The following is a 57,671-nucleotide window of genomic DNA, read 5'->3' as shown; positions in this document are numbered from 1 at the left end:
TGTGAATATTCATACAAACCTATCATTTCCGATTATTTTTTTCGATAAAGTCTCGTAAAAAGAAATCAGAAATTGCATGATCTAGAATATCAGGTACTAAAATGGTTGTGTTTATATGAAATTACTAATAACTATTTATTACCTAGGAAATAAATAGAAGTAGAGGGGTAATCATCGGTCTTTTGCTTTTAGTCGCTAAACCTTCATCAATTATGCCTTGGCATTATTGTGCCCGGAATCGGAAAAAAATTAAAAAAGCTTAAAGCTGGACTATTGCTCAGCTCTAAGCTTTTTTCAATGCAAACACACAGAGGCGCTCGTTAATATTTGTTTCATTTTCAAGATGGACCTCATGGATTAATTCAAAAGGTGTACCATGATGTAAAAACTGCAAATAATCATATGGTGGGTAGTATAAAATAATATGAATTTCGCGCATATGCAATTCATAAGACTTCCAAATATTATGAATAACTGTACGGAAAATATTGATTGAAAACGGATTAAAGAAAAAGAAAACTGTGTCGCATGGTTGTATAGCATAGTCTTCCGCTATTGAATGAATAAAGGAAATCGGAGCTTGAGCACTCTTCTTTTGAAGATAGTTCTTTTTATTATTCTCTGCCTCTGTATAAAAACCTGCATCCATTTCTACCCCAATTGTAGGAATATGAAATTTGTGATGTACATAAATAGGGACTCTCCCTTTTCCACATCCCATATCAATAAATACTGGATGATCAGGCATTTCATACTCCGAAAATAATTGTTCTAAGCCAGCATATGGCGTTGGCTCATAGCGATGGTAGTGAGCTAGCTTCGGGAAGCCGTATTGTTCACCTACTGTGTTAATATGTAAACATTTATCAAATTGATGTTCATTCATAATAAAACTCCTAAAAAAAAGAATGATTAATTGTAGCACGATAAAAAGCAAAAACCATACCCAAAAGTTTCGGATATGGTTATTTTTTAACGACCTCTTCGCTTAAATTTTAAAACAAAGAAAAGCGCTGCTATTAATAAGGCAAAACAAACAATCATTGTAAGAATTGTATTTTTATCAATAACAGTTTCTTGCTTTAATTGCTCATCGCCTTGGTTAGGCCACATGGGTCCTCCATTTTGGTCAGGTCGTTGCACAGGTTCTCCCTGATTATCGCCATTTTGATTAAATGGAGGGGCTTGTAAAGGATCAAAATCTTCTGGCATTTGATCCAGATCGAAGTTCTCTGGTCTTTGTGTCGGGATGTCCATGTCACCATTTTCGTTTAAATTAGGCATTCCCATATTTTCTTGTGATGCTGTAGTTGCTTCCACAACAAGTTCCCCTGACAGCTGTTTTAAAATAGAGTCAGAGCGTTGTTTTGCAAATTCAGAGAGACTATTTTCTCCTTCTACTGCTTCTATAAACTGTTCTGTTGTAGAGAATTTTGTAGTATCTGCTTCCACATAAGTTGTTAATAGCAATGCTAATTGTTTCGTAATGTTCTTTACGTTATCTTCTGTTAAGTAATTAGTCGCTAGCTCTTCTAAATAAGCTTCGTATTTAGCACGATACTCTTCATTTGAGAGTAAGGCGTTTAATAGCGGCCGCTCCTCTAATGTTGTGCCAGATATAGGTGTAGTCACACTAAAGTTAATAGCACTATCTGCCATCAAATTGCTAGACATTTCAAACCCCATATTGAGTCCACCCTGATTCTGGTCACCATTTGGCTGTCTTCCTTGCTGTTGTTGCTTAACATTATTTGATCTATCTGATTTCTCATTCGTCTGTGTATTATCTAGCGTTTTTATATCAGCATTGGGCCGGATTTTATTATTGTCACCCATTCGACCGCCTCCAACACCAAAGCCACCAAAGGACATATTATAATCCCAAGGGATAATCGAAAACACACCACCGTTCTCATACAAATAGTAGTTGTGTTTCATATTTCCTTGGTAACTATCCAGATTTACAAGTGCTGTATTCACAGCAAAATAACGTAGCATTTCATCGACATCAATATATTTTTCTATATTATCGCCATTATTAATCGCTTCAATCATCTCAATAAATTTGGATTGATCAATATTGCCTTCGTTCGTTTTTAAGCCTATTCCCGTATAATCAGCTATATTATCACTAATATATTTTAAATCACTACCTGTTCCATCTGGCTTAAATAAAAATCCATCATTAGAACCGTAATTATTAGCTAGGAAAGTTTCATCTACAGCTTCTACCCCTAAAAATAGCCCACGCTCTTCCCCATTTACAGTTACGTTCATATATGAATGGGCTGGTGTTGGTAGCCCCATCTGTTCCATGAGCTCATAAGAAATATATTCTCGCATTAATGTTGAGTCACTGTAATTATTGTTTAAATTAATCTTTTTTAAGCCATATAAGCTTTGTGTATCATCGTAATAATCGAAATCAATTTTTAAACTATAGCGATCTGAGTCGCTCGCAACTACTGAACGCAATGATAAGTTTCCTTTTGTGCGAATTGCTACATTTTCTATTTTCTTACCATTTACCGTAATATTCGCCTTCTTTAGCTCCTCTGCTGCCGCATTTTCTAGCATGTCCGCCCAATCTTCTTCGGCTATTTCAATATCTACCGTCGTTACCTTATTCTTATTAAACACAATGGTCTCATAGGAAAACTCGGTATTTTTCGTTTCAATGCCTACGTTTGGAAGCACAGCATACATCATGACAAAGAGAAGTAGAAGAATCGCCATACAAAAATAGACAACCCTTGTTTTAATCATTTATTGCACCTCTCTTCACTCTAGAGTGGTTACTAAGCAGTGAAATTACCATCATAACTAAGCATTACTGCAGATTTTACTCCAGGTACTTTTGTAAGATTGTCCATCAATTTTGCATCATTTTGTTTAACACGAATTTCATAGGTTGTTTCAATCTCCTCATCCGACATAATGGATTTTGATTTTAAAGCAAATTTTTTAGATTGTGCCGCAATAATGCGCTCCACTTCTTCACAAGCAAAGTCTTCTTCAAATTTCACAATTAATAAATACGGATTTTCCACAGTAATTTTGTTTACAAACACTAGTAGTACAAGACCGATTAAAACTGCGCCAATAATAACAAGCGGAATAAATCCTGCTCCACAAAGAATCCCAGAAACTATTGCCCAGAAAATATAGACTAAATCCATCGGGTCTTTAATAGGTGTACGGAAACGCACGATCGATAGCGCACCAACCATACCTAGTGATAACAGGACGTTTGAACTTATCCCCATAATTACTAGAGCTGTTGCCATTGTCATAATGAGCAACGAAATATTGAAGGAATGAGAGTAAATTACTCCATTAAAGGTTTTCTTGTAAACTGCATAAATAAAAAGCCCGACAAAAAAAGCTACAACTAATCCAATCATTGAATCTATTAATGAAAATGATGTTGTTTTCTCTAAAAAGTTAGATTTAAAAATATCATTAAATTTTATTGTATCCATTGTTCAATTCTCCTTTATTAGCCGTACATGCGACTAAGCTGATATTTTGAATATGCCTCAGCACGTGTATCTACTGATTGAAGTAAGTATTTAATAAGATCCGGCAAGTACTCATCATATTTCACTTCTAAAATAACTAAGTTTGGCTCAAGTACATCCACCATCGGCAGTTTTGGATGAAACATATCTGTATTGCGGAGACTTGACTGTACCTTACTATCGAAAGTGACACGCACATTTCCAAAGGGATAGATGTAAGCCTCACGCTCGTAATCGACAACTGTCATCGGTTTCAATTGGTGATACTTCATTTCCTGATATAAATCTTGAATTAACGCTCGTTTGTCTTCCTCCATCCAAGCGATATCCCCAACGCGCATTTTTTCAAATTCCTTTTGAGATATGGCACATTTCGTTTTATACGTTACATTATTACGTTTACTTTTCCGCTCCAAATTTATAATCGCTGTGGACTTACCATACATTCGTACTCGATATTTATCTCGATTGATAAAACCCTCTTTTTTCTCATTTAGAACCTTGTTTGCAAAATTATCAAAGTATGTGCTGCGAATTAAATACTTACCATTCAACCCAGCATGCTTGTCTAACTGCATCACATGCCGAAGTTTAGTTTTTAATAATGCATAGTCCAGATAGGAGATTGCCTGTTTAATCTCCTTTCGACCGTTAGGATTAAACGAAGTAAGAGTAGGCATATAGTTCACTCCTTACATTTTTTCAATTTTGTATTGCTCTTGCTTTTCAGCTAACCAAGACGCATACTCTTCATTTATGCGCTCCTCAAGTACCGTTGCATAAACTTCATCTTTTATATCCTCGAATACTGCCTCTTCTGCCGGTACTTTATCGGTTACTTTAATAATGTGATAGCCTTCTGATGTTTGTACGATGTCGCTGATGCTACCCTTTTCAAGGCCAAATGCTACTTCCTCAAACTGCTCCTCCATTTGTCCTCGGCTAATATAGCCTATTTCCCCGCCAGCCTCATTCGTTGTTGTATCAATTGAATATGTTTTTGCTAAATCTGCAAAATCCTCACCTGCTTTTATTTTTGCTAGCACGTCTTTTGCTGTTGTTTCATCCTCCAATAAAATTTGACTGGCTACGACCTCTTCTTTTTGTCCATAGCTATCTTTATTGTCTTCAAAATATTGAGCTACTTCCTCATCTGATATGTCAACGGTTGTAGCAATAACATTTTTCGTAAGTTGATACATGTGAATATTATCCTTCACACTTTGCTCTGTCAGCCCATTTTCCTCTAGTGCTGCTTGTAAAGATTCCTCTCCGCCATACGACTCCGCTAACTCCTCATACTCTCCTTGAATAATGTCCTCAGATACAGAAACGCCCTCTTTTTTCGCCTCTAACTCAACTATTTTATTGATAATGAGTGTATCTAGTACTTCTGTACTGTATTGTTCACGCAATGCGTCATCTAATTCAGTTTGTAAAATCTTTTCACCGTCAACCTTCGCCACATAATCGTTACTCTCACCACATCCAGCTAGTAGCATTAATAACGTAGCAGGTAAGGCGATTATTCGGAAAAACCCTTTGTTTGCGGCCATCCTTGATCCCGTCCTTTCTTTTGGTTTTCTCGTTTACAATGCCTACTATAAAGGTCTAATGTGTCAGTCAGATGTCGGCTTTAACATGCCCTTCAAAGTTTCTTACAAAGAAAAAGCTACCACGCCTTTTAGAGCGTAGTAGCCTTTTTCAATGTTATTTCAAAGCATGTTCCAGATGAATTACTGCCAATTAAGCGTAAATCACCACCTATAGATTGCGCCATCATTTTACTAAGCGATAATCCTAAACCTAATCCACGGACCGCATATTTTTTATTTTCGCCTCTATAAAAACGCTCAAAGATAAATGCTTGATCTTCTTGAGGAATACCGTATCCAGTGTCCCTTACAGTAATTAATACAGCATCCTCTTTTTCCATAAGCACTACGGTAACGATCCCTTCCTGCATAGCCTGCTTTGCATTCGTCAATAAATTCGTAATTATTTGCTGTATTCTTACTACATCAGCCTGTACATCAACGGATTCTGCAAGGTAATCCAGTTGTATTTTTACATTTTCGTCATCTTGCATTACTTCCCACTGTGCTACGGCATCACGTAATAATTGATTAACACTTACTGTTTCAAGCTTCACGGGAATTGCATCTACCGCAAAATGATTAAAAGCTAGTAAATCGCCAACCATTGTTTTCATTTTCATCGTTTCTACTAGTGCCATTTGAATAAATTCACTAGCGTCTTGGCCTGTAACGACACCATCTTTCACTGCCTGCAATAACCCACTAATTGATGTGACTGGTGTTTTTAGCTCATGGGTGACCCCTGCTAATAACTCTGTTCGAGTCTTTTCTAATTGCTCTAGCTTATTCGCCATTTCCTTAAAAGACGTAACGAGCTCATAAATTTCTTCTTCCTTATTATTTTGAGGCAAATCAAATGTATAGTTTCCTTCTTGAACTTGCTTTGCAGCTTCGGCAACTTGTTTTATTGGATGCGCTAAACGTTTTGATAAAAAATAAATAGCCCCCCAACCTAATACGGCAAGTGCTCCAATTAGTAGTGCCAGTTGTCCATATGCTTGATTAACCTTCGTTAAATTGTCTTTCTTCTCTAAAACAAGCACCCAGCCAACTACTTTATTGTCCTTTTCAAGTTTTCGTTTTACGACATATTGGACCAACTCTTGTCCATCATTCGCTGCAGTTATTTTCTTTGTCCCCTCTTCACTATCTAGCAAGCTGGCAACGTTTTTGGCATTCCCCGGTGGCACCGGTCGATTGCTATTTACTATATTCCCTTCCTTATCTACGACATACAAAATGGGGTCAATTTCTCTCATAGTAAACCGTTCACGATTGCCAATAAAACCTGGAATACCGCCCATATGTCCATTGTTTTGACTTGAAAGATCAGTTAGGCGATATACAGTCTCGTCTGCTAAAAATTCCATCAACTCTAGTCGATTTTGAAACGCTGTATGACGAATCCACGCCGCAGAAATCAAAGAGATAATTGCTAAACCTACAAATAGCGTTAATAAATAGCGACTTGTCCAGTAGTTGAGTAAAGATATTCGCTTATTTTTTTTGAACACTTAGCTGATACCCCAATCCACGTAGTGTCTTTATTTCGCCCTCTTCCTCATCCCACTCCTTAAGTACTTTTCTGAGTCGCTTCACAGCTAAATCAACCGCTCTATCGCTACCTTCATATTCCCAGCCCCAAACTTGATCGATCAGTTGATCCCGTGTAAATGTTTGATTTGGGTGTTCTGCTAAAAATAAAAGCACAGATAAATCTCTAGGCGTTAAGACGATTTCTTCTCCCTTAAGTAGCACTCGGTGGGCTTTCATATCAATCTCTAGCTCACCAAAGCGTTTTATTTCTGCAGATTTATGACGTCCTTCAGCTCGTCTTAAAACTGCCTTTACTCTTGCCACTACCTCATCAGCTATAAATGGCTTTGCAATATAATCATCTGCCCCTTGATCAAAACCCTCTAATCGATAATTTACATCACCTAATGCCGTTAGCATGATAACTGGACTAGAGCTACATTCTCTAATTTCCTTTAGAATAAACCAACCGTTTTTTTCTGGTAACATAATATCGAGTAATACTAAATCAGGCTGAACCTTTTGAAACATATCCAATGCCTGTCCACCATTAAAACATTGCATAACATCAAAGCCTACTTTTTTCAAATATGCCTTCAAAACTTGGCTTATTGCATATTCGTCTTCTACTACTAATATTTTTGCCATGTCCTTCACCTCGTTACCAGCTCATTCGTATTTTCATTATATCATCGGTTTATGTCAGTTAAATGTCAGGAACTAGTGCGTCTGTTCATTCTTATAGCGAAGTATATTTCCATGTATGGATCCAACACTTCAAATATCGAGCTATTTACAATTTAAATCTATTGACAATGTCTTCCTAAGACAATTATCATTGATTGCGAATGATAATCATTGATAATTCATTCATATAGTAGATTTTATTAACTAAAAATGATTAGGGGGGAAAAGCATGATTATTGTTACAAATCGTATTCAAGTCAAACCGGGATTTGCTGCAAAAATGGCACCGAACTTTACAAAACCAGGTCCTCTACAACAGTTTGAAGGCTTCCATAAAGTAGAGGTACTAATTTCAACTGATGATCCGACTTATGACGAAATGAGCGTCAATATGTACTGGGAGACGAAGGAGCATTTCCAAGCTTGGCGTAATAGCGATGCATTCGCTGCGGCACATCACCGTCCTGGACAAAGCTCTGAGGGTGGAAAACCTGAAAACAGTCCAATGATCGGTAGCAAAATAGTTATAGCTGAATTAGCTTCTTCAATTGAAGCATTACGCTAACTTTTAATTTGTATCTCCTATCCTCACTATTACCGAGGAAGCGGGATAATAACTAACATATCTTCTGATTCTATCTAAAAAAAACCTGCATTTTTAAAAATGCAGGTTTTTTAATACTTTATCGCATGAAAATAACTAAAACATATCCAAGTATTGATAAACAAACCGAACCGATTAGTCCGGCAATAAACGCCTTTACACCTAATTGTTTAAATGTTTTTATGTCTACATTTAAACCTAGTCCGGCCATCGCCATCCCTATTAAAATATAAGCGGTATTTACAAATGTTTGCGCTACATTAGCTGGTACAATCCCTAACGAATTAATAGCACTCATCGCTAAAAATCCGAGAATAAACCATGGAATGATCGACAATGAAAATCCTTCCTTTTCCTGCCTCTTGTCAATTCTCCGATATAAAATACCGATGACAATGGCTACTGGTACAAGCAATGCGACACGTGTTAGCTTCACAATAACCGCCATATCAATTGCTTCATTCCCACCAGCAGAGGCTGCCGCAATAACATGAGCAATTTCATGTAAAGTGCCTCCCGCAAAAATACCATATTCAGTAGGAGTTAAGTTAAATACTGAGTATAACACCGTATAGACTAATGTGAATACAGTCCCTAATAATGCAACAATCGCTGCGCCCACTGCTGTCTCTTTTTCATTTGCTTTAATTTGAGGAGCAATAGCAACGACGGCAGCAGCTCCACAAATAGCTGTGCCACAAGCTGTTAATATGCCGAGCTTCTTATCGACATGAAATACCTTCGTTAAGCCATATACAACCAGCAAAGCAAATACTAGATTAATAAACGCAATAAGGAAGACACTCGTTCCAGCATTGTAAATATCCATTAAATTCAAACGCATACCTAATAAAATAATGCCGAGGCGTAATAATTTTTTACTTGAAAATGTGATGCCTGTTTGCCATGAATCCTGCACCTTAAAGGTTGCTCTCCAAGCCATACCTAATATAATGGCAATGACAAGCTGCCCTAATATTGAGAAGAACGGAAATGTCGAAATATACTTCGCCACTAAGGCAATAATGAGTGTCAACAATATCCCCTTCATAAACGCTGGGGCCAGGAAACTTTTTAACCTACGTTGGCCATTATCCATGTTGTTCACTTCTTTCATCCTTGATGATTATTACTTTATTAGAAAGTTAATCATCAGTAAAATACATATATATAATGGCAATTATTAATATTTCTAATGATAGGAGTGATGATATGCAGTACGATGCTTTAAAAACGTTTATCACACTGGTGGAGATCAATAATTTTACGAAAGCCTCCGAAATACTTCATATTTCACAGCCGAGTGTCAGTTTACACATTAAAAACTTAGAACGAGAATTTCAAACGACCTTGTTTATCCGTTCACCAAAATCTGTACAAATTACCCCAACTGGAGAAATTTTATATAAACGAGCTAAACAGATGCTGGCCATTGCGGAAGCAGCAAAGGAAGATATTTTAACCTATCATCATGAAATTCAAGGGACGCTTGTGATTGGGGCTAGTTTTACAATTGGCGAATATATTTTGCCTCCTATTATAGCTAGCTTACAACAGCAATTCCCTCAGTTAGAGCTTCAAGTTATTATTGGCAATACGAAAGAAATCATTCAATATACAAAATTGTTACAAGTCGATATCGGTCTTATTGAAGGACAGGCACATGACCATGAACTTATTATTCATCCGTTTATGCAAGATGAATTATTTATTGTCAGTGCGAGTAATCACCCTCTTGCAAAGGTACCAACTATTACGGTTGCGGACTTACAGCAGCAAAATTGGGTTGCACGTGAAGATGGCTCTGGCACACGTTATTACTTAGATCATTTATTTAGAGCAAACGGGCTCCAAGTACGTTCACTTCTTACTATTAGTAGTAATCAAGGTGTGAAAGAAAGCGTGATTCAAGGGCTTGGACTTTCATTACTGTCCGCTAGTGTCATTGAGCGTGAATTAAAAAATAATGATATAAAAATCTTACCTCTCGAAAATCAACATTTTACACGAACATTTTCTTATTTGTACTCACCTACAATGAAAAACAAACGCAATGTTGACACTCTTATAGAGGCATTATTAAAGAAAGCTTAGCGACTAGTAATTCGCTAAGCTTCTTGTTGTTGAAAAGCTATTATGTGTCGAAGGAAATATACTATGTGAGGTCTCACTTTAAAGTTCTTGGGTTTATACGTTTACGCTCCTGCTTTTGCTCAATAATTTCTACGAATTTCAACGCTGCTCGAGATAAAGGCACACTTTTCAAATAACACATGCCAATGCTTCGTGTTGGAATACTTTCTGTTAATGTTAACTCATATAAAAGGCCTCGTTGCAAATAATCCTTCGAAAATTCTTTCGTTACACAGGCAATCCCTAAATTACTTCGTGCAAATTCAAGCACTAGATCATGTGAACCAAGCTCAAACTCAGGTTCAATGTGGATTCCTCTTGCAAATAAGTAATCTTCTACGTACTTTCTTGAATTTGATTTTTTCTCTAAAAAAATAAGTGGAAATTTTAGCAAATCCTCAAAGCTTATACTTTTTGAAGCCAACGTTTTGTACTTCTCACCACATACAAAAATATCTTGAACCTCCGTGCAAGTGGTTAACTGTAATGTCGGATCTTCTATCGGAAAATTACAAAGTCCTATATCAACCTCACCAGATTTAATAAAATTACAAATTTCCGAAGTCGTTCCATTTAACATTTGTAATTTTATATTTGGGTACATCGTATGAAACGCCTCTAGATAAGGCATTAAAAAGAAACGAGAAATTGTATCCCCTACCCCAATTTTCAACTGACCTGTTGTTAAATTTTTAAATTCCAGCAGCTTCTCCTCGCCAGCATCTAAAAGGCCTAATGCTGAATTTGTATATTCATACAGAAGGCTGCCCTCAGTTGTTAACGTCACCCCTTTAGGTGTGCGGTTAAAAAGACGTGTGCCGAGCTCCTTTTCTAATTGCATCATAGCTTGGCTAACAGCTGGTTGAGTCATATATAAATCTTTAGCAGCACTTGAAAAGCTATTGTTTTTAGCAACAATACTAAAAACTCGATATAAATCTAATTTCCCTATCATATAAGCACCTCTTATAGCTATTATACGAACTATTAATTTTACTTATATCATTAAAGAGGCGTATAGTAAAACCATATTGATTTAATTTCACAATATTTAACTTTTTTCAGTAGGCGAAAAAGAATCGGCAAGGAGTTTTTTATGAAACACAGCCGGTTCCAGACGTAATTATGCCGAGGCATACTATTAATCATACATTTATCTATTAATAAGGAGAGATTATTTTGGAACGTGTAGTTGGTACAGTAGTAAGAGGTCTTCGTGGTCCAATTATTAACGAAGGCGATAATATTGAGCAAATTGTTGTTGATACAGTATTAAACGCAGCAAAGACTGAAGGCTATTCAATTGAAGATCGCGACATCGTCACAGTAACAGAATCTGTCGTAGCGCGTGCACAAGGTAACTATGCATCCATCGATGACATCGCAGCGGACGTAGCTGCTAAATTTGGTGATGATACTGTTGGTGTTATTTTTCCAATCCTAAGCCGCAATCGCTTCGCTAACTGCTTACGCGGTATTGCAAAAGGTGTAAAAAAAGTTGTTCTTATGCTTAGCTATCCATCTGATGAAGTTGGGAACCACCTAGTTGATATCGATGAGCTAGATGTAAAAGGGATTAATCCTTGGACAGATACTTTAACTGAGGCTGAATTCCGTGAGCATTTCGGCTATAAAAAACATACATTTACAGGCGTAGATTATATTGAATATTATAAAGAACTAATCGAAGCTGAAGGCGCGTCTTGTGAAGTTATCTTTTCAAACAACCCAAAAACAATTTTAGATTTTACGAAGAGCGTTTTAACATGTGATATTCATACACGTTTACGTACAAAACGTATTTTAACGGCAAATGGTGCTGAAAAAGTATACAGTCTTGATAATATTTTATCTGAGCCTAATAACGACTCTGGCTTTAATGCCGAATATGGTCTACTTGGTTCAAATAAAGCTACTGAAGATAGCGTAAAATTATTCCCACATACTTGCCAACCAATCGTTGATGGCATCCAAGCAAAGATCAAAGAAGCTACTGGTAAAACAGTTGAAGTAATGGTTTACGGTGATGGTGCTTTTAAAGATCCTGTGGGCAAGATTTGGGAGTTAGCTGACCCTGTTGTTTCTCCAGCTTTCACAGCCGGATTAGATGGCACACCAAACGAAGTAAAACTAAAATACTTAGCAGATAACGATTTTTCAGAGCTTCGCGGCGAAGAATTAAAAGCAGCAATTTCTGAGTATATCCAAAACAAAGATGAAGATTTAACTGGGCAAATGGCCGCTCAAGGTACAACGCCTCGTCGTTTAACAGACTTAATCGGCTCTCTTTCAGATTTAACTTCAGGTTCAGGCGACAAAGGAACACCGATGATTTATATCCAAGGTTATTTCGATAACTATACAAAATAACAGCTACAAAAATGAACTCCCATTATCGTTTGGGCGTTCATTTTTTATATAGTATGCCATTTTATTTTATGCGGATAACAGAAATCGAACCTATGGATCCCTATTCTCTAAAGAGACACACTGCCACCGTTTACTTCCTCATATATATTATATATTTTCTGTTTGTTTTACTTCCCTTTTCACATCATACTTATTTCAAATGATTTGGAGTCTCTTTTTCGTTTAGCCAACGTTCACTTGTTCGAACTTGATCCTTTCTCACAAACTTTTCTAAGTTCTATCAAAAATCAGCATATTGGACTGTTTTCATTCATATATATATATAAAGCTCCTCTTTGGTGCGTCGACTTTGGATATTACTCTTTTGAGAATTCATACAAGCTCCCTTCGTGCGCAATATGAACCTTTCCATCCCCTCCCCCAGTATTGGAAACTCTATATTCCTGCTCATTTCCCCCATTATTACTATCGAATCCCCTCTCTCTATTTATTGTTTTTTTGATAATAACATCATATTTCTTTCATCAAAATCACAACATCAATTTTACTAAAAAACATACATTTTACCTATATTAAATACCCCTCATCCCCGTTCGATATTTGTCACATCAACAATCACAAATTGACCTTTAGCCACATTCAAACGCTCACACAAAACATAGAATACCATTCGTAATTTCTATCTTGCAGCACCTCCAAAAAACTCTTAACGTATAGCATCCCTTGAAAGAATATGTGTGTTTTCGCTTTTCGTTAGCCCCTTAACAAACGTACTCTCCCCACATTCAGGTACCAAACTGTAAATATCACCTTCATTTTTCGCCCCCACCAAATGTCTATATCATTTACAAAAGCTCTTTTTCTGGGATTAACGACTATTCTTCTTACTTATCAATATTAATCATCAAGTTAACTTTAAAATACCGAGAATAATTTCCGATGATCTAAATGATATAGAAGGAACACTAGGTAATCACCATAACGAGGTTGATTCCCATTTCGACTAAGCGCTTTTCTATAGGGCATCCTATAAGCCACTTTAGTCATAACGCTCGCTCCATAGTCTTATCTGTGACGTTGAACCCCACGGGGGTCGAATAACCTCACTCAACTTATATACATAATTTCATACCAAAATTTAGGAGCATATTCATAAAAGTAACTCCTTTTCAAATAGATAAATACGGATACAAAAAAGACTGCCCCAACTTTTTCGGAGCAGTCTTTTTGTTAAAAATCTGATTTTCTTTTATAATTTTATTATATCATAAATTTACCAAAATTACTAGACTATACTTCTTTCCTAACTAGCTGTATGATAAATTTCCCGATTCTAAATAATCCATATTGAAAGGAATGTGAGTAACATTGGAAAAGCAATATGAACGGACAGAAGAAAATCAGTATCTTGTTCTTTGTTTAAATACAGTTGGTCACAAAAAGGAGGAGTTACTACAAAAGGAAAAGGATGTTAGAAACAATGTTTTAACATTAAAGAAAACCTTTTGGGATGACGTCAGAGTGAATTTAGATACTCCTGAGGATATAGACGAAACTTATTATGCTATTAAACAACAGGCGGAGCTCTTATCCGATTCTCAACATGCTCAGCAACGTGCCATCAAGGATGTAAAAACTTATGACCGTTTACTGCAATCCCCCTATTTTGCTCGCATTGATTTTTTACAGGATGGGCAAAACGAACCTTTAAAGATTTATATCGGTGTAGCAACCTTAATGGATGAAGAGAATGAAAACATACTAATTTATGATTGGCGAGCCCCTATATCAAGTATGTATTATGATTACACCCCTGGCCCAGCCACTTATGAAACGGCGACCGACGGCATTCAAGGTGAGATGCTTTTAAAGCGGCAATTTATCATTAAGAATGGTCAATTGCAATCGATGTTTAATACAGGATTAACAATTGGTGATGACTTATTACTCGATATTCTCGCTCAAAATGCAAATGAACATATCCGCAGCATCGTAGCAACGATTCAAGCCGAACAAAATAAAATTATTCGACATGTTAACACGCCTTATCTCATCGTAGAGGGTGTCGCGGGTAGTGGAAAAACAGCTGTTGCTCTCCAACGTGTTGCTTATTTGTTGTATCATTATCGAGACCAAATTACTGCTGATCAAATTTTATTGATTACACCAAATCAGCTCTTTAATCAATATGTCCATACCGTTTTACCGGATTTAGGTGAAGATAATATGCAGCAATTAACCTTCTCCGAATATGCAACAAAACGTTTAGGTCGACAGTTCCAATTGGAATATCCTTACGAGCAATTGGAGTCAATTTTAACAGAGAAAGATGACTTGCTCTACCAAACGAAGCTTACTACTATTTCTTTCAAAGCTAGCCTCCAATATCGAGAATTGATGGACAAATATATAGAGTACCTTGCCAATGACGGTTTGCTATTTAAAAACATTGTTTTTCGAGGAGAAAGAATTATTACAGCGCAAAAAATTGCTGAGTATTTTTATTCGTTCAATGCGACAATTCCCATCCCAAATCGACTGCAGTTAGTGAAAGAATGGTTGTTACAACAATTATCGAAAATTGAAAAGACAGAACGGACGAAAGAATGGGTAGAAGAAGCTAGTGAATTGTTAGACATTGAAGAATATACAAAAACCTATAGTGATCTTTTACACGAAGGTCGCTTTTCAGAAAACTCCTTTGATGATTTTGAGCAAGAGCGCAAAAAAATAGCCATCCAAATTGTCAAAAAACAGCTCAAGCCACTTCGTCAATCTGTGAAACAATTAAAGTTCGTTCATTTGTTAGGCATTTATCGTCAACTGTTTGATATGAACAATACTATTCATCAGCAATTACAGAACTTTTTACCCGACCATTGGGAAGAAATCTGTCAACAAACGCTCCCTAATTTAACAAAGCGCATTATTTCATATGAAGATGCCGCTCCATTTTTATATTTGCAGGACAAAATAGAAGGTCAACGAACAAATACGATGATTCGTCATGTTTTAGTTGATGAAGCACAAGACTATTCTCCATTTCAGCTATTTGTATTACAACAATTATTCCCACGTGCACGTATGACTATATTAGGAGATGGACATCAAACTATCCATCCTCATACCTTTAAAAACCCTTCACTGCTGACGCCACAATTGTATGGTGAACAAGCAGAAAAAATAATATTAACGAAAAGTTATCGCTCAACAAAACAAATTATTCACCTTACTTCAAAGATTTTACATGAGGACGCAAAAGTAGAGGCCTTTAATCGAACTGGTCCCGAACCGACTATCACGATTGTTTCGAATGAAATAGATTTAATCGAACAGCTTGTCGAAAAGATTAACAGCTTGTCCCTAAATTTTGAAACAATTGCAGTCATCTGTAAAACAGAGCAAGAGTGTACGAAGGTTTTTGATCAAATGAAAGACCAAGTAGATATTCAGCTCATTACCCATCATACAAATCAATTTAAAAAAGGTATTTTACTGTTGCCTGCTTATATGGCAAAAGGAATTGAATTCGACGCTGTCTTAATATACAATGCTTCCGCAGCTACTTATTCTAGAGAAACAGAACGTAATTATTTCTACACAGCTTGTACACGAGCTATGCACGAATTGCATATCTATTCCATTAATGAGTTAACACATTTTTTAAAGCTTTAACTTATTTCAGCGAAGTTCCCAGGTGGTGAGATAAATGCGGATTTAAGCTACTTTTCGGGTGTCCAAACATCAGCTGAAATAGAGGAACTCAGTCTAAGGACACCACGTCCTATGGCATTACCGAAATGACCGACATCGTGTCGTCCCTCGTGTTGTTGTTGTTGCTGTCGCTTCGCTTTCGCACAGACAAAAACATGTTGCTGTCGCTTCGCTTTCGCACAGACAAAACATGTTGCTGTCGCTTCGCTTTCGCACAGACAAAAACATGTTGCTGTCGCTTCGCTTTCGCACAAAAAACATCTGCAGGCCTAAGCACAAAGCCGACTCCGGACGCTATTATGCCAAAGCATAATTGATTTTCTATAAAGAAGAGAATCTGCCCGCTTCAATTGAAGGCTAGCAGATTCTCTTTTTTAAATATAGTAATTATAATCCTCAGGAATAACACGTTTTAAGAATTTCTTCGTGCGCTCCTCTTTCGGATTAACAAATATATCATGAGGGCTTCCTTCTTCTACAACGACACCACCGTCCATAAAAATTACTCGGTTGGCTACGTCTTTTGCAAAGCCCATTTCATGTGTGACAACAAGCATCGTCGTCCCTTCCGCTGCAATGTTTTTCATAACCTGAAGGACTTCTCCTACTAGCTCTGGGTCAAGTGCAGAAGTCGGTTCATCAAATAAAATAATATCAGGGTTCAACGCTACGGCCCGGGCAATACCAACTCGTTGTTGCTGGCCTCCAGACAATTGACTTGGATAGGCATCATATTTTTCTGATAAACCTACTTTATCAAGCGCTTTTCTACCAATATCAATGGCTTCGGCCTTGGGAATTTTACGTCCTATAATAAGCCCTTCTGTCACATTTTCTAGCGCTGTTTTATTCGTAAAAAGATTATAGTTTTGGAATACAAAGGCTACACGTTGTCGAATAGAATGTACATCCTTCTTCTTCATATTTTGAAAATCTACTTGGATATCGCCAAATGTCGCATGTCCTTGGTCGGCTGTCTCTAAAAAGTTAATGCAACGTAATAATGTTGTTTTTCCTGAGCCGCTGGGACCTAAAATAACGACAACATCTCCTTTATCAATGGCTAAATCGACACCCTTTAAAATTTCATTGCTACCAAATGATTTATGGATATTCTTAATTTCTAACATACTCGTTCACCCCTTAGGCTTTTGCCACTTTGAATTTACTTAAATGTTTTTCATATCGTTTAAAAATGTATTCGACCGTACTACATAAAATTAAGTACACAATGAAAATATCAATATATGCTTCCACGTAATTGTAGCCAACATTGGCAGCTACTTTAGCTTTTAATGTAATTTCAGGTAAGGACATTGCATAGCCTAAAGACGTCGCTTTAATGAGATTGACTGTGGCTGTACAAATATTCGGCATCGCTACTACTAAAGCCTGCGGAATAATAATACGGCGATAAGCTTGAAATGTTGTTAAGCCTACTGCTTGAGCCGCCTCTAGCTGACCTTTATCAATCGTACTTAAAGCAGAACGAAATACTTCTATTAAAATTGCCGTCGTACTAAATGCGAAGACAATAAATGCATACCAGATCGGATTGATTTTATAAATATCATAGGCAATATTATATTTTTCAAAAATAATTTTAAGTAGTAATGGAATACTACTATAAATAATAAAGATTTGAATGATTATTGGTGTACCTCGGACAAAGGAGACATATACCTTTGCTAAATAATGGATCACCGGGATTTTATTGATCCGTGTTAGTGCTAGTAGGAAGCCTAGTGGTAAAGCAACAAGCATAGCAACAATTGTCACAAGGAGTGCGATAGGTACACCTGATAATGCAACAAAAAATGTTTCAACTAAAAATTGATAATTCACAGTTACGCCTCCTTACGTTGTTTCTAATGTCTTTTTCCCCTTACCAAAAAACTTTTCTAGCATAGAGAAGAATTTTTCGATAATAATCGACAACACCCAATAAACAATGGCTAAAGCGATATATATTTCTAATGCATGTGCATTAATATTACTTGCGATAATTAAATTTGCCTTACCGACAATATCAATTAAGCCGATTGTATAAGCGAGCGCTCCTTCTTGTAATAACGCAATCATTCCATTCCCAAAGTTCGGTAAAGCAATAACGAGTGCCTGCGGGAAAATAATACGGCGATAAGCTTGGAATGGCGTTAATCCTACACTAACAGCCGCTTCAAATTGCCCTTTATCAATCGCTAAATAAGCAGAACGAATAACCTCTGACATAATCGCTGCAAACTGTAAAGTGAACGTTACGACTACGAAAATGGCTGTTTCAATTGAATGGAGATTTATGCCGAAGTTTTCCGCTAACGCTGGAACACCATAATAGACCAGGAATAATAAGACGATAGATGGTGTACAACGCATAATCGTTGTATATAAGTTTGCTAATTTTCGCAGCAATTTTATTGAACTTAACTTGGCAGCCGCTAATAGTAAGCCAAATATTGTGCCTAGTACAATGGAAGATCCTGCGACTAGGAAGGTCACTTTTAAAAACGGCAATAATACAGGAATTGAGTTCCAAATGTATGATGCATCAAAATACTTCTCCATTTCCTCACCAACTTCTATATTTATAAGATTCTATTTCTATGAATAAAGACTGCTGAGTATACTGACTCAACAGCCTTTTATTTGGTAGTAGCCGCTACCGCCTATTAGCGCTTCACGGTTTCTAACACTTCAAATAAATCTCGACCGTAAAACTTAGTGCTTAATTCATTTGTTTTCTTTTGCTCTTTAATTTTTGCTATAGCTTTATCGTAAGCATCTGCAAATTCTTGTTCCTTTTTATTGAATAACGGCCATGTTTTAATAACGGAAAATTCGTTGTAAACTACGTCATCCTTTAAATTATGATAGGGGCCATCTTCTGCTAAAACTTGTTGTTTAAATGGACCTTCAATCATGACACCGCCATCGACACGTTTTTCATTTACCCATTGCACAACATCGACAGTGAACGCATCTCCAGCCTGTAATTTTACTTTATTGTCTGGATTGGCTTTATTATATTCATCAATAATTGTATATTGAGCATTATTCGCAGCAATTGGTGCTAATGAATAATCTTTTTTTGCAAAGTCGGCTAATGTTTTTACACCTTCATCCTCTTTACGTAATACTAAACCCGCACTACTTAAGCCTAAAAATTCTTTAGGGAAAATAAACTTTTCCGTACGCTCTTGCGTAAAGAAGGCATTTTTTATTCCAACTTGATATTTCCCTTGCTCAACACCAATTAATAAATCATCACTAGTCGTGCCTACAAATTCAAACTTATAGTCAGGTAACTGTTCATCCACTAGCTTCATGACTTCCACATCGTAGCCAGTCGGATTTCCGTTATCATCTAGATAACTAATTGGCTTAGACGCTTGGTCAAATGCAACCTTCACTGTACGTACTTTCCCGCCATCCTCTGAATCTTTATCTGAAGCTTCACCTGAATTACAGCCTGCTAAAATAGCCAGTGAAGCCAACCCGATTGCGGCCAATTGGAAAATCTTTTTCTTTTGTTTAAACATATGTCATTTCCCCTTATTCTCCATTGTTTTGTAATTGATGTTCAGTCGATTTTTGCTGTTCAATTGCTGTACTCGCTAATTTTATAATTGTCATATCATCCATCGGTGGATTATGAAGTCCCGCACGCACATTTCGATAATAACGCTGTAATGGATTCGTTAATTGTAGGCTTTTGGCTCCTACTACACGCATTGCCTTATCGACGATTTCAATCGCCAAATTTGTCACCGTATGCTTAGCAACTGCCATTTCATTTGCCAAAAGCTCACGTCTAGCTGGGTCATCATAAGCGTCGGCAACCCCATACAGTACAAAGCGCGCTTGATATAGCTTCAATTCAATATCACCTAGAAGTTGCTGCACATTTGGTAATGTACTAATCGGAGCATTTAAACTATTAGGTTGATAATGATTTGCAAAATGCAGTGCATAATCGCGTGCTGCCTGCGCAATCCCTAAGTATGTTGCTGGTATATGTAGAATCCAACCATTTATTTTTCCACCACTTGGGTGACTCGGTAACTCTACTAAATGATTCGTAGGAACGACTACATCTTTTAACACTAGGTCATGACTGCTTGTGCCTCGCATTGCAGACATTTCCCAGTTTTCTTCAATTGAAAGCCCTTGTGCATCTTTATGGATAAGGAAGTAACCAATTTGATTTTTCTCCTCAATCCACGCTGATGTTAAGAAATAATCTAGTACCGGGGAGGCTGTCGTAAAGATTTTACGCCCATTTATGAGCCAACCTGCCTCTTTTGAAACAGCATTCGTTCCTGGTCGCCCTCCACGTGTTGGACTACCTGTTGCCGCTTCACTCGCAGCCCTATTTATAATTGCACCGTTCTTTATTTCCTGAGCAAACGAACTTAGTAAATCGTCTGTCCATAGCTTTTTCTCATATAGTTCACCTACAACACCTAATGTCCATCCTAGCGAGAGTGAAGCATTCTCGTCGTAGCTCGCTAACGTTTCTTGAACGAGTACCATATCGTAGACCGATAATCCTTCACCGCCATATTCTCTCGGTAAAGTTAGCTTTGGATAACCAATTTGCAGAAGTAGTTTATGTGCTTCGAATGGAAAACGAGATTGTTCATCTACTTCTTTAGCTTCAGCCTTTATTGACTCAGAAATAGATGCTAGCTGATCGAGCCAATACTGTTGTTGCTTCGTTTTAACAAATAAATTTTTCAAGAAAATCTCCTTCTTCCCAAAATATATAAAACATATATACTTACTAAGAATTAATGTTGTAAAAAATCTCCAACTACATTTTGTAGCAAGAGAATGCGTGGTACTGAATTTTCTGATTCGTTGACATTTATAATACTTTTCACATTTAAATATGTCAATGGGTTAATTATAAGTTTTTTTATAAGTTTTATAGTCATTACTAACACATCTTCTTTTTTCACCAAGCCATATTTACAGCATATGCTAACACTATAGAAAGAGGTGCATGTATGACTAATAATATGAATCCGGCCTTAAATAATATGCCTATTTCGCCTATGACCCCTCAGGTTATTCAGACGAAATTTGGAGATATTAATGGAGATGGCTTACTTGAAACTGTTCTTTTGATGGGGAATAAAACACCAGATAGCCCTTTGTGGAAAAACCTAACGCTTGCGATATTTTACGGACAGACGCACCAATTCGAAAAAATAATGCTGAAACAAAGCGTCGGGTACAACCCAACTATATTTTTAGGTGACTTTACCGGGAATCATCTAGATGATATTTTAGTTATTTCCGACACGGGGGGTAGTGGCGGTATTATCAACGGCGAAATGTTTGCCTCAATAAACGGGAAAATACGCTCAATTTTTGATGCAGAAGCGTATAGTAATACGCTTAAATACACTGTTAATTATCAAAATCAATATAAAGTGGCCGTGCGTAGCATGAATCCAAAAAAACAATATATCATCGATTTACAATACAAAGGTCCAGATTATTTAGCAGATATTTATAATCAAGACGGTACACTAAAGCAACCAATTCAAGGATGGGTTGATCCAATCAGCGGATTGTATCCGGTCGACTATGAACGAGATGGCATATATGAGATTTTAGCGTATCAGGCTATAGCAGGCAGATTTCATGCCGATGGATTAGGTTATGTAGAAAATATTTTGAAATGGGATGGCAATGAATTTAGCGTTGACCGTCAAACTGTAGCCATTTTTGGCGAAGATTTAAAATAAGTTACTATGTCCTAATATAAGGAAAAAGCAAGAATTTGCCCGATTTCCGCAATCGAAATTGGACAGATTCTTGCCTTTTCTAGGTAGGACAAACCTTATTTTTCTACTAATGCAAAATAATTATTTTCGTGATCAGCAAAATTAAAAACTCTACCCATTGGCATCATTACTAAATCCCCAACTTTAACGCCTTTTGCTTGAAAATCTTGATATAGATCTTCTATATGGTCGGCATAAAACATTATAGATGGTGTCCCTAAATTTAAGTCAGGCTGCATTTTTGCAATGATTTCTTTATTGTGTAAAACAAAGGTAGTTTGAGCTTCTTTAGTAGGAGCAATTTCAATCCAGCGTACTCCGCCCTCTTCCTGATCAGCAACTACAACAAATCCAACTTTTTCTGTCCAAAACTTCACGGCAGTATCTTGATCATTTACATACAACATTACTTGTCCAATTTGTCGAATCATGAAACAATTCCCTCCTCTTTTGAGCATTAGTATACATCAAAAAGTAGCTTTATATGTCATTTAGCGGTTTCCGTTTTTAGGCGAATTTTAAAGTATCCATTGATGATATTTACTATATAGTGAACAGTTATTATAAAATACTTAACTTTTATTTTATTTTTGGTAAAATGAGCCTAGCTGTCTATTGTTTACATAGAAAGTAAATGTATAGACTTTATCACCATCCACTAAGGCATTATTACTTACTCAATATTCGGTGATAAAAAAGTACAAAATACTAGATCATAGTGAGGATAATTCAAGTGAAACAACTAAGTTTAAGGAAAAAGCTCATTTTTTCGTTTTTAGCAATGCTTCTCATTCCAACACTGTTAATTGGAATTGTGTCTTACCAAAGTGCCGGAAGGCAAATTTCAAAAGAACAGCAAGCAAGTGCAACCGAAAGTGTGCGCATGCTTAATACGAATATTACTAACACGATTGAGCCAAAAGTGAAAGACGTTCAATATTTTTCAAACAAGCTCCATCAATCTTATTTACAAGAAGGTAAAACTACAGAACTTAAATCTCTTTTCCACGAATACATGAACATGCATCCCGAGGTGGAGCTAATTTATATCGGAACCTCTGATGGCAGACTACTGGATGAACCTGCTCAAAAATACCCTAGTGGGTTTGACCCTCGTAAAAGATCTTGGTATAAGCAAGCTGTAGATAGCAAGGGCCAAGTATCTATTACTGCTCCATACGTTACACAGACTACAGGTGATATCGTTCTTACGATTACTCAGGCTTTACCAGACGGCTCAGGGGTAATAGGGCTAGATGTAAATATATCTAGATTAAGTACCATCACGAATGATATACGCATTGGAAAAACTGGCTTTGCTTCACTTTTAGATAGTAATAAAATTTATATTGCCCAACCAAATAAAGAAAGTGGTGCTGAAGCAACAGAAAGCTATATTACTAAAATCTATGAACAAGATAGTGGTACTGTTATAGAAAAAGATCGACAACTTCAATTTGTTACAAATAAGCTAACAGGCTGGAAAGTCGTTGGTACCATGTTTACAGCTGAGGCTGCAAACGCTGCTGCTTCAACATTTAATATCAATTTAATAATTATCGCCATTTCTATTACTGTTGGCATTATTTTTATGCTATTCATGATCAAATCAGTCGTTAATCCGATCAATCGACTTAAACAAAGCGCTATAAAAATTAGCGAGGGCGATTTAACAGAGTTTATTGACAATCATTCGAAAGATGAGATTGGACAGCTTGGAGAAGCTTTTATCGCCATGAAGGTTAACTTAAAAAAACTTATTCGTAACGTTGATCAAAGCTCTCAACATGTTCAAACTTCGGCGCATGGCCTATCTGCGAATGCCGAACAAAATATCGCTGCTTCTGAGCAAGTTACTGAAGCTATGCAGCAGGTTGCTGTCAGTACAGAGAAACAAACAACTAGCATTGACCAAAATGCTGTTTCTATTGAGGAAATCGCAAAAGGAGTCGTCGAGATCGCTGATAGCTCAATGCAGGTTTCCGATTTATCGAGCCGTGCTATACAATTGGCCGATGAAGGCGGACAAGCAGTAGAACAAACTGTTAATCAAATGGTCTCGATTCATGAATCTGTGACACAATCGGATACGATGATTAAATCTCTCTATGATCGAACAAAAGAAATTGGTTCTATTTTAGAAATTATTAGCGCTATTTCAGAGCAAACAAATCTGCTTGCCCTTAATGCTGCTATTGAAGCAGCGCGAGCTGGAGAACACGGGAAAGGCTTTGCAGTAGTCGCCGATGAAGTGCGGAAGTTAGCAGAGCAATCTCATCAATCGGCAGAGCAGATTTCTGCACTAATTACTGGCATTCAGCAAGATACGGCTAAGTCTGTTCAAACAATGATGAAGACTTCAGCCGATGTCCAGGATGGTTTACAGCTAACAGAAGATACAAGTAAAAAGTTTGCAAGTATCATTAAGCGTCTCCACGAAATTGCTCCGAAAATGGAGGATATATCTGCATCTGCTCAGGAGATGTCAGCAGTAGTTGAAGAAGTTTCTGCAACAGCTATAGAGCTAACAGATCATGCTAAAATAAATGCTGCAGCGTCAGAGGAAGTTGCCGCTTCTACTGAACAAACATTGTCTTCGATACAGGAAATGGCTGTAGCCTCAAAAGCACTTCTCGATATGGCTGATGAATTACAAAGTTATGTGAATCGTTTTAAATACTAAAAAGAAAAGCACGATGTTAATGGTGAATTTTCCAAAAACATTGTGCTTTTTAAAAGTAATTTTATCTATTATCCTCATGACTAAATTGCCATTCAACACCAAATTTATCAGTAAGGGAGCCATAACATTTACTCCAAAACGTTTCTTGTAGCTCCATCGTAACTTTGCCACCTTCTTTAAGGCCATCAAAAGCTTTTCTCATCTGGGCCTCATCGCCTGAGACAACGGCTAATGTTACATTGTTTCCAATCGTGAATGGGTGTCCTGGAAATGTATCTGAGAACATTACAGTGCTACCAAAAATCGAAAGTCGCGTATGCATGACAAGATCTTTTGCTTCCTCTGGTAATGGATAACTTGGATTCTGTGGTGAATCTCCAAACGTCATAATTTCAGGCTTGTTTGTATTAAAAACTGTCTCATAAAAAGTTACAGCCTCTCGACAATTCCCATTAAAATTTAAGTAAACCTCTACTGCCATTTCCAACACTCCCTTTGTCATTTTCGAAACAATTTTATTTTACACGGTTAATAACTAATAGTTCAAATCTTAGACGAAGCAATCAAAAAATCACTTTCCTTATTTTAACAAACAATAATAACAGCTTACTTCCCTACAAAAGCTCAGGATTTCCTCTAACTACTTTTAACCTTTGAATAAAATAAATTTACACCGCCTCCTCACTCTAACAAAAAGAGATGTAACTATATATTTCGCTTAATTCCTGTTCTTTCCTGCTAATTTTTTATTAATTTAGATAAAAGCTTTGACATTTACTCGAAAATAATGTAAATTACCAAATGACGAACGATTTAAATCAAAACTTAAAAAATATTCGTATTTTAGGAGTGTTTATAATGGATAACGTATTTGACTATGAGGATATTCAGCTAATTCCCGCAAAATGTATTGTAGAAAGTCGCTCAGAATGTGATACTTCTGTTACTTTAGGCGGTCATACATTCAAGCTTCCTGTTGTACCAGCAAACATGCAAACCATTATCGACGAAAGCCTTGCTGTGAAGCTTGCTGAAAACGGTTACTTTTATATCATGCACCGTTTTAATCCAGAAACTCGTATCGATTTCATCAAAAATATGCAAGCTCGTGGCTTAATCGCATCAATTAGTGTTGGTGTAAAAGATGAAGAATACACATTTATTGAAGAATTAGCAGCTGCTAATGTAGTGCCTGATTTTATGACAATCGATATTGCACATGGTCATTCAAATGCTGTTATTCGTATGATTCAGCATATTAAAAAACATCTACCAACTAGCTTTGTGATTGCTGGTAATGTGGGCACACCTGAGGCAGTTCGTGAACTTGAAAATGCTGGTGCAGATGCAACAAAAGTGGGTATTGGACCTGGTAAAGTATGTATTACTAAAATCAAAACTGGTTTTGGTACAGGTGGTTGGCAGCTAGCTGCACTACGCTGGTGTGCAAAAGCTGCTACAAAGCCAATTATCGCTGATGGTGGTATTCGTACACATGGTGATATTGCAAAATCGGTCCGCTTTGGTGCTTCAATGGTGATGGTTGGCTCATTATTTGCAGGTCACGAGGAGTCACCTGGTGAAACAATCGAAATCGACGGTAAAACTGTGAAGGAATACTTCGGATCTGCTTCGGAATTCCAAAAAGGCGAACGTAAAAATGTTGAAGGTAAAAAGATGTTTGTTGAACATAAAGGCAGCATCAAAGATACTTTAATTGAAATGCAGCAAGATCTTCAATCGTCTATTTCTTATGCAGGTGGCAATAAACTAGATGCCATTCGAAATGTAGATTACGTAATTGTGAAAAACTCTATTTTTAATGGAGATAAAGTATACTAAAAACTAGAAGAACCCAAACAAGAATTTATTCCATTCTTGTTTGGGTTTTTTGTTGGATTCCGTTTCTCCTATGGTCAAATAATGAGCAATTGTGGTTCTTGGTTAGCCTGTTACTCGATTAGTTTTTCAGGCTACTTGAGCATTCTCGACTCTTGACTGACCGATTCTTTTATTGAAAACGAACCTTTTCAACAAAAGAAAAAATGCTACCGATTACGTGTAGCATTTTCCTTAAAATTATAGTTTGTTAATAACAGCGTGGATCGTTTCTTTTAATTCTTCATCATGATCAGAAAGGTCTACAAGGTTTGCTACACGCTCACGTAATACTGGACGTTCAATTACAAGCTTTTCATCAAGTACTTGTACTAGTAACTCGATAATAAGACGATCACGTACGTTTAATGCTTCCTCTAAACGCTCTGGTGTGATTTTTCCTGTTTTTGCTGCTTTAGCCATTTTAAAAACCCCTTTTAAATTTTATATTCATGCACATCTATTTTAGCATACAGCTAATTTATTTTGAAAACTTTCTTTCATTAACATATACCAAAACTTTACAAATAAACACCTATACATTTACGATAATTTGTTATATTCAAATCATAAAATGATGACGCTCAACCATATGATTATGTGTTCTCTATTTAATCTTTCATTTTCACTTAGGACGATTTACAAGATTGGAGGAATTCTGTGAACCAAAAGAACTCGACTTACTTACAATTAATAAAGGCTGTACCGAAATCTTTACAATTGTTTCTAAATGTTTGCCTTGTACTTTTAGCGCTCATTTTATCTTTCCTACTTTGCAAAGAACTCATTCAATTCCTTAAAATTTTATTATTCAACAATGATGGCGGAGACTATAAGCTTTTTCTCGCTAACATTCTTATTTTCTTTTTGTATTTTGAATTTATCACGATGATTATTAAATATTTTAAAGAGAGTTATCATTTTCCACTAAGGTACTTTATATATATAGGGATTACAGCCATGATTCGATTAATTATCGTAGAGCATGACCATCCCATTAATACATTAATTTATTCACTTATTATTTTAATATTAATTATTAGCTATTTTATTATTAATATTACACCACTGGAACGACCTGTACGCTCGTCACTCTTTATGAAAAAAGAACAATAGCTTTATTACAGTAATCAAAACCCTTGAACCTTAGACAATGAGCTTTGTATTCGTTGGCTACCTTTTCTTTTCCCTCATTGGAATTAAGGTTCATTTCAAAATGATGGAGTTGCATAACCTATAATACTGAAAATAATGCTCATTGTTTTGATTGTGTATAAAAGGTCTCTTTTGTTCAGTAAACCTTCCCGATGTATACAGCCTTCTCCCTTTAATAATTTTCCAACGATTCTCATATACATCCCCACCCTACACTGAATTTATTTTAAACACGCTCTTTTCAACATTTTTTTCACATTAATTTTAGTTTTTAATAATAACATATATTACCACCCCAAAAAAAACCCGAGGTGGACTATTAGTGCTTTTTTAGATCAACTACATAAATCGTTTAACGGCTAGCCCCTATTCAAGCCATTCAGAAGTAACTATGAACTGATTACACTATACTCGTTACTTCGTCGATTAGAGCATTAGGAAGTGCTTATAAATAACTCAGAAATAGGATGGGTTGAGCACATATAGCTCAGCTCGAAAAGGAATGTACAGCTATGAATTTAGGACAGCATGAATTATTGGAGGGAGACGGAAAGAATGAATCTGATTGATGTATATATTCATGAAGTAACTAGAAGAATCCGCAAAGAAAAGCGCGATGAAACCAGTCTAGAGTTAAGATCTACTATTGAAAATATGTTACCTGAAGATTATTCAGAATCAGATATTAAGGAAGTGCTTAAGAAGCTAGGAAGTCCTGTAGAAGTTGCATCCAGCTATCAAAACACACCACGATTATTAATCGGTCCAAAAGTGTTTGATACTTATATTAGGACAATAAAATTAGTTATTCCTTGGGCAATAATTATTACAGTTATTGTACAGATGATAGACAGTATTGTGCTTTATAATGAAGAAGGTGGCGCTCTTCTGTCTGCTATTATTCAAACTATTTCTTTAACTATCGCTCATATTATCTCAGTAATCATTTACGTACTCTTCTGGATTACAGTTACTTTCATTGTCATAGAACGATCTGGAGAAAGTAACATTCGAATACCCCTTATAAAGGACCATCCAGATTGGACACCTGATGATTTAACTAAAGTTAAAATAATTCCTAAAGAAAAAACAATTTCGCTTAATGATAATATTTTTAGTTTCTTAGGTATTGCTATCTTCTCCTTTGTCTATTTCAATGCTCATCACCTTATAGGAATCTATACTTCTCACAATAAAGGTGGCTTTAAATTTATTATGCCTATATTCAATCAGGAAGTCTTACTCTCCTTTGCACCGATTATTTTAAGTTGTATCGTATTAAGTGCAGCTTTAACATTATGGAAATTGAAGGAAGGCCAATGGACAATGTTAATTGCCGTAGTTAATGCTCTTCTTCAATGTACAGGAATCATTGTTTTTATCCTCATGGCTATTCACCCTGATTTCATACACAGTCCCGCTGTACCTTATATCGCTGCGATTACGGAAACGACCTCAGCTAAGATTTTGGTAGCTATAGATCGAATATTGTTCGTCAGCATAGCTATCACCATCGTCGCAAATGCATTTGATATTTATAGTGGCTTTAAAAAGGCTAAAATTTGAAATGAAAATACGTTTTGGGGCTGACTCTTTCTTGTTGGCCCTACACTTATTTAAAAGCTCACCCAATCGATCAAAATACCGTTATTCTCTAATGTTTTGTATAATAAAGTTGAGAGTTATTAAATAATTTGCACTAATTCAGACAGAATAAGGGGAAATAATTATGACCATTCTTCTTGTAGATGACAATCAAGTCAATCTATTTGTAATTGAAAAAATATTAAAAAATGCAGGTTATAATAACTGTGTTTCTCTAACATCTGCCTATGAGCTTTTTGATTATTTACAGTTAGATGCGCCAAATCCAACAGGAAATTCAGTGGATTTAATTTTATTAGATATTATGATGCCTGAAGTAGATGGTATCGAAGCTTGCAAACGCATTAAGCAAAATGAACGATTAAAGGATATTCAAATTATCTTTGTCAGCGCTCTAGAAGATAAAAACACGCTTGCGGAAGCACTTGATATCGGTGGAGTAGATTATATTACAAAGCCAATAAATAAAACCGAGCTACTTGCTAGAATTCGGGTTGCTTTACGATTGAAAGCAGAATTAGATTGGCATACTCAGCAAGAAAAAAAAATACAATACGAATTAGATTTAGCTACACATGTACAAAGAAGCCTTTTGAGCGCCCCTTTAAACGAGAAGAATATTCAAATAGAGGTCTCTTATCGTCCTTCTTCTAATTTAGCAGGTGATATGTATTATTGGCATAAAATAAATGATCACCGATACGCCTGCATTTTGCTTGATATGATGGGACATGGTATCTCTGCAGCACTTGTTTGTATGTTTATCTCCTCTGTCCTAAGAGAAGCTGTGAAACAATTAGAAGATCCCGAATTAGTTATAAAAGAGTTAAACCGTTATATGACAATTTTACGAAATGGAAAAGAGGACAATCTTTTTTATTTCACAGCTATTTATTTAGTGATTGATACTGAACAAAAAACCATTGAATATGTAAATGCCGGTCATCCTTCAGGCTATGCTCTAGTTGATGATAAAACGCTCGTACATTTAAATCGAGGAAGCTGCGCAGTCGGCTTTTTTGATGAGATTGACGTGCAAAAGCAATTCATCCAATACAATGAGGATGTGCAAATTATTTTATATACGGACGGAGTGTTGGAGACAATGGGACCATGTGAAATGGAATCCGAGAAGCATTTACAAACGCTAATATCTACGAAATGGGATCATTCTCGACGTCTGATTGACCATATACTGCCTAAGGAGAAACAAGGGAATCAACCAGATGATATGTGTGTATTAATGATACAAGTACATTAAACTACATAAAAAGTGGCTGTTGCCTAAGTCTCTACTATGGAGAAACTTGGACAACAGCCTATTTTTTATATTACTTTAACTTCTGATATATTTTTTCATTTCCTACGATTTCTTTATATTTTGAAATAATATCTTCAAATCGTAGTGTCTCTTTATCGCCTAAGCATAAAAATCCATTTTCACTTAGACTTTCGGAAAACAAATGATGAACCTGATTTTGTAACTCAGGTGAAAAATAAATCAAAACATTTCGGCACATAATGACATGAAATTCATTAAACGATTGATCTGTTACTAAATTATGCTGTGCAAATATAATGTTTTTTAACAGTGCCGGATGGAAATAAGCATATTGATAATCTGTTTTATAGTATTCAGAAAAAGCATGGGTGCCTCCAGCAAGTATATAATTTTTCGTATATGCCTGCATGTTATTAATCGGGAATACTCCTTTTTTTGCCTTTTCCAATACTTGTTCATTCATATCCGTAGCATAAATAACCGCTTTATCCATTAACCCTTCTTCCTGTAGCAAAATAGCCATGGAGTATACTTCCTCACCTGTAGAACATCCTGCATGCCATATCCGAATTTCAGGGTAATCTCTTAAAAAAGGTACAACCTCTTCGCGAAAAGCCTTAAAAAAACTAGGGTTACGAAACATATCAGTAACATTTATCGAAAAATCATTCAATAGTTGCTCTAAAAACCCATCTTCATGTATTACTTTTTCAAGTACACGAGAAATCGTTGGGATATTACTCATCCTCATCCTACTATAAATCCTTCGTGATATAGAAGAACGATTGTATTGTCGGAAATCAAAGCCCGACAAACGATATATAGCCTCTAGTAATAAATCAATTTCTAATTCTGTATGCATTTTTTGCAGCAAAGGAAATCGTTCCATTTTATTAACTCCCTTTAGAAACTAGCCATACTCTTAAAACGGATACTAATTGATCTAAATTTAACGGCTTACTTATATAATCTGAAGCACCCGCCTCTAATGTTTTATCTCGATCATTTTTCATAGCCTTCGCTGTTAAAGCAATAATCGGTAAATCCATAATCTTCATTTGTTTACGTATAATCGACATCGTTTCATAGCCATCCAAATTCGGCATCATAATATCCATCAAAATAAGGTCAATTTCATCATTAGCTTGCATAATATCTAAACACTCGATCCCATCTTTAGCAACTAAGATATTCATACCTCGTTTTTCGAGTGCATTTTTTAATGCATAAATATTACGGTAATCATCGTCTACAATTAAAATATTTTTCCCTTGAAAAACTTCTACCTCTTGTTGAGAGAAATCGTGAGCTTCCAATAGCTGTTCTTCCATTAGCTCTTCTAATTCCTTGGTAGCCCCTACCTCATGAATAGCAAGTTCAAGATATTCTTGCTCCTCAATGCCATTTGGCAAGCTTGGGATGGTTAGTGTGAATGTACTACCTTGCCCTTCATTACTTTGTAATGAAATCCAGCCGCCAAGTAATCTCGCAAGTTCTTTACAAATGGACAAGCCAAGACCTGTTCCACCGTATTTACGTATCGTAGCACCATCAGCCTGTTGGAATGATTCAAAAATAAGCTGATGCTTGTCCTTCGGAATCCCTATACCTGTATCGGAAACTCTGATTTCTAACCAGTCAGCACTAACATCCTGCATATTATTTGTTAACTGTTCTTCTCTAAGCTGTTTAATGTCCAGATGAACTGAGCCTTGCTTTGTAAATTTAAAGGCATTTGATAATAAATTTTTCAATATTTGCTGGAATCTTTGTTCATCAGTATAGAAAATATCGACTACATTTTCGTCTTTCGAAATATAGAATTGTAGATTTTTTTTCATTGCAACAGGTGCAAAGGTTTGTTCAATTTGTACAGGAACCTCACTCATATTCATTTCATCAAAATTAATATCTAGCTTACCTGCCTCAACTTTTGATAAATCTAAAATATCATTAATTAATGCCAGCAGATCTCCACCTGAAGAATGGATAACCTTTGCAAATTCGGCTTCCTCTTCTGATAATGTATTTTGGCTATTTTCAGCCAACATTTCCGATAAAATTAAAATGCTATTCAGTGGCGTTCGTAATTCATGTGACATATTGGCTAAAAACTCAGATTTATAATTTGAATTTAGTAACAGCTGTTCTGCACTTTCCTCTAATTCTTTCTTAGCTTGTTCTAATTGTTTCGACTTTAACTCTGCCTCTTTTGTTCTTTCTTCCAATTGTTCATTAATCATTGTCAGCTCCTCTGTTTGCAGCTGCAATTCTTCTGATTGTTTCTGAAGCTCTTCAGATTGTACCTGTAATTCCTCTGTCAAAGCTCTTGATTCATTCAATAAACGGACAATTTCCATACGCCCTAGGACACTATTGATCGTTAATCCAAAGGTTTCAATAACTTGCTTCACTAATTCCTGCTGTAGCTCATTAAAGCTAGTTAATGTAGCTAACTCAACAATAGCGATTACGTCATTTTCAAATATAATAGGAACGATAAAAATACCTTTTGGCTGTATTTTCCCTAAACCAGTGCCGATTAAACGGAAATCTTCTGGAATATCATTATAAATTAAAACCTTTTTTTCTAGAGCACATTGTCCAATTAAGCCTTGTCCCAGTTTAAAGCTCTCCATTCCAACGTTATCCGTTACATCCGCAAAAGCCGCCTTTTTTACAAACTGTATTTGATGATCAGTAGTTTCACGAACATACAATGCTCCAAGGGAAGATTGCGTTTTTTGCGCTATTTCTGAAAGGAAGGTTTCAGTTAATTTGGTTATGGCAGAAATCCCTTGATATTTTGTGACAATTTCTGCGATATTCAACTGTAGCCATTCTCTTCTCTCAAGCGCATCCAACAACTCATTTGTAGCAGCTGCAAGAGCATTGATTTCATCATTTGTTTTAACATGTATTCTTCCTTTTTGATTGCTCTTGGAAGCAGTGATTTCTTGGATTGTTCGTGTAACCTCTGTTAACGTTTTTACGATTGAACGAGAAATACTACTTGCAATGATAATCGCAACAGCTGAAATAAATATAAGTATGCCAAGCAGTGTAAGTGTTACAATACTATTTTTTTTGTCCAACTCGTTTACTTTGGCTTGCATCGTTGCAATTACCTCTGAACGGAGTGATTCAAACTGATCTCGTACTGTTTCTATGTCTTTACTACCTATATCTACTTTATAGAGTTCCCATAAAGCTTCTTTATTCTTTTCTTTTTTTAATTTAATGGAAGGCTCTCCTACTGTTGTAATCCAATGCTGTATCGTTGCATTTATCTCATTTAACCTCTGTTGTTGTGCTGGTTTATTTTCTAAAAGTTGATAAAGTTCGCCAAAAGTTAATTCCCAACTTTCACCAGCTCTATTATAAGGTTCTAAATAACTTAATTCGCCTGTAATCATAAAGCCTTTTTGGCTCGATTCCATATCTAAAATGTATTTTTCAATTCGATTAGTTAGAGCTTGTATATTTGAGTCATTCTTGATAATATAATTTCTTTCTTTTTGTAGAGAAGTAATTTGATTATTTAAGATGACCACTGATGCAAGTAAACAAAGTATGATAACAATATAGCCTAACGTAATTTTCGTTCGTATACTTATCTTTAATTTATTTAACATTTGCTTTCCTACCTTTATCTGTCATAAACCCTATAACTAATATCATTGTACATCAAAAAGTAACAAAGTTTCTTCCTCTTACGTTAAGAGAATAATCTCTTTGTGAGGAATATTTAATAAAGTTCATATCCAAAAGTTGTGGATAAACGTCTACTATGTAAATAAGTTGATCTTCGTTACGACTGGGCGACTCCTCGGGGATTAGCGATATAGAGGAACGAAGGCTAAAAGCATCACATCCTGTGATAACGCCTTCGTGACCAACATCCTGCTGCTGCCGCTACGTTGCACTCACGCTTTCGCGCAAAAGACATCTGTTGCCCCGAGACCCTGCAGCGAGCAACGCGAGTGAAGCGGCTCATCGGACGCCCCCAGGAAGCTTTGCTCTGTGCGAAAGCGTAGCGACAGCAACAACAAATGTTTTCTGTAGCGAAAGCGAAGCGGCAGCTACAAAGCGCCCAGTCGCAACGGAAATCAACAACACGTTTTGGTGATGATTCATTAAAAGTTAATAAGCCCCATATTCTTTTCATATATATTATATATTGGCCAATTTTGCCGAGACATAATTGATAGTAAGGAGAGAACAATTGTGGACATTTTCGTAAGACCTGGGGATTCTCTTTGGCATTTTAGTGAAGTGTTTAAAATACCTCTTCAACTAATTATAGATTCAAATCGAACTATTAAACCTCAATTTTTAAGGGTTGGACAGCGTGTTCGAATTCCGGGGTTTGTTACAATCAATTATCAAATAAAGCAAGGAGATACTTTTTGGCAAATAGCCCAAAGCAGAAATCTCCCATTAGTGGCCATTTTGCTCGTCAATCCTGGTCTCAATCCAAATCAATTACACATTGGGCAGACAATTCGCATTCCCCAACGAATCACATGGAGGCTCATCAATGGTAACCAAAATTATACTTACACGACCATGATGAACGATATTAAAAAACTACTCGATACTTATCCGTTTCTACAAAGCTCTACAATTGGACATTCTGTTTTACAGCATGAAATTCCAGAGCTTCTAATTGGGAACGGAGCTAAGCGTGTCCATTATAACGGCTCCTTTCATGCAAATGAATGGATTACAACTCCAATTATTTTAACTTTTATAAACGACTACCTACTCTCTCTCACTAATCAAAATACAATTCGCGGTTTATCCCTTCTCCCACTTTACCAGCAAACACTCCTTTCTATCGTTCCGATGGTCAATCCCGATGGTGTTGATTTAGTATTACAAGGACCACCTAATGACGAAGCATTAAAAAACCAGCTTATTACTTGGAATAACGGTAACACCGATTTCTCTGGTTGGAAGGCAAATTTACATGGTGTCGATTTGAACGACCAGTTTCCTGCAAAATGGGAGCTTGAAAGAGCACGAAATCCGAAAACACCTGGTCCAAGAGATTTTGGAGGCCAAAAACCTTTGTCCGAGCCTGAGGCAATCGCTATGGCTGACTTAACAAGGAAGCGTGATTTCGCCAGAGTTCTTGCGTTTCATACACAAGGTAGAGTCATTTATTGGGGGTTTGAAAACCTCGAACCACCAGAGTCAGAAACCCTTGTTAATGAGTTTAGCCGGGTTAGTGGCTACGAGCCTATCAATTCAGCAGGCAGCTATGCAGGCTATAAAGATTGGTTTATCCAGGATTGGCGTAGACCTGGATTCACTGTTGAATTAGGTAGTGGTACAAATCCACTTCCACTTAGCCAATTCGACGACATCTATGAAGAAACATTAGGTATATTCCTTGCAGCTTTGTATATGTAATAGAAATCGATAATCTAAGAATAGTTCCCCTTAAGGATTTTTCATCCTAATTCAATTCTAAATAAATATCCCCAATCCCCTTTTACTTCTAAAGTGAATGGGGATTTTTTAACCTCTGATTGATTGCTTCTTGATAGTTCATCACCAAAAGTCGTGGGTGACTTTTGTTAGCGACAGCAAAGCGGCAGCAAATGTTTTGTCTGTGCGAAAGCGTAGCAACAGCAACAACAAAGCGCCCAACCGGAACGGAAATCAACCACACGTTTTGATGATGATCCTTCTTAGCAGAAATATGGACCTATTTGGAAAAATTACTTTGACAGGCAGAGTAATGTTTGCTAATATTACTCTGACAGATAGAGCAATAAAAAAATAAGTAGGTGACTTATGGTTCGAAGTGACATCATCCGCGGACACTTGGATTCCATTATTTTAAGGCTAATATTAGAGAAAGATCGTTATGGCTATGAAATTTCTCAGGAAATAAGTATCCGCACAAATAATCGTTTTCAAATTAAAGAAGCAACGTTATACGCAGTTTTTCAACGCCTTGAGAAAAAGGAAATTATTGAAGCCTATTATGGTGATGTTTCACACGGAGGCAAAAGAAAGTATTACCGTATTACCCCATTAGGTAAAGCTTATTTAAATGAGCTAGTAAAAGAGTGGTCGGAAGTAAAAGAAATTATCGACTTATTTATGGAGGGCTTAGAATGAAAAAAATAAAAAACCATATTGATGAGCTTTTTAAAGACATTCCTCGTAATAAAGAAACCGAGATGGTTAAACAAGAAATCATTCAAAATCTTGAAGAAAAAGTATATTATTTGATGGATCAAGGGAAAGAACAAGAGGATGCCATTAACAAAGCAATCGTAGAGTTTGGAGATATTGAAGATTTAAAAAAGGAATTAGGTGTGAAAGAGCCCGAAAAGAAAAACATGGCTAAATTAAATTTAGAATTCTCTATATGGGGTAGCGGCTTAATTATTGTATTTTTTATATTTATTAATCTCTACTATACGCCACATACAATATGGGCAATCTATCCGATCTTCGCAATTTTATGGTGGCCCTTATCTATGTACTTTGTTTGGTCACGTAAGAAATGGAGTGAATAAAACATGAAGAACTTTATTAGCTTTTCGATTGTTGGTAGTTTAATGACAATGATTTTTTTAGGAATCGTCAATTATACGACATCACCTCAGACGATTTGGTTCATTTACCCGTGTTTACTTGTTCTGCTATGGCCCATTACTTTATTTTTTATGTCTAAAAGAATGTATAAACAATATTCTCTAGTTTGCAGTGCTATGATTATTGCTTTTCTTATCATTGAAAATTATTTATACTCCCCCGATTATATATGGTTCATTTATGCGGTTTATCCAATCATCTGGTGGCCAATTCTTATGTATTTAGAAGAAAAAGCAAAAACATTAAAAATTGCGCTGATCGGCTGTGCAAGTACCATCATTTATTATTTTTTATTAAATATTATTTTATCCCATCCATACCCTTGGGCGATTTATCCTGCATTTTTAGTCATTTGGTGGCCATTAGCTTTATACCACGCACAAACAAAAACGTTTGTAGCATTCTCTGTTACCGCTACAATGCTGATCAGCATCTTTTTTATTACAGTAAACGTTGTCTCTTCTCCAAACGTAATATGGGCGTTTTATCCAATATTTGTCGCCCTTTGGTGGCCCCTTAGTATGTACTTCTACGTTTATAAAAGAAAAATGTACAATTCAACAACTCTTCCTAAAAGAATTTGAAAATTTCGATTATAATTCACATTCACAGAGGGGAATTAGATGAAAAAGATAATGAAATTTATAAAATTTACTGGAATAATTACTATCATATTACTCATAATAGCGCTTTTATCCCCTACATGGACTGCCCATATTAAAGGTACTAACAGTGTAAGTGCATTAAAGCAAGTAGAGATAAATGGAAGTAATCATGAAGTTATGATACGTGGCAAAGATCAGGATAATCCTGTTATTATTTTTGTCCATGGAGGGCCTGGATGTTCAGAAATACCGTATGCCAGTAAGTATCAAAACTTATTGGAAAACAATTTTACGGTCGTGAATTACGACCAAAGAGCAAGCGGAAAATCATATCATTTTTTTGAGGATTATTCTAATCTTTCAGCAGACTTACTCGTAGATGACTTATTGGCCTTGACGGATTATATATCAGATCGTCTTGGCAAAGAAAAAGTAATCTTAATTGGCCATTCTTATGGTACGTATATTGCAACGCAAGCTGCCTCTAAAGCTCCTGAAAAATTTACAGCATATGTTGGAATTGGACAGATGAGTGATACAGTAGAAAGCGAGATTGACAGTTTGAATTACGTTATTAAGCAAGCAGAAAAAGCTGGCCATACAGAGGATGTTCAAGATTTACAAGAGTTAACTGGAAAAATTAAAAATGGCGATATATTTACCCCACGTACGTATGTTGGAAAATATGGTGGATCTTCAAGACTTATTGATAACCCTGATGGGAATATCATAAGTATGTTATTCAGTCGTGAGTATAACTTATTAGATGTGATTCGTTACAACTATGGGCTATCCTACTCTCAAAAGACTTTATTAGAGGAAACAATAAAAAATCCGTTACCTACTAAAGTAAACAAGCTCGAATTACCATGCTATTTTGTTATGGGTAAGTATGATTATCAAACTTCATCTAATGCAGCAAAAAACTACTTTGATATTATTGAAGCCGATAAAAAAGAATTTATTGCCTATGAACAATCAGCACATTATCCACAATTTGAAGAGAAGGAAAAATTTTATGAATGGATGTGCGATACTTTTATAAAGTAAATGCAATTGTATTAATTTCATAATCTTGATCCAGTCCAATTCTTAGCGGGTGTATTCTAACAATATGGGTTTTTCAAGAAATTAATCTGCCCTATTTATTTAATAAGAGCGTGTTTTGATTAATCCATTTTTCATATGCCTGGATTTAAGTTGATTGGAGTGGAGGCTGGGCGACTCCTTGGGGATAACAGCAATCGAAGTTATCGATATAGTCAATAGCAACGTTTGCTGTAGCTCACATTATTTATTTACTATATAATTTAGTTATTAAATATTTAACGGGCTGTGATATTATGTCAAAAAATGAGCAATTGCACAATGTGGAAACGATTATGAGAGAGATGCTTGAAATACAGAATAAATCAAAAATGTTTGTAAATCTCTTATCTGAGGGAGACTCATTGTCGCAAAACCAATTAATCCTCCTACTTCAGCTAAAGATTAATGACGGTATGAAGGCAACAGAAATTGCTGAGTTCTTTAGCGTGACGCCAGGAGCCGTTACATCCATGTGCGATAAACTTGAGAAATTAGAATTTGTAAAACGGATTAGAGAGCAAGAAGATCGTCGTGTTGTAAAAATGGTATTAACTAATAGCGGTGAATTAAAGGTTCAAGATTTATTTTTAAAGTTTCCACAGGAAAAACTGATAGACATGGCAAAAATATTGCGTGAGGTTAATCAGTTAATGAATAAAATTTTTTAGGATTTCATGAAATTGAAATCCTTTTTTTATTGCCTAGAAACCTATAAAAAGCTCGTGACAATTATTTTGTTCTTGACAAAACAAAGCAGCATATAATTTAATTAATATATATTTTAATAATTAAAATATATATTAATTAAATTAAAATGAGGTGGTTATCCGTGATTCAAAAACTACGTACAGTAACCCTTACTAACGGCTCTATTAATGACTTAGCAGCAGACTGTGAGCAATTAAATATCCGTGGATTTGTTACTTTACATCAAGAAATACGCGTAAAAAAAATCTCTACTCATGGCCATAGCTCTTTTCATTCCCGCGTTGAAGCGCAGATTTTAAATAGTACAGGATCTTGCTCTATAAAAGATTTTTGTGAAGTTAATGAGGTTAAAAGTGCCGGGAGCTTAAATATGCGCAATGGGCGAGTAACAACATTGAATAGTTCGGGGAAGTTGACCATTGAACAAAACTTACAAGTTGAACAGTTTCATGCAGTCGGTTTTGTTAAAGCAAATGAGATAGAGGCTAAACATTTTCAATTAAGAATGTCTGGTGGAAATGAGATTGGAGAGCTTATTGCAGATGTGATACATGTAGAAAAAGATACGTTATCTATATCTTTTCTAAAGAAAAAGCTGAATTGTAAATGTATTAAAGGTGAACAAATACACCTTTCCTATACAGATGCAGAAATTGTTGACGGAGATATTGTAGCAGTAGGCGATAATTGTCATATACAAACACTTTACTATACAAAAAGCTATTCGATTGCTAAAAACGCCAAGGTGCAACAAATTATACAGAGGAAAGAGGAATGACATTCATAAAAATTATTCAAGGCTTTTTTTGCTCATTAGCCCTTCTCGTACTATCTGTCCTCTATACAGGGCTGATCTTCAGTGCATTACTATCAATAGTAGCCGGCATTTTGCGAACATTCGGCTTGGAACAAATACAAATGAGCATTTGGAAAGGTGTTGAGCTTCCGATCGCTTTCAGCATTCCTTTAGCACTCTTGTTTTCTTTGTTGCTATTCTTTTGTTCAATGTATATCAAACGCTCTATCCAATTTTGTTATGCCAAGCTTAAATTTTAAAATTAGAAGCACACCTTTTGTTTGCTAGTAAAAGGTGTGCTTCTAATCATTTATTTTGTTTTATATAATCAATAAATATTTTTTTCATTGCGCTTTTGTCATTAATTAACGCCTATTTTAATATATTAGATAATATGGATAAAAAATTCCCGATACAACTTATTACTAAAAGTGGATATGAGAATTGTTAAATCATACGCTATGAAATATAAGGTGATCTTCGTTACGACTGGGCAACTCCTTGGGGATCAGCGATAGAGGAACGGAAATCACTCCACGTTCTAATAGAAGCTTATTTTTTGGCAAAATACTCTTCCTTAAGGATTTGTGCAATAAAAAATAGAACCTCCACCCAAAATTAGAATGAAGGTTCTATTTTATTATTTAGAAACAAATCGTTTACATTCTTTGTTTCTACATCTAATTTTATTTTAAACGAAGCGCTTCGTCTGTTGCTTCGTTAATTTCTTTAAGAAGCTCTGGATTTTCTGCTAATGACTTGCCGTATGATGGGATCATATCTTTAATTTTTGACTCCCACTCGTTAACATGTTGAGGGAAACATTTATTGATTACCTCAAGCATAACGTGTACAGCAGTAGATGCACCTGGAGAAGCTCCAAGTAATGCAGCAATTGAGCCATCAGAAGCACTTACAACTTCCGTACCAAATTGAAGCGTACCTTTACCACCAGCTTCAGTATCTTTAATAACTTGTACACGTTGACCAGCTACAATAATATCCCAATCATCGCTCTTAGCATTTGGAATGAAATCACGTAGCTCTTCCATACGTTGTTCTTTAGATAACATAAGTTGTTGGATTAAATATTTTGTTAATCCCATCTCTTTAACTCCTGCCGCTAATAACGTTGTAAGATTATGCGGTTTTACAGAAGCAAATAAATCCATATTTGAACCTGTTTTTAAGAACTTAGGTGAGAAACCTGCGAACGGTCCAAATAATAAAGATTTTTTGTTATCAATATAGCGTGTATCAAGATGCGGAACAGACATTGGTGGAGCACCAACTTTAGCTTTTCCGTATACTTTTGCGTGATGTTGCTCAGCAACTTCTTGGTTTTTACATGCTAGGAATAATCCACTGATTGGGAATCCACCAATATGTTTCCCTTCAGGAATACCTGATTTTTGTAGTAATTCTAGGCTTCCTCCACCAGCTCCAAGGAAGACAAATTTTGCTGTATGGTATTCCATTTTACAGCCTTTTTTGTCGTGCACTCGTACTTCCCATGAACCATCGCTAGTACGTTTCATGCTTTCTACAGTGTGATTGTAGTTGATGTCAACGTCTTTGTTTTTTAAATGGTCGAATAACATACGTGTTAATGCACCAAAGTTAACGTCTGTACCAGTGTCAATTTTTGTCGCAGCGATAGCTTCATCTGCTGGACGATCTTGCATAATAAGAGGAATCCATTCCTTTAGTTGTTCTGGGTCATCAGAAAATTCCATACCTTGGAATAAAGGATTTTTCGCCATCGTTTCATGACGTTTTTTCAGAAACTCTACATTGTCTTTCCCTTGTACTAAACTCATATGAGGTAAAGGCATAATAAAGTCTTGTGGATTACTGATTAGTTTATTGTTCACAAGATAAGACCAAAATTGTCTTGAAACATGGAACTGTTCATTAACGTTAATCGCTTTGCTAATATCGATTGATCCGTCTTTTTTCTCTGAAGTGTAGTTAAGCTCACAAAGTGCCGCATGCCCAGTTCCCGCATTATTTAATTCGTGAGAACTTTCTTCACCAGCTTTATCAAGCGACTCAAACACTGTAATTTTCCAATCTGGTGCTAATTCTTTAAGCATTGTCCCCAAAGTCGCACTCATGATTCCGGCACCAATTAAGATAACATCTGATTTAATTTGTCTGTTACTCATTTTTACCTTCCTTATATATTAAGATTTGCAGAAAGGATGTAAGCTCTCCTGCTGTCACAGTAAGCTCTGGAGTAACGTAGGAGTACATCTTTTCTGTATCAATTATTACCTTATTGCAGTGTATCATAATTACATAAAGATTAAAATATCAACTATCTATATGAGAGTTATGTGCATTTTTCGAGCCTTCTCCTTAATAAATCAAGAGAAAAACCCACTATTCCCCCACTAAGAATCACCACCTTTATTTAAGCGTTATGGAATAATCGTCCTAAATTTGGTTAGCGTTTTCATAAAATAATGAGGTTTTATTTATTATTATATTTATATAATAACATAAAAATATGGAACCAGTCTTGTTTTTGCACCAGCTCCACTATACATAAAAAATATATAGAATTTTCTCACTATTTTCTAGTGTTTTATTAAAATTATTTCTTTTTAGTCTAACCAAGAAAGTAAAGCTCATTCTATTAGAGGACTTTTTATTTTCCAACCATCAATATCAAAATCACCCATCTGATTCATTACATGGTTTACTAACTCTTCATATACTTCCATCATCCTTTGTATATCCGTTTCTATTAAAGCTTTTAAAAACATTTCCTTAAATATGGAATCAGGGAAAACATTTTTTAAATATTTTTTATTATAGGCTGGATCTATAAGATAAGAATGCACTTGATAGTATGGAATGCTTTCTAATCTCAAAAACTGACAGTACTCAGAAAATACATTAGCTAATGAATTAAAATATACAAAGTGGAAATCCACTCTTTTTTGTTCAAAACAATCCTTTAAATTATCTAATGAATCCCATAGTGAATATTTTTTCATTTCTACTATTGTTTTATTAAGTTCATCATATTCATTGTTTAGCCAATGTTCAGCTTCGATTTTTAATTCATGAAGTATCCCCGTGTTATCGAATAGAATCTTTCCTGTCATCAATTGAACTATAGACATTGTTCTATGGTTTTGAAAATCTTGTTGAAAGTATTTGCGAATTTGTTTTGGTGGATTGGCGAAATACTCTATAAGAAAACCATTAATAAGTTTATTCCCTCTCTCTCTCCAATCAACATCATCAGATAAAATAATATGTACATCAATATCAGAACGATTAGTAGGATTGCCCGTAACATAGCTCCCACATACAAGTGCCCCTACTACGTCATTTCTATTTTTCCAGTCCTTTAAAAATTCTTCTAGCGCTATTCTCCATTCTTCCATAAAGTTATCATCACCTTCTTAAAAAGTTTGTGCTTTAGCATATCGTATATATTCAAAATTTATTTTATAAATCCTTTCTACAGGGATGAATTCTGTATATGAAAAAACACAGCCATATTTGCTGTGTTAATGATGGATGTGCCACTTTTGCCTATTGTTAGTTCAGCATTTTTCGCATGAAGGGAGTTATCAGGATTTTAAAATGATACCGTGATTTTTTATTAGAACACCTATCTATCTTTATTTTTTTCCAATAGCTGCTCCATTTTATTATCAGCACGTTGTAAGACTTGCTTTATTTGTTTAATCTCTTTTTCTCTTTGAATCATCTGTTTATACTTATTTGAAATAATAATTTCATCTGTTGAAGGCTTTGAATTTCCGATTCTGTCAATTCATCATTTTCATCCGTATTTTGCGACCATTCAAAAAGTATTTTAATTTCTTGAAGTGAAAAACCACATTTCTTTAGTTTTAGAATTGTACTAATGATCTCGATATGATCCTCGTTATACTCACGATGTTTGTTATTTATTTCTGGACGTAATAGACCCATTTTTTCATAATAACGGATAGTGTCTTTACTAAGACTAGTACATGTAGCAAATTCACCGATTTTTATGATCATCACCTACTCATAAATAAATTTATAAACCATTAATAGCAGTATACAATGGAATATGAAGCGAACGACATGGTGACTATATCTAAGCTGTTTATTTGTTACTTGCCCTTCCGCAACTGCTAATACATGTATCAAAACAAATTCAAGGATTAGCAACATCAGTACTAGAGCTTTGTTCGGTAAAAATATCGTTACAAGAATACAGATAGATAAGACAATAAACAAAAGTGTTCGTATTTGATATCCGTTCTCTCTCCATTGCTGCAAGCCTGCAATCCCTGTCAATAATGCGTATAACCCTATCAATACATAAGTAATAATAGCCATTCACATCACCCCATTCTTTTAATACTTTCACTATAAAAGATGGAGTTAGCTCCATGTCAACATCTTCTGAACTATTACTGTTAGTACAAGCAAAAATATATCGCTGTCGCTAATTATGTTAAAGGTCAAATATTTCACCAGAATGTACTTTTAATTGTTCGACACCAATTTTCATTGCACTTTCTTCTGTATCCATTAGTGAAAAAACCTTGTGTGATAGAACTTCAATACTCATATGAGTAGACGATATCGCCTTCAAACCATCTGAAGATCTCTAATGTATATAGACCGTCATTTCTTTTAATAATTTCAACCTTATATTCTTCACTTGGGGATAAAATGCTTTTACAACTGCATTCATTGCCTCACCACCACTTAACCCTTTAATGACTTATTCTTTAAACATCCTTTCAACATTATGAAGTTCTATCTTTTCTTCTTCTTTTCGATAATCAAGATAAACATTTTCTTCAGCAATTATTAGTAACTCTTCTTGAAAGAATGACAACAAACGCTCTGCTTCTTTTATTAGTTTTGGTTTGAGATTGTTTAATATTTCTCTCTTACTATTAAATTCATTTTCATCCCATTTATCCCTTTGCTTTAATTTAGGTAGTGCATCAATCCCTGTTATATACGTAAGTCCTAAAAAACGAAGAAATGAATACCCGTTGCAATAATCATCATATAATTGCTCCAATATCTCTATTGGATCATCCTTATCAAATATGATGTTTTTCAAAAGAGAAATAATTCGTGTCTGTTCAAACTTCCCATGTGGAATTTCCATTTCTATTATCTTCACTAATTCAACTTTAATATGCTTTTTTCTATAATCCAAATCAAGTAACTTGAAGTAAAAATCATTGTTATAAACACTTTCAATTTCTTGTGTTTTGTAAAGCCATTCTTCAAATTCTGAGATACTATTCTGTCCTTTATATATTTTATAAAACTGTTTTTGAATATCCTCTTTACTATTCACGCTCTTACTTCAACTCCTTTAATTCTTCTGTTCGCAAATTTTGCTTGAGAATCAATTATGCCTCGGCATGATTGCGTCCGGAATCGGCTTTGTACTTTAATTTCTTTCAACGGGTGTCCAAATACCCGCTAAAAGACATTAAATAAAGGAATTGGATAAAAATCCAATTCCAAATATGAATAGACGAGTTTTTTAGCCAGTCTCTATATCCTAGCAAATAAAATTCTACTTAGAAAATAGTAGCTAAATAGTTTTGAACAGATTCAGGTAATAGTTGAAAGAATAATCCTTCATATTTGATATCGAGTATACCAGCAATAAACATAATAATAATGATGCATATTAAAAGGAGTTTCTTGTTTTTAGAAATCCACTTCAATAGGCTCCCCTCCTCTTAAAAATAGCGTTTATAGTTTGCCAATTAAGTATATATTGATTCATGTATTATATAAACCTATCCTTACAATCATTCTCTGTCACCCAAATTGGATATGTTACATAAATTAAAAATAATGCTGTTGATTTTCTTTTAGTCATGAATTCAATTTAGCTCCTTCGGGTAAACAATAAATAACGAAAGCTTTTGTCTCACCAATAATTGCTTAAAATTTTATAAAGAAAGGAATTGCAATGGTAAACTTTAAATCATTTCGTGGTGTCGTTACTCAGATTGATGATTTCCCTATTGGGCAAAATGGTGAAAAGGAAGGCTGTTATAAACTGATGACGGTAGAAGATAGTACTCAGGGCATCGTCAATTTTGTCGTCTCACCTTCCACTTACTTTGTGAATCAAGAAATTGTGAACCCCGGCGATCGGGTTACTGGATATTATGATGGGAATGCGCCTGTCCCTTTAATATATCCGCCTCAATATCGAGCACTTGTTGTTGTAAAGGAAAATAACAATCAAAATGTCAAAGTCGACTTTTTTAATAACCAATTAGTTAGTAGTGATGGTCAATTACAACTAAATGTTTCTGCTTATACACTTATCTTACTCAAAAATGGGCAACCTTTTTCAAAAAGCCTAGCCAATCGGAACTTAATTGTGATTTATGGCCCTACTACAAGAAGTATCCCTGCACAAACCACACCGTATAAAATAATCGTTTGGTGTTAATTTAAGATTATGAACATATAGTTGATGTGCGTCCCTACCTAATCTAACATTCATGACATACGTAAATATCATTCCGACTTTAGTAATTACACAAAATTAAACTGAATATTAAAAATATACAAAGATTATTTCCCAGGAAAAGGTGCTCAGTCACCCGTCTTTCGCAAAATTTCGCAGAAAGAACGATTAACTGAGGATTACTGAAAGCAAACAAAATGAATAAAATAAAGCGGCTTAGTCCTTTCAATTATTGGACTTAAGCCGCTTAAAAATTATTATTATTTCTTCTGTCACTATTTGTCTTGCATTTCGTGTAATTGCTGCTTGATCTGCTCTAAGTACTCTTTATTTTGTTGGACTGTATCCAAATGCTCACCATATTCCTTTGCATTCATAAATGCATTTTCTGCATGTTCGATTTGATTGAAAGCATGCTCAATCGCTATTTCCTCTGGGTGTGACTTTACATGCTTCAACAAACGCTCCGCCTTTTGGACGGAGTTCCCAAACAAAGTGCTTGGGTGATCCTTTTTCCAACTCATATCTGAGTGCTTAGCCAATTCTACCTCTCCCCTTCCTGCCATTTAAATAAATAATCTAGATATAGTATTGTAAAATGTGCAGAAAATATGTACGGACAAAGTGCGAATATCTATGCAATCTAAACTTTGGCTTTAATATTTGCATGCAAAATAAAATTTCCCCATCTCAAAAACGAAAAAAAGAAGCACTAATGAATGCTTCCTCTACAAAATTTCTTCAGCCATTTTCTTATTGTCAGTATGGATGCCTCTCATCCCTTCAAAAAATGAATATTCTTCACTTAAATATCTTTCTAACTCTCCATTATCATGAGGAAGCTGCTCTAAGTAATACTTCGAGCTGTTTATCCTTTTTTGAATTTCCTGTTGATTTTGCGTTGTCGTACCATGTCCAGGTACGTGGGTCGTTATTTCATGATTAAGCAAAATATTTTCAGCTTTATTAACCGTATTTACATAGTCTTTATAGTTACTATAAAATAAATGGAAACTCAATATCTGACAAATAATCGCCAGAAAGAAACAGACCATAAGGCTCAATAACTGTAAATAAACCATCATTCGTATGACCAGGTGCTTGATAAAATGTCATGGTAAAAGAATCGAATTCTACTTTTTGCCCGTCCTCTGAAACGACAATATCTACATTTGGATATTGAGGTGAATAACTTCTATTCAAATAATACCCTTGGTCAAATTGTTTAATTTTTTGCATGATGTCTTCTTTGTTAGGATTTTCATCAAATTGTTTTGAAGCAATTATCTTAGCTTCTGGGAATGCCCCAGACCCAATAATATGATCAAAATCGCTATGTGTATAAACAATATATAGTTGTTTATCACCTCTAATCTCGTTTATAAAACTCTTAATGTCTTCAATTTCAGTAGGTAGCCAATTAGGATCTGTCATAATTACTGCTTCATTCGTTTGAATGATTGCCGAGGTAGTCATATATAATACACTTTAAAAAACTGTAATATTATTTTTTTTGAATTGAATCACCGAACCACCCTTTTCCCCTTATTTTCTTTTGATAATGAGTTAGTTATAATTTACCCGCTCTATTCCTTAGTTCGGTCACTATTTATAAAATCCTTCTTTAGGAAAAAAAGTATGCGAAATCAATTTAAATTTCACATACTCTTAGCTTTTTCTATAGATACAAATATTCATAATTAATGGATCACATTATTTTTTATCCCTTACTTATGATACGATTTCCCATAACTAGTTTAAATGTAGAATCAAATCAATGTCACCTATATATTAGGTAGGAACGTTATTTCAATCAAGGAGAGTCAACATGAACAACGATAAGGACAACACAGAAGTCATCTTACTTTCTAACCCATCAGAATGTTTAAAGCATCCATTTCATCATAAACAAATTGTCTTTACTGGGGCCCTTTCCACTATGACACGTTCAGAAGCTGCAAAAAGAATACGAGCTTGTGGAGGAATTATGCAAGGCGCGGTTACACAGGATACAGATTTCCTTATTCTTGGGAACAAACGTCGTGGTATAAGTACAAAACAATTAAAAGCTGAGAAGTTAATGAGCCTCGGCTTAGACATTCAAATAATTATTGAGGATGATTTTATTTGGCTCATTTCAATGCAAGAAGAATAGCTACCTAAATTCAAACACCTTTTTTAAATCCCATCTAAAAAGGTATGAAAAACAACTACATACCTTTCACCTTTTTTATTACCTCAAACCCGTAATAATTCCAAATGATTTTAATTTGAAGGCTTACAATTCCAGAAAAATTTGAACAGTTAACTAAACAGAGTTTAAAAATAGTACGGCATAGTTTACTACACAAGCAAGCTCTACTATAAAACATATCTTATAGTATCCTAGCAAAAGGAGGTGATAAAATGGTGCAAATCCTTGATTACCAAGCAGTGGAGCCTCTAAGTACGTTTAACCTAGAAACTGCTTTTCCAATTCCACAGGCTCCATTTAGAGTTCTTTTAGCTTCAATTCAAATAAACATCCCAGGCACCGCTTCAAGAAATAATCGTGTCGAGCTACTTACAAGCGTTGGTGTAGCAGGAGTTACCGATATTTCTCAAATTGTATTTAGAGTGTTCCGTAATGGGAAAGAAATCTTTAATACTCAAGACGGGGTAGAATCAGCTGGTTCAGAACAAAATTACGTCTTTACATTCCAAGCTATTGATTCCAATTTAATAGCTGGCGCTAACTTCTATCAGGTTTTCGCTGAGAATTCTACTCCCAACACACAAGCAAACATTGTAGGACCCGTTTCTTTTAGTGGTCTAGCGATAAAAAGTTAACGATAAATAGCTCTTACTTTGCATTGATAATATTTAGGCCCTGCGCAAATCTGTGGCATAACATGATCGTTTTTTTTAAGAGTGTTGATTGATAAAGTGAGATGCATGTTTTAAAGCACATTATATAAAGATTAAAAATAATAAGCTGTATAGTAGTTATTAAAAATCTAACTTTCTACACAGCTTATTTTATTTATTTGTATTTAACGTCCCTAATATAAAATTTATTAGATACAGAGGTTATTTAGCAAATTGTAAAAACTTATTTATTCATGATACGTTTCTCTTGATTGGACTAAGTGAGATTTTATAAGTCTATTTGAAAAGAAGCACATTTCCTCAATAAATCAAAATTCCTTTGTCTAGAACAGATGTATTTCGCACCTGATTCCCTAAAATATACAGCTTTTTCAAATTAGGCAAATTCACTAAAGGCGCTACATTTGAAATAGCATTATTTTCTAAATGAAGCTCCTCAATTTGTTGCCACTTTTCCATAAAACTTAATGATTGTAATGAACTATCTTGTATAGTAAATGAACGCAGAGCTGAAAAACCAGCGAAGTAAGGCATAACCTTATCAACTTCGTTCACCCAGTCACCATTGTCTATTTGAAAAGATGCATCATTCAAATTTAAATGCTCCAGGTTTTTATTGTTAAACGAATTTTGACTATCAATTTGAAACTTACACTCATTACAATTTAACTTTTTTACATGCTGTAAATTGAATAATTCACTCGTCTCTTCATAAAAAGTTGTCTCATTTAAATTTATCGTTTGCAAATTTGGGAGACGATTTAAAGAATCGATGCCTTTAAAATCACCACCCTCCATTGCTGTAAGTTGTTCTAACTGTGGGTATTTTAGTAATTCTTCTCCATTCAAATACGACTGCGCCCCACTTATTTCAACAGTCAAATATTTTAAAACAGGTGCCTCTAGCTTGGGGAGCAAAGAACTTGCTAATTCTGCTTTTTTTAAATGAGGTGCTACAATCGACGATATTTCACCATGATAACCAGTTATCGATAAATCGGTCAGAGAAGACAGGCTGTTTACAATATCATGCAACTCTAATTTAAAAAGAGAAGCTAAACGCAGTTTTGTCAATGAAGACTTATTTCTAAGGCGTTCTACATTTGAAATATCCATATTTTCAAGATCAAGCGATTGCAGGTTGGGCATGTTTTGTATAAAATCAAGCGTTTTTAAATTTCGTACCGCTGTAAGCTTCAATTCTTGTAATTGATTCAGTGAATAGAACGAGCTAAAATCTGTCGCTTCACTTAGATCTATTGTTAACGACTGTAAATCAGCTAATGAAGACAACCACTTCAAATCATTGGCAGACATTAAGGACAATGATTTTAATGGCAGTTGATTCAGCAGAGGGAAGTCTGTAACCGTCTCAGTGTAGTACGAAATTTCAAGTGATTGAAGATTGGGAAACTCTAATAATAAAGCAAGTTCATCATTACTTCGAATTTGGATAGAGAGCTCTACAATATTAGACTTATCACTAAAATATTCAGCAATTTTACTAAATGATTCATTAAAGCTACCTGTATAGCTTTTTAAACCTTCCAGATGTCGGAAGCTTACATTTTCACTTCGTGATATTTCATAATCGCCCATCAAATTCAATACCGTCAGACCAGTAAAGGCTTCAAAATCTTTTTGTTCGATTTTTTGTGTATTTAATAGCTTATCCATAATGATATAGTTAGAAATTTTGGCTTGCTTATTTGTAAATGGATCATCAAGACTGTAATCAAAATGCCACTGATCTTCAGAATGGTATGCTGCCAAATAACGGATACTTACAATTTCTTCTTTAGTTGGCAAAGATTCACCTTTATCAAAAATATCTTTTAAAAAGAGTAAAAGAACTTCGCTTTCAGGCATTTTTCGAACAGATATTTTCTCACGGTTACCATTTTCTGTTTGATTGCTACTTAAGAGGAAATAGCCAAGGAATGCACAAAGGATTACAAACGGTACCATTAAAAGAGCTTTTAAATTCATTTTTGGACGTGTAGCTTTATTCGCAGAAGTTGCACCATAATAATTATTAATCGTCTGATCAACATAATAAACTTTATTCTCTTTCAACATTATTTCGGTCTCACAAAAAGGACATTTAAATGATTGTCCCTCTTTATATTCAATTTTCCCATTACAATTCGGACAATTTAATTTAATGAATTCCACTGGCAGTCCCTCCCCAGCTCTATTTTCAATTCAGCTAAGTTATCTAAAAAATAAATGTCATTATTTCTATTAAATACTAATTATCTCCCACCTTTAGACCTACAACAAAAAGTCGCCCAAGAAATTACCACTGTTTGATATATTTAAATTTACTTTCGCTACTTGAAATACAAGGAATACCTTCGCTTAAAGAATGATTGTAGTCCTACATAAAAAGGCTACTAATAAAAAGACAAAATACTCTTAAGATTTTTTTACTAATTTTTATATTTTTTCACCTACCTGTTTATTACTACTGTAAAATGAAAAGACTGGGACATTCGATACGAATTAAGAAATAATTTAATAAAAATTTATACAAGATAAGGATAAAATTGGGGGTTCATATATATATGTCTATGGAACAAACGAGGTATTCTCGGCTGGCTAATATAACAAAAATGATTAATATGAAGCTAGATTTACGTGAAGTATTAGAGCAGGTAACAATAGCAATTTCTGAAGAAATCGTCACATGTGATTCTGTGGGCATTTATTTACCACAAAAAGATGGTACATTCAGAGGATATGTAGGAAAACCAGCAGTTATTAATGGCTGGACTTTGAATATGCATATAATTGATACCGAAATAGATTTACTAGCAAAAGAAGTAATTGAAACAAAGAGAACCATCTATATTCCTGATACTTCGAAGGATAGTCGACCAGATCCCAGAGCAGTTGAGGGGTTCCATATTAAATCTTTATTAGTGCTTCCCATCTCCTTTGAACAAGAGTTATTTGGCCTTGTTTTTTTATTTGATTATGGAATTCCAATGAACTTAACAGACGAAGAAATTCAAACGGTCGAGGCATATGTGAATATGGCTGCTGTTGCTATTCAAAATGCAAACAACTTAACTTATAAAGAGCGCCTTATTAACGAAAAGCAGCTGCTGCTTGATGTTACACGTGACTTATCAATGTGCTCCTCACTACAAGAAAGCCTTGATAAATGCTTTTTCTACTTAGAGAAGTTTTTAGATAATAAAAATATAGGGATTCACCTTTTAGATCCTTTAGCAGAAAAAAGAGTGAAACCGGCTAAGTTGAGTAAGGAAAGTGATTGGACAGAAGAAAATTGGCTAAAGACACATAACAAATTTAAAATTGATCAAAGCAATGATGCTGTAATGCAGGAGGTTTTTGAAACCAAAACAGCCATTCTTATTCCAAATGTATTTGAGGATGATAGACCTAATCATGAAGTTTGTCGTAATTTCGGCATAAACGGTTTAGTTATGTTTCCTCTAGTTTCAATGGGTGAAATTTTAGGGCAAATATCTATTGTTAATCTTGAAGAAAAAGCATTTTATTACTCAGAAACCCAATTACAGTTGGCCCAATCCATTGTTGACACTACAGCATCTGCATTATCAAACCTGATATATATGGAAAAGCAAGAAATCATTATTGAGGAGAGAACCTCAGAAGTAATAGTGAAAAATAAAGAGCTTGAAAAAGTTGTAGCGGAGTTACAGCAGCTTAGCCGTGAAAAAGAGTTAATTCTCAACTCTGCAGGTGAAGGTATCTTTGGATTAGATCTTGATCGAAACATTACATTTTGCAATCCAGCAGGTGCACTCATGTTAGGTTATGAAACAGAGCGAGAATTAATCGGAAAATCCGTCGATATTATTATGAGTGGTAGTGAAACGGAAGACAAAATTATTATTTCATCCTTATTAAACACTAATTTCAACAGCTACAAGGTATTTTTTAGAAAAGACAACTCCAACTTTCCAGTAGAATATGTAACCTCCTTAATAAAAGAAGGAGACAAGATTGTAGGAGAAGTTGTCACATTTAAAGATATAACTCAAAGAAAGCAACTAGAAGAAAAGATTAAATACCACGCTTATTTTGATAGTTTAACGAATTTACCGAATAGAATTCTTTTAATAGATAGACTAACTCAAGGGCTAAAGTATGCAAAAGCGAACGGAGAAAAATTAGCAGTTCTCTATTTGGATTTAGACCGTTTTAAGTTAGTAAATGATTCGCTTGGACATAGCTATGGTGATCTATTACTTCAAGAGGTTGCCAAACGTTTAAGTACTTGCGTCCTAGGAGATGCAACTGTATCACGGCAAGGAGGGGATGAATTTACAATTTATTTGCCTAATATTAAATGTGAAAATGACATTTTGAAGGTTATTAATTGTATTAATGCTTCTTTCTCTAAACCTTTCAACCTTATAGACAATGAAATTTACATTAAAACAAGTATTGGTATAAGCCTGTTTCCTGATAATGGGGATACGACAGATACGTTAATCAAAAATGCAGACACAGCTATGTACAAATCAAAAGAAACACCAGGTACTAGCTACCATTTCTTTAGCGAAGGAATGGATACGAGAACTTTTGAAAGTATCAAGCTTGAAAATGATTTATATAAAGCATTAGAGCGAGATGAACTTATTATCTTCTATCAGCCACAAATAAACTATAAAACAAACAAAATTAAGGGCGTTGAAGCTTTATTAAGATGGAATCATCGAGAACACGGAATGATTACACCAGATAAGTTTATTCCACTTGCTGAAGAAACCGGTTTAATCGTCCCTATAGGTGAGTGGGTTCTTAAAGAAGCTTGCAAGCAATTGAAAAAATGGCATAACCAAGGATGTCCTTTAATTAGTATGTCTGTAAATTTATCCGTCCATCAATTCGAACAGAGTAATTTATTTTCTATTGTAGAAAATGTCCTACAAGAGACAGACTTGTCACCTGAGTATTTACAATTAGAACTTACAGAAAATCTAATTGTTAAAAATACAGAATTAACATTAAAAACAATGATACAATTAAAGGGACTTGGGGTAAATTTAGCCATAGATGATTTTGGTACCGGATATTCATCTTTAGGTTATTTGAAAAATCTGCCGATATCTACATTAAAAATTGATAAATCCTTTGTACAAGAGATGTTAACGGATGATGCAGCAGCAATTACAAATACAATTATTACCCTCGCTCAAAATTTAAAGCTTGAAGTTATTGCTGAAGGGGTTGAAACAAAAGAACAGGCCGATTTTTTATTGAGACAAAATTGTTATTTAATGCAAGGTTATTTATTTAGTAAGCCCATGAAGGCTGAAGATATTATGAAAAAATATTTCTATTAACTTAACGTTCTATATTATAAAAAAGGGAGATTTATAATGAAAGCAGCTCGTACGGTCTTAGAATATTTAAAAGGTAACGGTGTTCAATATATTTTTGGTATTCCAGCAGGTTCAGTCAATGCATTTTTTGATGAACTGTATGATATGAAAGACTTAACACCGATTGTAACAAAACATGAAGGCGCTGCTTCATACATGGCCGCAGCTTACGCAAAATATACAAACCAGATGAGCGTATGTATTGGTTGTAGTGGACCTGGTGGAACTAACCTAGTAACAGGTGCTGCAAATGCTATGCGCGAGCATTTACCGGTTTTATTTTTAACCGGTGCTGTTCCAGTTAGCACAATCGGCTTAAATGCTTCTCAAGAGTTAGATGCTCAGCCGATCTTTCAACCAGTTACTAAATACAGTGTAACAGTTAAAGAATCAAAGGATTTACTGAAAGAAATAGTAAAAGCCTCCGAAATCGCTATATCCGGAGTGCCTGGTCCAGTACATATTGCTATACCAATAGATGTTCAACACGAAATAGTGCAAGACATAGAAATACCAGCTCCACCAAAAAGAACAGCAATAGTTCCTGCTATGGATACTATTAAAAATGTAGCTGAAGAGCTAATAAAAAGAAAGAACGGATACATTTTAGTAGGACAAGGCGTAAGAAATTCAGTTGAACAATTACTAGAGTTAGCAGAAATTCTAAATTGGCCGATTCTAACAACACCGCAAGCAAAAGGATACATTCCAAAAAATCATCCTCTTCTAGTTGGCGTTTTCGGCTTTGCTGGCCACGAGGCTGCCTCAGAATTAATAGCTGATGGCGATGGACAAGTATTGTTAATCGTGGGTTCAAGTTTAGGAGAAACAGCTACAAATAACTACAACATAAACCTTACGAAAAACCGTTTTTCTATACAAATGGACTATGATCAATCGGTGTTCAATCGAAAATATGAGATTGATCTACCTGTGCTAGGTGATATCAATTTAAGTTTACTATTACTTATAGAAGAGTTAAGAACTAAAGGGCTTACAAGAAAAGAGACTGCTCTTGAGGGTAAAGAAAATAATGCGCCCCTTGGAGATATGGAAGAATATAACACGAGAAACGTTCTATTAAGTATTCAAAAACATTTACCATCCTCCACTAGATATACAATTGATATTGGTGAATTTATGTCCTATGTCATTCATCACATGAAGGTTTTAGATAATGATACTTATGATATTAATGTCCATTTTGGCGCAATGGGAAGTGGAATTGGATCTGCCATTGGCTCAAAGTTAGCTGAACCTGAACGCCCTGTTGTATGTATCACAGGTGATGGTTGCTTTTTCATGCATGGAATGGAAATATTAACAGCAAAAGAATATAATCTACCGATCTTGTTTATTGTTATGAATAATGCTCGCTTAGGAATGGTATACCATGGACATGCTCTACAGTTCCAGCGTACTCACCCATCTTTTGAGCAAAATCCAATTAGTATTAGTGCATTGGCTTCAGCTATGGATATACCGAATTTCCAAGTAACAGAACTAGAAGATATTAACCAAGATACGATAAATAACTTACTGAATTTAAATGGACCAGCAGTCTTGGAAGTAGTTTTAACAGATAATAACACACCTCCTATGGGAGACCGAGTTAAATTTTTATCTTCCTTTGGAAAGTAAGAGGTTTTGAATCAATTATGCCGAGGCATAATTGCGTCCGGAATCGGCTTTGTGCTTAGGGCTGACACGATGTCGGTCATTTCGGTAAAAACGCCACAGGACGTGGCGTTCTTAGACTGAGTTCCTATATTTCAGCGGGTGTTTGGATACCCGCTGAAAAGTAGCTTAAATCCGCATTCATCTCACCACCTATAGAGGTGGCAGACTTCTGCTGAGAGAAGTTAAATATGAAAGGTCATATAGATTGGGAATCATATTCCCCTATATGACTTTTTTTCTTACAGAGATTTTCTATCTCCAATTACTGGTTCTATAATATTTTTTGGGGTATTCGCACAATTCCACGCATAAAAAAAGCACAGATTCACCGATTTATATATACTTGAATTGTCGAGAAACAAGTAATAGAAAGGTGAACTGTGCATATGAATTTTAACACGAATATTCCAGGATTAAAAGATGTAGAGATTACGAAAGTAGAAGAAGTAGGCGATCGAATCGCATTGTATGTACAATTGCCTAAATGTACGCATCAATGTCCAGTTTGTAAAAAAGAAACTTCGAAGGTTCACGATTATCGTATACAAAAGATCAATCATTTAAAGTGGTTTGAACGTTTAACTATTCTTTTCTATAAACGTCGTCGTTATGTTTGTAAATGTGGAAAGCGCTTCTCCGAAAAATCCCCTTTCGTAGATAAATATCAACGGTATTCTAAGGAATGGAATCAAGTAGTAAATATACGTGCTATTAAAGCCAAAACATTTAAAGAAGCTGCAGAAGTACTAGGCACATCAACCACGACGGTCATTCGCCGTTTTAAAAAGGTAGCGAATAAACAATTAGTAGAGGGTGTACGTTTACCAAAAGTGATTGCGATTGATGAGTATAAAGGCGATACAGATGCAGGTACGTATCAGCTA

General features: G+C 35.3%; 52 protein-coding genes and 1 pseudogene. 23 read left to right on the top strand and 30 right to left on the bottom strand.

The genetic code is table 11. The annotated features are described in order from the left end of the window. Window positions 1-283: 283 nt before the first annotated feature. From AC3WSK_RS15175 to AC3WSK_RS15145, 7 genes are all read right to left on the bottom strand, one after another. Window positions 284-886 (bottom strand): class I SAM-dependent methyltransferase, encoded by a 603-nt coding sequence (locus AC3WSK_RS15175; RefSeq protein WP_492414211.1) that lies wholly within the window; start codon window positions 884-886, stop codon window positions 284-286. Window positions 887-972: 86 nt separating this feature from the next. Next, entirely contained in the window at window positions 973-2,766 is a 1,794-nt protein-coding gene (locus AC3WSK_RS15170) for a CotH kinase family protein (protein ID WP_492414210.1), read from the bottom strand. A gap of 32 nt (window positions 2,767-2,798) precedes the next feature. Beyond that, window positions 2,799-3,482 (bottom strand): DUF4956 domain-containing protein, encoded by a 684-nt coding sequence (locus AC3WSK_RS15165; RefSeq protein ID WP_079562417.1) that lies wholly within the window; start codon window positions 3,480-3,482, stop codon window positions 2,799-2,801. A 17-nt stretch (window positions 3,483-3,499) separates the two neighbouring features. After that, window positions 3,500-4,201: a polyphosphate polymerase domain-containing protein gene (locus AC3WSK_RS15160; protein ID WP_492414209.1), complete on the bottom strand. Its 702-nt coding sequence runs from the start codon at window positions 4,199-4,201 to the stop codon at window positions 3,500-3,502. A 12-nt stretch (window positions 4,202-4,213) separates the two neighbouring features. Next, complete coding sequence (locus AC3WSK_RS15155) at window positions 4,214-5,077, bottom strand: peptidylprolyl isomerase (protein ID WP_492414208.1); 864 nt, start codon at window positions 5,075-5,077, stop codon at window positions 4,214-4,216. Between the two features lie 128 nt (window positions 5,078-5,205). Then, window positions 5,206-6,633: a sensor histidine kinase gene (locus AC3WSK_RS15150; protein WP_492414207.1), complete on the bottom strand. Its 1,428-nt coding sequence runs from the start codon at window positions 6,631-6,633 to the stop codon at window positions 5,206-5,208. After that, window positions 6,617-7,303, bottom strand: a complete 687-nt coding sequence (locus tag AC3WSK_RS15145; RefSeq protein ID WP_079562421.1) for a response regulator transcription factor — start codon at window positions 7,301-7,303, stop codon at window positions 6,617-6,619. The genes AC3WSK_RS15150 and AC3WSK_RS15145 overlap by 17 nt, the downstream gene beginning before the upstream one ends. Window positions 7,304-7,571: 268 nt before the next feature. Here AC3WSK_RS15145 and AC3WSK_RS15140 point away from each other — a divergent pair, with 268 nt between their 5' ends. Beyond that, window positions 7,572-7,907, top strand: coding sequence for a heme oxygenase (locus AC3WSK_RS15140; RefSeq protein WP_079562422.1), 336 nt, complete (start codon window positions 7,572-7,574; stop codon window positions 7,905-7,907). Between the two features lie 118 nt (window positions 7,908-8,025). On the opposite strand, the gene AC3WSK_RS15135 is transcribed toward AC3WSK_RS15140, so the two are convergent. Further along, complete coding sequence (locus AC3WSK_RS15135; protein ID WP_079562423.1) at window positions 8,026-9,045, bottom strand: YeiH family protein; 1,020 nt, start codon at window positions 9,043-9,045, stop codon at window positions 8,026-8,028. A 113-nt stretch (window positions 9,046-9,158) separates the two neighbouring features. Between AC3WSK_RS15135 and AC3WSK_RS15130 the strand changes: the two genes are divergently transcribed. Continuing rightward, window positions 9,159-10,040 carry a LysR family transcriptional regulator gene (locus tag AC3WSK_RS15130; RefSeq protein WP_079562424.1) on the top strand — a complete coding sequence of 294 codons (882 nt, stop codon included), beginning with the start codon at window positions 9,159-9,161 and terminating at the stop codon, window positions 10,038-10,040. 73 nt (window positions 10,041-10,113) lie between these two features. On the opposite strand, the gene AC3WSK_RS15125 is transcribed toward AC3WSK_RS15130, so the two are convergent. Continuing rightward, complete coding sequence (locus AC3WSK_RS15125; RefSeq protein WP_079562425.1) at window positions 10,114-11,034, bottom strand: LysR family transcriptional regulator; 921 nt, start codon at window positions 11,032-11,034, stop codon at window positions 10,114-10,116. Window positions 11,035-11,258: 224 nt separating this feature from the next. Here AC3WSK_RS15125 and AC3WSK_RS15120 point away from each other — a divergent pair, with 224 nt between their 5' ends. Together AC3WSK_RS15120 and helD are read left to right on the top strand one after the other, a co-directional pair. After that, on the top strand, window positions 11,259-12,449 hold the full coding sequence (locus tag AC3WSK_RS15120) for a coenzyme F420-0:L-glutamate ligase (RefSeq protein WP_079562426.1): 1,191 nt from the start codon (window positions 11,259-11,261) through the stop codon (window positions 12,447-12,449). Window positions 12,450-13,817: 1,368 nt separating this feature from the next. Next, window positions 13,818-16,124 (top strand): RNA polymerase recycling motor HelD, encoded by a 2,307-nt coding sequence (gene helD / locus AC3WSK_RS15115; RefSeq protein ID WP_492414206.1) that lies wholly within the window; start codon window positions 13,818-13,820, stop codon window positions 16,122-16,124. A gap of 413 nt (window positions 16,125-16,537) precedes the next feature. Here the strand turns inward: helD and AC3WSK_RS15110 are convergent, their stop codons facing one another. The 5 genes from AC3WSK_RS15110 to AC3WSK_RS15090 form a co-directional block, all read right to left on the bottom strand. Beyond that, a complete protein-coding gene (locus AC3WSK_RS15110) occupies window positions 16,538-17,293 on the bottom strand; it encodes an amino acid ABC transporter ATP-binding protein (RefSeq protein WP_079562428.1) in 756 nt (251 codons plus the stop codon). Window positions 17,294-17,306: 13 nt separating this feature from the next. Further along, window positions 17,307-18,008 (bottom strand): amino acid ABC transporter permease, encoded by a 702-nt coding sequence (locus AC3WSK_RS15105; protein ID WP_492414205.1) that lies wholly within the window; start codon window positions 18,006-18,008, stop codon window positions 17,307-17,309. Between the two features lie 12 nt (window positions 18,009-18,020). Continuing rightward, window positions 18,021-18,728, bottom strand: coding sequence for an amino acid ABC transporter permease (locus tag AC3WSK_RS15100; RefSeq protein WP_079562430.1), 708 nt, complete (start codon window positions 18,726-18,728; stop codon window positions 18,021-18,023). Window positions 18,729-18,832: 104 nt separating this feature from the next. After that, a complete protein-coding gene (locus tag AC3WSK_RS15095) occupies window positions 18,833-19,702 on the bottom strand; it encodes a transporter substrate-binding domain-containing protein (protein ID WP_427483855.1) in 870 nt (289 codons plus the stop codon). 13 nt (window positions 19,703-19,715) lie between these two features. After that, complete coding sequence (locus AC3WSK_RS15090) at window positions 19,716-20,903, bottom strand: acyl-CoA dehydrogenase family protein (protein WP_079562432.1); 1,188 nt, start codon at window positions 20,901-20,903, stop codon at window positions 19,716-19,718. Window positions 20,904-21,172: 269 nt separating this feature from the next. Between AC3WSK_RS15090 and AC3WSK_RS15085 the strand changes: the two genes are divergently transcribed. Then, window positions 21,173-21,919, top strand: a complete 747-nt coding sequence (locus AC3WSK_RS15085; protein WP_492414204.1) for a YybI family spore inner coat protein — start codon at window positions 21,173-21,175, stop codon at window positions 21,917-21,919. 95 nt (window positions 21,920-22,014) lie between these two features. Here the strand turns inward: AC3WSK_RS15085 and AC3WSK_RS15080 are convergent, their stop codons facing one another. Beyond that, the gene (locus AC3WSK_RS15080) at window positions 22,015-22,389 is read right to left on the bottom strand and encodes a VOC family protein (protein WP_427415318.1); all 375 of its coding nucleotides are present in this window, start codon (window positions 22,387-22,389) and stop codon (window positions 22,015-22,017) included. Between the two features lie 302 nt (window positions 22,390-22,691). On the opposite strand from AC3WSK_RS15080, the gene AC3WSK_RS15075 reads away from it, so the two are divergent. Then, a complete protein-coding gene (locus tag AC3WSK_RS15075; protein ID WP_427483857.1) occupies window positions 22,692-24,641 on the top strand; it encodes a methyl-accepting chemotaxis protein in 1,950 nt (649 codons plus the stop codon). 61 nt (window positions 24,642-24,702) lie between these two features. Here the strand turns inward: AC3WSK_RS15075 and AC3WSK_RS15070 are convergent, their stop codons facing one another. Continuing rightward, window positions 24,703-25,122 (bottom strand): VOC family protein, encoded by a 420-nt coding sequence (locus AC3WSK_RS15070; protein ID WP_079562436.1) that lies wholly within the window; start codon window positions 25,120-25,122, stop codon window positions 24,703-24,705. Window positions 25,123-25,499: 377 nt separating this feature from the next. Between AC3WSK_RS15070 and guaC the strand changes: the two genes are divergently transcribed. After that, complete coding sequence (guaC, locus tag AC3WSK_RS15065; protein ID WP_492414203.1) at window positions 25,500-26,483, top strand: GMP reductase; 984 nt, start codon at window positions 25,500-25,502, stop codon at window positions 26,481-26,483. Between the two features lie 237 nt (window positions 26,484-26,720). On the opposite strand, the gene AC3WSK_RS15060 is transcribed toward guaC, so the two are convergent. After that, window positions 26,721-26,942, bottom strand: a complete 222-nt coding sequence (locus AC3WSK_RS15060; RefSeq protein ID WP_068985751.1) for a phosphate-starvation-inducible protein PsiE — start codon at window positions 26,940-26,942, stop codon at window positions 26,721-26,723. Between the two features lie 237 nt (window positions 26,943-27,179). Between AC3WSK_RS15060 and psiE the strand changes: the two genes are divergently transcribed. The 3 genes from psiE to AC3WSK_RS15045 all read left to right on the top strand — a co-directional run bounded on the left by psiE (window position 27,180) and on the right by AC3WSK_RS15045 (window position 30,540). Next, entirely contained in the window at window positions 27,180-27,635 is a 456-nt protein-coding gene (psiE, locus tag AC3WSK_RS15055) for a phosphate-starvation-inducible protein PsiE (RefSeq protein WP_079562438.1), read from the top strand. Window positions 27,636-28,229: 594 nt separating this feature from the next. Continuing rightward, window positions 28,230-29,240, top strand: a complete 1,011-nt coding sequence (locus AC3WSK_RS15050) for an HAAS signaling domain-containing protein (RefSeq protein WP_427483859.1) — start codon at window positions 28,230-28,232, stop codon at window positions 29,238-29,240. Between the two features lie 163 nt (window positions 29,241-29,403). Next, a complete protein-coding gene (locus tag AC3WSK_RS15045) occupies window positions 29,404-30,540 on the top strand; it encodes a SpoIIE family protein phosphatase (RefSeq protein ID WP_492414202.1) in 1,137 nt (378 codons plus the stop codon). A gap of 70 nt (window positions 30,541-30,610) precedes the next feature. Here the strand turns inward: AC3WSK_RS15045 and AC3WSK_RS15040 are convergent, their stop codons facing one another. Next, window positions 30,611-31,450, bottom strand: coding sequence for a CheR family methyltransferase (locus AC3WSK_RS15040; protein ID WP_492414201.1), 840 nt, complete (start codon window positions 31,448-31,450; stop codon window positions 30,611-30,613). A 4-nt stretch (window positions 31,451-31,454) separates the two neighbouring features. Next, complete coding sequence (locus AC3WSK_RS15035; protein WP_492414200.1) at window positions 31,455-34,196, bottom strand: ATP-binding protein; 2,742 nt, start codon at window positions 34,194-34,196, stop codon at window positions 31,455-31,457. Window positions 34,197-34,788: 592 nt separating this feature from the next. Between AC3WSK_RS15035 and AC3WSK_RS15030 the strand changes: the two genes are divergently transcribed. The 7 genes from AC3WSK_RS15030 (at window position 34,789) to AC3WSK_RS15000 (ending at window position 40,359) form a co-directional block, all read left to right on the top strand. Further along, a complete protein-coding gene (locus tag AC3WSK_RS15030) occupies window positions 34,789-35,979 on the top strand; it encodes a M14 family metallopeptidase (RefSeq protein ID WP_079562442.1) in 1,191 nt (396 codons plus the stop codon). 387 nt (window positions 35,980-36,366) lie between these two features. After that, window positions 36,367-36,696, top strand: coding sequence for a PadR family transcriptional regulator (locus AC3WSK_RS15025; RefSeq protein ID WP_053482886.1), 330 nt, complete (start codon window positions 36,367-36,369; stop codon window positions 36,694-36,696). Beyond that, window positions 36,693-37,100: a permease prefix domain 1-containing protein gene (locus AC3WSK_RS15020; RefSeq protein ID WP_079562444.1), complete on the top strand. Its 408-nt coding sequence runs from the start codon at window positions 36,693-36,695 to the stop codon at window positions 37,098-37,100. Before AC3WSK_RS15025 ends, AC3WSK_RS15020 begins: the two co-directional genes overlap by 4 nt. Before the next feature lie 3 nt (window positions 37,101-37,103). Next, window positions 37,104-37,763, top strand: coding sequence for a hypothetical protein (locus AC3WSK_RS15015; protein WP_427483863.1), 660 nt, complete (start codon window positions 37,104-37,106; stop codon window positions 37,761-37,763). A gap of 39 nt (window positions 37,764-37,802) precedes the next feature. Continuing rightward, a complete protein-coding gene (locus AC3WSK_RS15010) occupies window positions 37,803-38,834 on the top strand; it encodes an alpha/beta fold hydrolase (RefSeq protein WP_427483864.1) in 1,032 nt (343 codons plus the stop codon). A 293-nt stretch (window positions 38,835-39,127) separates the two neighbouring features. Then, window positions 39,128-39,541 carry a MarR family transcriptional regulator gene (locus AC3WSK_RS15005; RefSeq protein ID WP_427483865.1) on the top strand — a complete coding sequence of 138 codons (414 nt, stop codon included), beginning with the start codon at window positions 39,128-39,130 and terminating at the stop codon, window positions 39,539-39,541. 161 nt (window positions 39,542-39,702) lie between these two features. Further along, window positions 39,703-40,359 carry a hypothetical protein gene (locus tag AC3WSK_RS15000; RefSeq protein WP_079562448.1) on the top strand — a complete coding sequence of 219 codons (657 nt, stop codon included), beginning with the start codon at window positions 39,703-39,705 and terminating at the stop codon, window positions 40,357-40,359. 704 nt (window positions 40,360-41,063) lie between these two features. On the opposite strand, the gene AC3WSK_RS14995 is transcribed toward AC3WSK_RS15000, so the two are convergent. The 7 genes and pseudogenes from AC3WSK_RS14995 to AC3WSK_RS14965 form a co-directional block, all read right to left on the bottom strand. Beyond that, entirely contained in the window at window positions 41,064-42,545 is a 1,482-nt protein-coding gene (locus tag AC3WSK_RS14995; protein WP_079563401.1) for a malate:quinone oxidoreductase, read from the bottom strand. A gap of 465 nt (window positions 42,546-43,010) precedes the next feature. After that, window positions 43,011-43,778, bottom strand: coding sequence for a nucleotidyltransferase domain-containing protein (locus tag AC3WSK_RS14990; protein WP_079563400.1), 768 nt, complete (start codon window positions 43,776-43,778; stop codon window positions 43,011-43,013). Window positions 43,779-44,103: 325 nt separating this feature from the next. Beyond that, window positions 44,104-44,406: a MerR family transcriptional regulator gene (locus AC3WSK_RS14985; RefSeq protein WP_492414199.1), complete on the bottom strand. Its 303-nt coding sequence runs from the start codon at window positions 44,404-44,406 to the stop codon at window positions 44,104-44,106. A 3-nt stretch (window positions 44,407-44,409) separates the two neighbouring features. Next, on the bottom strand, window positions 44,410-44,730 hold the full coding sequence (locus AC3WSK_RS14980; RefSeq protein ID WP_492414198.1) for a hypothetical protein: 321 nt from the start codon (window positions 44,728-44,730) through the stop codon (window positions 44,410-44,412). Between the two features lie 118 nt (window positions 44,731-44,848). Further along, window positions 44,849-45,071, bottom strand: a pseudogene (locus tag AC3WSK_RS14975) (hypothetical protein). A 50-nt stretch (window positions 45,072-45,121) separates the two neighbouring features. Then, window positions 45,122-45,715 (bottom strand): hypothetical protein, encoded by a 594-nt coding sequence (locus AC3WSK_RS14970; RefSeq protein WP_427483868.1) that lies wholly within the window; start codon window positions 45,713-45,715, stop codon window positions 45,122-45,124. A 229-nt stretch (window positions 45,716-45,944) separates the two neighbouring features. Further along, a complete protein-coding gene (locus AC3WSK_RS14965; protein ID WP_492414197.1) occupies window positions 45,945-46,094 on the bottom strand; it encodes a hypothetical protein in 150 nt (49 codons plus the stop codon). Between the two features lie 251 nt (window positions 46,095-46,345). On the opposite strand from AC3WSK_RS14965, the gene AC3WSK_RS14960 reads away from it, so the two are divergent. Continuing rightward, on the top strand, window positions 46,346-46,837 hold the full coding sequence (locus tag AC3WSK_RS14960) for a hypothetical protein (protein WP_079563396.1): 492 nt from the start codon (window positions 46,346-46,348) through the stop codon (window positions 46,835-46,837). A 293-nt stretch (window positions 46,838-47,130) separates the two neighbouring features. Here AC3WSK_RS14960 and AC3WSK_RS14955 read toward each other — a convergent pair whose 3' ends face one another. The 3 genes from AC3WSK_RS14955 to AC3WSK_RS14945 all read right to left on the bottom strand — a co-directional run bounded on the left by AC3WSK_RS14955 (window position 47,131) and on the right by AC3WSK_RS14945 (window position 48,331). Continuing rightward, a complete protein-coding gene (locus tag AC3WSK_RS14955; RefSeq protein ID WP_079563395.1) occupies window positions 47,131-47,397 on the bottom strand; it encodes a hypothetical protein in 267 nt (88 codons plus the stop codon). 186 nt (window positions 47,398-47,583) lie between these two features. Then, the gene (locus AC3WSK_RS14950) at window positions 47,584-47,805 is read right to left on the bottom strand and encodes a hypothetical protein (protein ID WP_492414196.1); all 222 of its coding nucleotides are present in this window, start codon (window positions 47,803-47,805) and stop codon (window positions 47,584-47,586) included. 46 nt (window positions 47,806-47,851) lie between these two features. After that, window positions 47,852-48,331, bottom strand: a complete 480-nt coding sequence (locus tag AC3WSK_RS14945) for an MBL fold metallo-hydrolase (RefSeq protein ID WP_492414195.1) — start codon at window positions 48,329-48,331, stop codon at window positions 47,852-47,854. 352 nt (window positions 48,332-48,683) lie between these two features. Between AC3WSK_RS14945 and AC3WSK_RS14940 the strand changes: the two genes are divergently transcribed. Then, window positions 48,684-49,010: a BRCT domain-containing protein gene (locus AC3WSK_RS14940; protein WP_079563393.1), complete on the top strand. Its 327-nt coding sequence runs from the start codon at window positions 48,684-48,686 to the stop codon at window positions 49,008-49,010. Between the two features lie 251 nt (window positions 49,011-49,261). After that, a complete protein-coding gene (locus tag AC3WSK_RS14935) occupies window positions 49,262-49,684 on the top strand; it encodes an exosporium protein C (protein WP_079563392.1) in 423 nt (140 codons plus the stop codon). A 339-nt stretch (window positions 49,685-50,023) separates the two neighbouring features. Here the strand turns inward: AC3WSK_RS14935 and AC3WSK_RS14930 are convergent, their stop codons facing one another. Beyond that, entirely contained in the window at window positions 50,024-51,898 is a 1,875-nt protein-coding gene (locus AC3WSK_RS14930; protein ID WP_492414194.1) for a leucine-rich repeat domain-containing protein, read from the bottom strand. A gap of 392 nt (window positions 51,899-52,290) precedes the next feature. Here AC3WSK_RS14930 and AC3WSK_RS14925 point away from each other — a divergent pair, with 392 nt between their 5' ends. The 3 genes from AC3WSK_RS14925 to AC3WSK_RS14915 all read left to right on the top strand — a co-directional run. Next, window positions 52,291-55,068, top strand: coding sequence for a bifunctional diguanylate cyclase/phosphodiesterase (locus AC3WSK_RS14925; protein ID WP_079563390.1), 2,778 nt, complete (start codon window positions 52,291-52,293; stop codon window positions 55,066-55,068). A 36-nt stretch (window positions 55,069-55,104) separates the two neighbouring features. Next, entirely contained in the window at window positions 55,105-56,748 is a 1,644-nt protein-coding gene (locus AC3WSK_RS14920; protein WP_492414193.1) for a thiamine pyrophosphate-binding protein, read from the top strand. 425 nt (window positions 56,749-57,173) lie between these two features. Beyond that, window positions 57,174-57,671: transposase family protein (locus AC3WSK_RS14915; protein ID WP_492414192.1), on the top strand; the 498-nt coding region annotated here is incomplete at its 3' end.

The sequence above is a fragment of the Lysinibacillus sp. EB271-A1-10B genome (assembly GCF_058791335.1).
The sequence above is the reverse complement of the archived record's forward strand: the minus strand, read 5'-3'. Positions and strand labels throughout refer to the sequence as shown.

What these genes read in the sequence shown, in the direction of transcription:
- AC3WSK_RS15175 (WP_492414211.1), bottom strand. Translation starts at nt 886, where the DNA reads ATGAATGAACATCAATTTGATAAATGTTTACATATTAACACAGTAGGT.
- AC3WSK_RS15170 (WP_492414210.1), bottom strand. Translation starts at nt 2,766, where the DNA reads ATGATTAAAACAAGGGTTGTCTATTTTTGTATGGCGATTCTTCTACTT.
- AC3WSK_RS15165 (WP_079562417.1), bottom strand. Translation starts at nt 3,482, where the DNA reads ATGGATACAATAAAATTTAATGATATTTTTAAATCTAACTTTTTAGAG.
- AC3WSK_RS15160 (WP_492414209.1), bottom strand. Translation starts at nt 4,201, where the DNA reads ATGCCTACTCTTACTTCGTTTAATCCTAACGGTCGAAAGGAGATTAAA.
- AC3WSK_RS15155 (WP_492414208.1), bottom strand. Translation starts at nt 5,077, where the DNA reads ATGGCCGCAAACAAAGGGTTTTTCCGAATAATCGCCTTACCTGCTACG.
- AC3WSK_RS15145 (WP_079562421.1), bottom strand. Translation starts at nt 7,303, where the DNA reads ATGGCAAAAATATTAGTAGTAGAAGACGAATATGCAATAAGCCAAGTT.
- AC3WSK_RS15140 (WP_079562422.1), top strand. Translation starts at nt 7,572, where the DNA reads ATGATTATTGTTACAAATCGTATTCAAGTCAAACCGGGATTTGCTGCA.
- AC3WSK_RS15135 (WP_079562423.1), bottom strand. Translation starts at nt 9,045, where the DNA reads ATGGATAATGGCCAACGTAGGTTAAAAAGTTTCCTGGCCCCAGCGTTT.
- AC3WSK_RS15130 (WP_079562424.1), top strand. Translation starts at nt 9,159, where the DNA reads ATGCAGTACGATGCTTTAAAAACGTTTATCACACTGGTGGAGATCAAT.
- AC3WSK_RS15125 (WP_079562425.1), bottom strand. Translation starts at nt 11,034, where the DNA reads ATGATAGGGAAATTAGATTTATATCGAGTTTTTAGTATTGTTGCTAAA.
- AC3WSK_RS15110 (WP_079562428.1), bottom strand. Translation starts at nt 17,293, where the DNA reads ATGTTAGAAATTAAGAATATCCATAAATCATTTGGTAGCAATGAAATT.
- AC3WSK_RS15100 (WP_079562430.1), bottom strand. Translation starts at nt 18,728, where the DNA reads ATGGAGAAGTATTTTGATGCATCATACATTTGGAACTCAATTCCTGTA.
- AC3WSK_RS15095 (WP_427483855.1), bottom strand. Translation starts at nt 19,702, where the DNA reads ATGTTTAAACAAAAGAAAAAGATTTTCCAATTGGCCGCAATCGGGTTG.
- AC3WSK_RS15085 (WP_492414204.1), top strand. Translation starts at nt 21,173, where the DNA reads ATGACTAATAATATGAATCCGGCCTTAAATAATATGCCTATTTCGCCT.
- AC3WSK_RS15080 (WP_427415318.1), bottom strand. Translation starts at nt 22,389, where the DNA reads ATGATTCGACAAATTGGACAAGTAATGTTGTATGTAAATGATCAAGAT.
- AC3WSK_RS15070 (WP_079562436.1), bottom strand. Translation starts at nt 25,122, where the DNA reads ATGGCAGTAGAGGTTTACTTAAATTTTAATGGGAATTGTCGAGAGGCT.
- guaC (WP_492414203.1), top strand. Translation starts at nt 25,500, where the DNA reads ATGGATAACGTATTTGACTATGAGGATATTCAGCTAATTCCCGCAAAA.
- AC3WSK_RS15060 (WP_068985751.1), bottom strand. Translation starts at nt 26,942, where the DNA reads ATGGCTAAAGCAGCAAAAACAGGAAAAATCACACCAGAGCGTTTAGAG.
- AC3WSK_RS15050 (WP_427483859.1), top strand. Translation starts at nt 28,230, where the DNA reads ATGAATCTGATTGATGTATATATTCATGAAGTAACTAGAAGAATCCGC.
- AC3WSK_RS15045 (WP_492414202.1), top strand. Translation starts at nt 29,404, where the DNA reads ATGACCATTCTTCTTGTAGATGACAATCAAGTCAATCTATTTGTAATT.
- AC3WSK_RS15040 (WP_492414201.1), bottom strand. Translation starts at nt 31,450, where the DNA reads ATGGAACGATTTCCTTTGCTGCAAAAAATGCATACAGAATTAGAAATT.
- AC3WSK_RS15035 (WP_492414200.1), bottom strand. Translation starts at nt 34,196, where the DNA reads ATGTTAAATAAATTAAAGATAAGTATACGAACGAAAATTACGTTAGGC.
- AC3WSK_RS15025 (WP_053482886.1), top strand. Translation starts at nt 36,367, where the DNA reads ATGGTTCGAAGTGACATCATCCGCGGACACTTGGATTCCATTATTTTA.
- AC3WSK_RS15020 (WP_079562444.1), top strand. Translation starts at nt 36,693, where the DNA reads ATGAAAAAAATAAAAAACCATATTGATGAGCTTTTTAAAGACATTCCT.
- AC3WSK_RS15015 (WP_427483863.1), top strand. Translation starts at nt 37,104, where the DNA reads ATGAAGAACTTTATTAGCTTTTCGATTGTTGGTAGTTTAATGACAATG.
- AC3WSK_RS15010 (WP_427483864.1), top strand. Translation starts at nt 37,803, where the DNA reads ATGAAAAAGATAATGAAATTTATAAAATTTACTGGAATAATTACTATC.
- AC3WSK_RS15005 (WP_427483865.1), top strand. Translation starts at nt 39,128, where the DNA reads ATGTCAAAAAATGAGCAATTGCACAATGTGGAAACGATTATGAGAGAG.
- AC3WSK_RS14995 (WP_079563401.1), bottom strand. Translation starts at nt 42,545, where the DNA reads ATGAGTAACAGACAAATTAAATCAGATGTTATCTTAATTGGTGCCGGA.
- AC3WSK_RS14990 (WP_079563400.1), bottom strand. Translation starts at nt 43,778, where the DNA reads ATGGAAGAATGGAGAATAGCGCTAGAAGAATTTTTAAAGGACTGGAAA.
- AC3WSK_RS14985 (WP_492414199.1), bottom strand. Translation starts at nt 44,406, where the DNA reads ATGATCATAAAAATCGGTGAATTTGCTACATGTACTAGTCTTAGTAAA.
- AC3WSK_RS14980 (WP_492414198.1), bottom strand. Translation starts at nt 44,730, where the DNA reads ATGGCTATTATTACTTATGTATTGATAGGGTTATACGCATTATTGACA.
- AC3WSK_RS14960 (WP_079563396.1), top strand. Translation starts at nt 46,346, where the DNA reads ATGGTAAACTTTAAATCATTTCGTGGTGTCGTTACTCAGATTGATGAT.
- AC3WSK_RS14945 (WP_492414195.1), bottom strand. Translation starts at nt 48,331, where the DNA reads ATGACTACCTCGGCAATCATTCAAACGAATGAAGCAGTAATTATGACA.
- AC3WSK_RS14940 (WP_079563393.1), top strand. Translation starts at nt 48,684, where the DNA reads ATGAACAACGATAAGGACAACACAGAAGTCATCTTACTTTCTAACCCA.
- AC3WSK_RS14935 (WP_079563392.1), top strand. Translation starts at nt 49,262, where the DNA reads ATGGTGCAAATCCTTGATTACCAAGCAGTGGAGCCTCTAAGTACGTTT.
- AC3WSK_RS14925 (WP_079563390.1), top strand. Translation starts at nt 52,291, where the DNA reads ATGTCTATGGAACAAACGAGGTATTCTCGGCTGGCTAATATAACAAAA.
- AC3WSK_RS14920 (WP_492414193.1), top strand. Translation starts at nt 55,105, where the DNA reads ATGAAAGCAGCTCGTACGGTCTTAGAATATTTAAAAGGTAACGGTGTT.